Origin of the sequence: Phaeobacter porticola, from assembly GCF_001888185.1 — a bacterium.
Classification (GTDB): domain Bacteria; phylum Pseudomonadota; class Alphaproteobacteria; order Rhodobacterales; family Rhodobacteraceae; genus Phaeobacter; species Phaeobacter porticola.
This window is the reverse complement of the sequence record NZ_CP016368.1, coordinates 1-57,671: the sequence shown is the minus strand read 5'-3', so window position 1 is coordinate 57,671 and position 57,671 is coordinate 1. Positions and strand designations below refer to the sequence as shown.

General features: G+C 62.8%; 42 protein-coding genes and 2 pseudogenes (1 of these 44 running past the window's edge). 17 read left to right on the top strand and 27 right to left on the bottom strand.

Annotated elements, in window-relative coordinates; all coding sequences use genetic code 11:
- The 8 genes and pseudogenes from PhaeoP97_RS19800 to PhaeoP97_RS19765 form a co-directional block, all read left to right on the top strand.
- Positions 1 to 559: the 3' portion of a polysaccharide pyruvyl transferase family protein gene (locus PhaeoP97_RS19800; protein WP_072506954.1), read on the top strand. Its footprint begins 1,451 nt before the window's first position; the window shows 559 of its 2,010 coding nt (coding positions 1,452–2,010); its start codon lies beyond the left edge, outside the window; its stop codon occupies positions 557 to 559.
- 217 nt (positions 560 to 776) lie between these two features.
- A pseudogene (locus PhaeoP97_RS19795) lies at positions 777 to 2,094 on the top strand (ISNCY family transposase).
- 15 nt (positions 2,095 to 2,109) lie between these two features.
- Entirely contained in the window at positions 2,110 to 2,382 is a 273-nt protein-coding gene (locus tag PhaeoP97_RS19790; protein WP_072504604.1) for a hypothetical protein, read from the top strand.
- Between the two features lie 241 nt (positions 2,383 to 2,623).
- Positions 2,624 to 3,310 (top strand): annotated as a pseudogene (locus PhaeoP97_RS20950) (IS30 family transposase); the annotation flags it as partial.
- Between the two features lie 244 nt (positions 3,311 to 3,554).
- Complete coding sequence (locus tag PhaeoP97_RS20830) at positions 3,555 to 7,874, top strand: non-ribosomal peptide synthetase (protein ID WP_261340735.1); 4,320 nt, start codon at positions 3,555 to 3,557, stop codon at positions 7,872 to 7,874.
- A 271-nt stretch (positions 7,875 to 8,145) separates the two neighbouring features.
- A complete protein-coding gene (locus PhaeoP97_RS19775) occupies positions 8,146 to 8,922 on the top strand; it encodes an amino acid ABC transporter substrate-binding protein (RefSeq protein WP_072506953.1) in 777 nt (258 codons plus the stop codon).
- An 8-nt stretch (positions 8,923 to 8,930) separates the two neighbouring features.
- On the top strand, positions 8,931 to 9,605 hold the full coding sequence (locus PhaeoP97_RS19770) for an amino acid ABC transporter permease (RefSeq protein ID WP_014876603.1): 675 nt from the start codon (positions 8,931 to 8,933) through the stop codon (positions 9,603 to 9,605).
- Positions 9,606 to 9,613: 8 nt separating this feature from the next.
- Positions 9,614 to 10,369, top strand: coding sequence for an amino acid ABC transporter ATP-binding protein (locus tag PhaeoP97_RS19765; RefSeq protein ID WP_072506952.1), 756 nt, complete (start codon positions 9,614 to 9,616; stop codon positions 10,367 to 10,369).
- 171 nt (positions 10,370 to 10,540) lie between these two features.
- Here the strand turns inward: PhaeoP97_RS19765 and PhaeoP97_RS19760 are convergent, their stop codons facing one another.
- From PhaeoP97_RS19760 to PhaeoP97_RS19735, 6 genes are all read right to left on the bottom strand, one after another.
- On the bottom strand, positions 10,541 to 10,744 hold the full coding sequence (locus PhaeoP97_RS19760) for a hypothetical protein (RefSeq protein ID WP_072506951.1): 204 nt from the start codon (positions 10,742 to 10,744) through the stop codon (positions 10,541 to 10,543).
- A gap of 180 nt (positions 10,745 to 10,924) precedes the next feature.
- A complete protein-coding gene (locus PhaeoP97_RS19755) occupies positions 10,925 to 11,653 on the bottom strand; it encodes a YjbF family lipoprotein (protein ID WP_072506950.1) in 729 nt (242 codons plus the stop codon).
- The gene (locus tag PhaeoP97_RS19750) at positions 11,650 to 13,782 is read right to left on the bottom strand and encodes a YjbH domain-containing protein (RefSeq protein ID WP_083570479.1); all 2,133 of its coding nucleotides are present in this window, start codon (positions 13,780 to 13,782) and stop codon (positions 11,650 to 11,652) included. Before PhaeoP97_RS19750 ends, PhaeoP97_RS19755 begins: the two co-directional genes overlap by 4 nt.
- 388 nt (positions 13,783 to 14,170) lie before the next feature.
- Positions 14,171 to 16,045: a polysaccharide biosynthesis protein gene (locus tag PhaeoP97_RS19745; protein WP_072506949.1), complete on the bottom strand. Its 1,875-nt coding sequence runs from the start codon at positions 16,043 to 16,045 to the stop codon at positions 14,171 to 14,173.
- A gap of 441 nt (positions 16,046 to 16,486) precedes the next feature.
- Positions 16,487 to 17,098, bottom strand: a complete 612-nt coding sequence (locus PhaeoP97_RS19740; protein WP_072506948.1) for a sugar transferase — start codon at positions 17,096 to 17,098, stop codon at positions 16,487 to 16,489.
- 12 nt (positions 17,099 to 17,110) lie between these two features.
- A complete protein-coding gene (locus PhaeoP97_RS19735) occupies positions 17,111 to 18,082 on the bottom strand; it encodes an NAD-dependent epimerase/dehydratase family protein (RefSeq protein WP_237029066.1) in 972 nt (323 codons plus the stop codon).
- A 109-nt stretch (positions 18,083 to 18,191) separates the two neighbouring features.
- On the opposite strand from PhaeoP97_RS19735, the gene PhaeoP97_RS19730 reads away from it, so the two are divergent.
- Positions 18,192 to 19,331: a polysaccharide biosynthesis/export family protein gene (locus PhaeoP97_RS19730; RefSeq protein ID WP_072506946.1), complete on the top strand. Its 1,140-nt coding sequence runs from the start codon at positions 18,192 to 18,194 to the stop codon at positions 19,329 to 19,331.
- A gap of 216 nt (positions 19,332 to 19,547) precedes the next feature.
- Here the strand turns inward: PhaeoP97_RS19730 and PhaeoP97_RS20400 are convergent, their stop codons facing one another.
- The 5 genes from PhaeoP97_RS20400 to rfbC form a co-directional block, all read right to left on the bottom strand.
- Positions 19,548 to 20,114 (bottom strand): hypothetical protein, encoded by a 567-nt coding sequence (locus PhaeoP97_RS20400; RefSeq protein WP_157891285.1) that lies wholly within the window; start codon positions 20,112 to 20,114, stop codon positions 19,548 to 19,550.
- A 211-nt stretch (positions 20,115 to 20,325) separates the two neighbouring features.
- On the bottom strand, positions 20,326 to 21,216 hold the full coding sequence (gene rfbA / locus PhaeoP97_RS19725) for a glucose-1-phosphate thymidylyltransferase RfbA (protein WP_072506945.1): 891 nt from the start codon (positions 21,214 to 21,216) through the stop codon (positions 20,326 to 20,328).
- Positions 21,213 to 22,061: a dTDP-4-dehydrorhamnose reductase gene (rfbD, locus tag PhaeoP97_RS19720; RefSeq protein ID WP_072506944.1), complete on the bottom strand. Its 849-nt coding sequence runs from the start codon at positions 22,059 to 22,061 to the stop codon at positions 21,213 to 21,215. Before rfbD ends, rfbA begins: the two co-directional genes overlap by 4 nt.
- A gap of 160 nt (positions 22,062 to 22,221) precedes the next feature.
- Positions 22,222 to 23,274, bottom strand: coding sequence for a dTDP-glucose 4,6-dehydratase (gene rfbB, locus PhaeoP97_RS19715; protein ID WP_072506943.1), 1,053 nt, complete (start codon positions 23,272 to 23,274; stop codon positions 22,222 to 22,224).
- A gap of 3 nt (positions 23,275 to 23,277) precedes the next feature.
- A complete protein-coding gene (gene rfbC, locus PhaeoP97_RS19710) occupies positions 23,278 to 23,832 on the bottom strand; it encodes a dTDP-4-dehydrorhamnose 3,5-epimerase (protein ID WP_072506942.1) in 555 nt (184 codons plus the stop codon).
- Positions 23,833 to 24,049: 217 nt separating this feature from the next.
- Between rfbC and PhaeoP97_RS19705 the strand changes: the two genes are divergently transcribed.
- The gene (locus tag PhaeoP97_RS19705; RefSeq protein WP_072506941.1) at positions 24,050 to 25,501 is read left to right on the top strand and encodes a M10 family metallopeptidase C-terminal domain-containing protein; all 1,452 of its coding nucleotides are present in this window, start codon (positions 24,050 to 24,052) and stop codon (positions 25,499 to 25,501) included.
- Between the two features lie 68 nt (positions 25,502 to 25,569).
- Here the strand turns inward: PhaeoP97_RS19705 and PhaeoP97_RS19700 are convergent, their stop codons facing one another.
- Positions 25,570 to 27,765 (bottom strand): calcium-binding protein, encoded by a 2,196-nt coding sequence (locus PhaeoP97_RS19700; RefSeq protein ID WP_237029069.1) that lies wholly within the window; start codon positions 27,763 to 27,765, stop codon positions 25,570 to 25,572.
- Between the two features lie 293 nt (positions 27,766 to 28,058).
- Between PhaeoP97_RS19700 and PhaeoP97_RS19695 the strand changes: the two genes are divergently transcribed.
- On the top strand, positions 28,059 to 29,315 hold the full coding sequence (locus PhaeoP97_RS19695; protein ID WP_072506939.1) for a DUF2793 domain-containing protein: 1,257 nt from the start codon (positions 28,059 to 28,061) through the stop codon (positions 29,313 to 29,315).
- Between the two features lie 13 nt (positions 29,316 to 29,328).
- Here the strand turns inward: PhaeoP97_RS19695 and PhaeoP97_RS19690 are convergent, their stop codons facing one another.
- From PhaeoP97_RS19690 to PhaeoP97_RS19670, 5 genes are all read right to left on the bottom strand, one after another.
- Positions 29,329 to 30,750, bottom strand: coding sequence for a mannose-1-phosphate guanylyltransferase/mannose-6-phosphate isomerase (locus PhaeoP97_RS19690; protein ID WP_072506938.1), 1,422 nt, complete (start codon positions 30,748 to 30,750; stop codon positions 29,329 to 29,331).
- Positions 30,751 to 30,897: 147 nt separating this feature from the next.
- Complete coding sequence (gene fcl, locus PhaeoP97_RS19685) at positions 30,898 to 31,887, bottom strand: GDP-L-fucose synthase (RefSeq protein ID WP_072506937.1); 990 nt, start codon at positions 31,885 to 31,887, stop codon at positions 30,898 to 30,900.
- A gap of 4 nt (positions 31,888 to 31,891) precedes the next feature.
- The gene (gene gmd / locus PhaeoP97_RS19680; RefSeq protein WP_072506936.1) at positions 31,892 to 33,010 is read right to left on the bottom strand and encodes a GDP-mannose 4,6-dehydratase; all 1,119 of its coding nucleotides are present in this window, start codon (positions 33,008 to 33,010) and stop codon (positions 31,892 to 31,894) included.
- A gap of 190 nt (positions 33,011 to 33,200) precedes the next feature.
- Positions 33,201 to 34,508 carry an HlyD family type I secretion periplasmic adaptor subunit gene (locus tag PhaeoP97_RS19675; RefSeq protein ID WP_014876623.1) on the bottom strand — a complete coding sequence of 436 codons (1,308 nt, stop codon included), beginning with the start codon at positions 34,506 to 34,508 and terminating at the stop codon, positions 33,201 to 33,203.
- Complete coding sequence (locus PhaeoP97_RS19670) at positions 34,505 to 36,301, bottom strand: type I secretion system permease/ATPase (RefSeq protein WP_072506935.1); 1,797 nt, start codon at positions 36,299 to 36,301, stop codon at positions 34,505 to 34,507. Before PhaeoP97_RS19670 ends, PhaeoP97_RS19675 begins: the two co-directional genes overlap by 4 nt.
- Positions 36,302 to 36,743: 442 nt before the next feature.
- Between PhaeoP97_RS19670 and PhaeoP97_RS20745 the strand changes: the two genes are divergently transcribed.
- On the top strand, positions 36,744 to 37,520 hold the full coding sequence (locus tag PhaeoP97_RS20745) for a sulfotransferase family 2 domain-containing protein (RefSeq protein ID WP_237029068.1): 777 nt from the start codon (positions 36,744 to 36,746) through the stop codon (positions 37,518 to 37,520).
- Between the two features lie 877 nt (positions 37,521 to 38,397).
- Positions 38,398 to 39,876 carry a calcium-binding protein gene (locus tag PhaeoP97_RS19660; RefSeq protein ID WP_072506933.1) on the top strand — a complete coding sequence of 493 codons (1,479 nt, stop codon included), beginning with the start codon at positions 38,398 to 38,400 and terminating at the stop codon, positions 39,874 to 39,876.
- 164 nt (positions 39,877 to 40,040) lie between these two features.
- On the opposite strand, the gene PhaeoP97_RS19655 is transcribed toward PhaeoP97_RS19660, so the two are convergent.
- From PhaeoP97_RS19655 to PhaeoP97_RS19625, 7 genes are all read right to left on the bottom strand, one after another.
- Positions 40,041 to 41,069, bottom strand: a complete 1,029-nt coding sequence (locus tag PhaeoP97_RS19655) for a hypothetical protein (RefSeq protein WP_072506932.1) — start codon at positions 41,067 to 41,069, stop codon at positions 40,041 to 40,043.
- Positions 41,066 to 42,730, bottom strand: a complete 1,665-nt coding sequence (locus PhaeoP97_RS19650) for a glycosyltransferase family 4 protein (RefSeq protein ID WP_072506931.1) — start codon at positions 42,728 to 42,730, stop codon at positions 41,066 to 41,068. The genes PhaeoP97_RS19655 and PhaeoP97_RS19650 overlap by 4 nt, the downstream gene beginning before the upstream one ends.
- A 105-nt stretch (positions 42,731 to 42,835) precedes the next feature.
- Complete coding sequence (locus tag PhaeoP97_RS19645; protein WP_014876628.1) at positions 42,836 to 43,753, bottom strand: glycosyltransferase family 2 protein; 918 nt, start codon at positions 43,751 to 43,753, stop codon at positions 42,836 to 42,838.
- Positions 43,750 to 45,060 (bottom strand): hypothetical protein, encoded by a 1,311-nt coding sequence (locus PhaeoP97_RS19640; RefSeq protein WP_237029067.1) that lies wholly within the window; start codon positions 45,058 to 45,060, stop codon positions 43,750 to 43,752. The genes PhaeoP97_RS19645 and PhaeoP97_RS19640 overlap by 4 nt, the downstream gene beginning before the upstream one ends.
- A 112-nt stretch (positions 45,061 to 45,172) precedes the next feature.
- Entirely contained in the window at positions 45,173 to 46,324 is a 1,152-nt protein-coding gene (glf, locus tag PhaeoP97_RS19635; RefSeq protein ID WP_072506929.1) for a UDP-galactopyranose mutase, read from the bottom strand.
- A 160-nt stretch (positions 46,325 to 46,484) separates the two neighbouring features.
- Positions 46,485 to 47,141 carry an ABC transporter ATP-binding protein gene (locus tag PhaeoP97_RS19630; protein ID WP_027246738.1) on the bottom strand — a complete coding sequence of 219 codons (657 nt, stop codon included), beginning with the start codon at positions 47,139 to 47,141 and terminating at the stop codon, positions 46,485 to 46,487.
- 17 nt (positions 47,142 to 47,158) lie between these two features.
- On the bottom strand, positions 47,159 to 48,553 hold the full coding sequence (locus tag PhaeoP97_RS19625) for a KpsE/RkpR family capsule polysaccharide export protein (protein WP_072506928.1): 1,395 nt from the start codon (positions 48,551 to 48,553) through the stop codon (positions 47,159 to 47,161).
- A gap of 116 nt (positions 48,554 to 48,669) precedes the next feature.
- On the opposite strand from PhaeoP97_RS19625, the gene PhaeoP97_RS19620 reads away from it, so the two are divergent.
- Complete coding sequence (locus PhaeoP97_RS19620; protein ID WP_072506961.1) at positions 48,670 to 49,578, top strand: ABC transporter permease; 909 nt, start codon at positions 48,670 to 48,672, stop codon at positions 49,576 to 49,578.
- 8 nt (positions 49,579 to 49,586) lie between these two features.
- Here the strand turns inward: PhaeoP97_RS19620 and PhaeoP97_RS19615 are convergent, their stop codons facing one another.
- The gene (locus PhaeoP97_RS19615; RefSeq protein ID WP_083570492.1) at positions 49,587 to 50,642 is read right to left on the bottom strand and encodes a glycosyltransferase; all 1,056 of its coding nucleotides are present in this window, start codon (positions 50,640 to 50,642) and stop codon (positions 49,587 to 49,589) included.
- A gap of 154 nt (positions 50,643 to 50,796) precedes the next feature.
- On the opposite strand from PhaeoP97_RS19615, the gene PhaeoP97_RS19610 reads away from it, so the two are divergent.
- Together PhaeoP97_RS19610 and PhaeoP97_RS19605 are read left to right on the top strand one after the other, a co-directional pair.
- Positions 50,797 to 51,807: an NAD-dependent epimerase/dehydratase family protein gene (locus PhaeoP97_RS19610; protein WP_072506927.1), complete on the top strand. Its 1,011-nt coding sequence runs from the start codon at positions 50,797 to 50,799 to the stop codon at positions 51,805 to 51,807.
- A 307-nt stretch (positions 51,808 to 52,114) separates the two neighbouring features.
- A complete protein-coding gene (locus PhaeoP97_RS19605; RefSeq protein WP_014876636.1) occupies positions 52,115 to 53,419 on the top strand; it encodes a UDP-glucose dehydrogenase family protein in 1,305 nt (434 codons plus the stop codon).
- Between the two features lie 84 nt (positions 53,420 to 53,503).
- Here PhaeoP97_RS19605 and PhaeoP97_RS19600 read toward each other — a convergent pair whose 3' ends face one another.
- Both PhaeoP97_RS19600 and PhaeoP97_RS19595 read right to left on the bottom strand, forming a co-directional pair.
- A complete protein-coding gene (locus PhaeoP97_RS19600; RefSeq protein WP_072506926.1) occupies positions 53,504 to 54,631 on the bottom strand; it encodes a ParB/RepB/Spo0J family partition protein in 1,128 nt (375 codons plus the stop codon).
- A gap of 101 nt (positions 54,632 to 54,732) precedes the next feature.
- Positions 54,733 to 56,148 (bottom strand): AAA family ATPase, encoded by a 1,416-nt coding sequence (locus PhaeoP97_RS19595; protein ID WP_072506925.1) that lies wholly within the window; start codon positions 56,146 to 56,148, stop codon positions 54,733 to 54,735.
- A 533-nt stretch (positions 56,149 to 56,681) separates the two neighbouring features.
- Between PhaeoP97_RS19595 and PhaeoP97_RS19590 the strand changes: the two genes are divergently transcribed.
- Positions 56,682 to 57,671, top strand: coding sequence for a replication initiator protein A (locus PhaeoP97_RS19590; RefSeq protein WP_072506964.1), 990 nt, complete (start codon positions 56,682 to 56,684; stop codon positions 57,669 to 57,671).

The following is a 57,671-nucleotide window of genomic DNA, read 5'->3' as shown; positions in this document are numbered from 1 at the left end:
TGCGGTGCTGTCGGTCTTGCCGCATCAGCAGAACTGGTACCGTCCGCTGGATCTGGAACAGTATTTCCAGGCACCGGACACCCGCGCCTGGATGGCTGGGTTTGACAAGGTGCATGTGCTGGGCTCCGGCATGGGGGCCTTTGGCGCCATGGCTTTTGCCGACCTGATCGGCGCGGAAAACGTGGTGGCGTTGCAGCCGATCACCACCCTGGCCGAGGATCTGATCCCCGGCGAGATCCGTTTTCCGGCCGCGCGCAAGCTGGACTGGAGCGGCGCCTACCGCGATGGCTGTGCGGGCTGTGACACGGCCGCCCGGATCTATGCGATCCATGGCGACCATCCGTTGGACCTGGCCCATGTGGCGCGGTTGCGCGATGCCCTGGGCGCGCGGCTGATCAGTGCGGAATTGTCCCATGACAGCAAGCGTCCGGTGACCCCGTTGCTGCGCGCCAAACGCTGCCTGCCACGAACCGCGCTGACCTGCCTGCGCGGTGGCGACGCGGCGGCGCTGGAGCAGGTGCTGGGTGAACTGATCACGCAGAAAACCCCGGCGGAGTGATCCGCGACATGTGGTGACAGACACCAAAGGCCGCTTGATGTGCGGTCTTTGGTGTATTTGCCTGCTGCCTTGGCCACTGCAGAGTGCCTGCTCAGGTCAATTATTTAACATAAGATAGATTAATAGGCTATTTTCTGTACGCGCAAAGCGATAATGTCACCCATGAGCAAAGCAGAAGTGTCACTCTCCTCGTAAAACGATGTGAGGATGAGCGGACATGGGATGGGTGGTGATGAGCGAGCGCGAGTTGAACCGCGTGGAAGTTTTGGCGCAGGTCGATGATGGCCGGCTGAGCGTCGACAATGCGGCGAACATGCTGGACCTGACACGTCGTCAGGTTTTCCGGCTGCTCAAGCGATACCGTCAGGATGGCGCAGCCGCGATCCGGCACAAATCGCGCGGCAAAATTCCAAACAATCAGATCCACAAAGCCAAACGCGACTATGCGTTGGGCCTGATCAAGGAACAGTATCCGGATTTCGGGCCGACCCTGGCGGCCGAGATGCTGGCCGAACATCATGGCTTCAAAGTCTCTCGCGAGACGCTTCGGAAGTGGATGGTTGAAGATGGCATCTGGCTTTCGCGCAAGCAGCGCCGCCAGTTCCACCAGCCGCGTCTACGCCGAGAATGTTTCGGCGAGCTGATCCAGATCGATGGGTCAGACCATCGTTGGTTTGAAGATCGCGCAGGTCCCTGCACCCTGCTCGTCTTCATTGATGATGCCACCAGTACCTTGATGGAGCTTCGGTTTCGAAGCACTGGAAAGCTATTTGCTCGAACACGGACGCCCCGTTGCATTCTACAGCGACAAACACACAGTGTTCCGCGTGGCCAAGGAAGACGCCAAGGCTGGCGCGGGTATGACCCAGTTTGGACGTGCTTTGAATCAGTTGAACGTCGAGATCTTGTGCGCCAATTCAAGTCAGGCCAAGGGGCGCGTTGAGCGCGCCAACCGGACCTTGCAAGATCGGCTCGTGAAAGAACTGCGGCTGGCTGATATTTCGGATTTGGAAGCTGGAAACGCCTATCTGCAAGGCTTCAAGGGCCGTTACAACACCCAGTTCGCCAAATCGCCGGCCAAGCCTGACAACCTGCACCGCGCGCTCAACGTCGAGCCGGACCGGCTGGATGAAGTGCTGTGTTGGCGCGAGAACAGGTACGTCGGTAAGCAGTTGACGTTTTCTTATGACCGCAAGCGGATCATGCTGGAAGAAAGTGATGTGACGCGCGGCCTTGTGGGCAAATACGTAGACACCTACGCCTTTGTCGACGGCCGGTTTGAGGTGCGCTCAAAAGGCCGATCCCTGCCCTACAAGATCTTCGACATGGACCAACGGGTCACTCATGCCGCCATCACCGACAACAAGCGCTTGGGTGCCGTGCTCGAGCACATCAAAGACATGCAAGATAAGGCCCCGCCAAAATATCCAGTCAGAACAAATTCTGAGAAGATGGGGTATAAGCCAAATGGCAAACGTCCCGGCAGACCTTCCAGCGCACGTGCCAAAAAGACGATTGTACAGGCGGCGGAATAGGCCCAGGTTTGCGGCATGGATACTGACGACGACCCAGAGATCATCTTCTCCGATTACACGCAATCCGTTGTCATCGACGGGCATCATTTCGATGTCGAGATATATAAGACCAGCATCCATCCCGGCTGGATCCTGTCCGTAGAGAACCAGTTCGGAACGTTGACCGTGTCGGACAATCCACCCTTTTTCGGCGACGTCCTCGCCTGGCGCGCCTTTGAGGAACTCGTCCGCGAGGAAGGTATCAAAGCCTTCTACAACAAGAAAGAGCGTCGCAAGCTTGGTCTATGACCAACCACCGCAAGGCTTATCAACCCTACGATATATGACGTCTCCGGGCTGCTAAGCCTTGCTACCGGCAGCGCATTTGGTGACACTTCTGCTTTGCGCAACCAGTGACATTTCTGAATGGTGTTTACATTTTCCGACGCCGGGTGCGCGCTACTTTGAAGTGAGACTTCTATTAGAAAACAATGAGTTATCTAATAGGAGGAATACCGCATGGGAACGGTCTATACGCAACTGAGCATGCAAGCGCGTGATTGAACGGATCAAACAAGGCTGGACGCCAGAACAGATCGGCAACCGGATGATCTATGAAGGTGCGAAACAACGTGTCTGCCAAGAGACGATCTATCGTTACATCTACTCCAAAGAAGGCATGGATCAGGAGCTTTGGTGGTACCTGCCCTTGCACCGAAAGAACCGCACGCCGCGCCGTGACCGCAAGCGTCAAAAGCCCAAGTTTGATCGCGATGTCAGCATCTTGTTCCGCCCGGATGACGTCACTTGTGGAGCGCGTTAGTCGCTTCACCGTCATTCTCAAGAACCCAAACAAGCGAACCAAGCCAGTGATGGGCAAGATCGTGAAAGCGATCAAAGACCTGCCCCTGATTGCGCGCAGATCGATAACTTTCGACCGCGGCACAGAGTTCGTCAGCTGGCCGCACTTACAAGCCGAACTGGGCACCCAAACCTGGTTCTGCGATCCGTCCAGTCCCTGGCAAAAGGCACCGTCGAGAACACCAATCGACGTGCCCGCCGCTGGCTTCCTCGCAAGCGCGACATCAGGGGGATGACAGACCACTACATCAAGCGGATCTGTGATCAACTCAACAACACGCCCCGCAAGTGTCTCGATTGGAAGACACCAGCAGAGGTGTTCCGGGAAAAGATGATGGAGGAAATGGGTCGATCCCCCTACCCTCAAAGCCAATAGGAGTCGCGGTTCAGGTATCGCTCACACGTGTGGCGTTCCTTTACAGGTGTTTTATTGCCCCATGGTCCCCAGGTCTGATAGCCTTGGCTCTGCGGCGGTGGACATGGGGGTGTTGCTGACGCATGGGTTTGCCCCCCAAAGTGGATGTTAAGCCTGCCGTGGTATCCAGGTCATCTGGCTGCGGCAAAAGTTAAAGATATGACATCGGGAGTGCCCAGGCCCGATGTCACTAAGGGGGGGCATCATGACAGATATTTCGCAGGCCTCAACGCCTGGCACGCCCTCCTCAACAGGCGGGGCGGCGGCGTCGGCTGCAAAGGCAACCGCACAGGATATTGCCCTGACCCCCATGCAGCAGGGGCTGCTCTATGAAAGCGCCGCCGCGGGGCGGCCGTGGGTCAATCTGGAACAGATTGTGGTGCATCTGGATGCCGAGGCGCCGGCCCCCAAGGCGCTGCGCAAAGCCTGGCAGCAGGTCTGTGTGCGCCATCCGGTGCTGCGCAGTGCGGTGCTGTGGCAAGGCTGTCCCGTGCCGGTCTTGCGGGTTGCGCCGGTGGCCGAGGCTGAGCCCCTGATCGCCCTTGAAACACAGGATTGGCAGGGGCTGGACGCAGAGAGTCAGGCCGCGCGGCTGGAGCAGTTTCTGGCACAGGACCGCAACCGGGGCTGCGCCCTGGATCAGGCCGTCTCCTGGCGGGTGATGCTGGCGCGGCTGGGGCCGAACCAATCGGTGATGGTCTGGACCATCCACCATGTGCTGGTCGATGGCCGCAGCATGGCGGTGGTGCTGGAGGATGTCTTTGCCGCGCTGAAACAGGGGAAACTGCCGACAGAAACCACGCCCGTGACCGGGTTTGATGCCTTCAGCCCGGCGGTGGCGGCGGTGTCAGAGCAGCCAGACAGCCAGGCGTTTTTCCGGACCCATCTGGAGGGGTTTGAAACCCCCAACCAGATTGCCCAGCTGAGCGGACGGCACAGGCCGGATGATGGGCCGGATGATGGACCGGATGATGGGCCGGATGATGGGCCAGCTGGGGAGACGGCGCAGGGGCGCAAGCGGATTCTACAGCGGCAGCTGCCAGCCGAGCTGCGGCGCGTGCTGATGCAGCGCGCCGCAGCGGTCACCGCGGCGGATGATATCGGGGCGGATGATATCGGGACGGCGACCCTGGCCAATATGATCCATGCCGCCTGGGGGCTGTTGGTGGCGCGCTGGAGCGGACGGGATACGGCGCTCTTTGGGGTCACCCGCTCGGGGCGCTATCTGCTGGAGGGCTGCGGGCGCACGGTGGGCTGTCTGATCAATACGGTGCCTTTGTATGTGCATCTGTCGGGGGAGCAGACAGTCGGCGGGCTGCTGGCGCGTTTGCGCCGCGACGCGGTGGGGCTGCGCGCGCATGAGCAGGCTTCGCTGGCGGAGATGCGCCGCTGGTGCGGGCTGCCCGGCAGTGTGCCGCTGTTTGACACCATGGTGATGTTTGAACGCGACAGTCTGAACGACCGGATGCGCAGCCTGAGAGACGAGGATGACAGCAGCCCCTGGTGTGATCGCCGGGTCGAGCTGCGCGAAGAGGGGGCGATGCCGCTGACCCTCGCGGTCTATGGCGACGCCCGACCGCTGTTGATGCTGGAATATGACCCCGAGAGGCTGCCTGACGCGCAGGTGGGCCGCATGCTGGACCATCTGTGCCAGCTGCTGCGCAGCCTTGCCGACGCGCCGCCGGATATGCTGCTCAGCGATCTGGTGATGCTGCCAGAGGACGAACGGGCGCAGCTGTTGCGGCAAGGGCGGCCGGACCCGGCGGCGGCGCAGGCGCTGGCCCGCGATATGGCCGCTGGCCCCTCGTGTCTGGCCAATCGGCTGGAGATCACTGCGGCGCTGACCCCTGACGCCCCGGCGTTGCAGATGGCGCCAGAGACAGATGTGCTCAGCCATGGCGAATTGCACGCCCGTGCCGACCGGCTGGCAGTGGAATTGCAGGCGCGCGGCGTGGCTTCCAGCGAGATCATCGCCATCTGCCTGCCGCGCAGCCCGGAGTTCGTCATTGCCATGCTGGCGGTGCTGAAAGTGGGGGCGGCCTTCCTGCCGATAGACCCGACCTATCCGACGGCTGTGATCGCCCATATGCTGACAGACAGCGGTGCGCGGCTGGGCATTGGCGGGCCTGAATACGGGGTCGATTCAGGGTCTACGAAAAGCAAAGATGCCGCTGCGCTGACACCTGAGGGGCTGATCTGGGTGAATCCTGAGCTCTCTGCCACAGGCCGGGGTCCGCAGATGGCGCCCCGTCCGACCCCGAGCACACCGGACCCTGCGCGGCTGGCTTATGTGATCTATACCTCCGGCTCCACCGGGCGGCCCAAGGGGGTGCGGGTGCCGATGCGGGCCTTGCTGGCCCATGCCAGCGCCATCACCGCCGCCTTTGGCCTGGAGGCCAGCGACCGGGTGCTGCAATTCGCCAGCCTGTCCTTTGACGTGGCCATTGAGGAGGTGCTGCCCAGCCTGTTGGCCGGGGCCTGCGTGGTGCTGCGTGCGCCGGATATGATTGGGGCGCCGGGGTTGTTTCTGGACCGGGTGGCGGCGCTGGAACTGACGGTGCTGAACCTGCCGACCGCCTTTTGGCATGTGTTGTGTGATGTGATGGCCGACAGGGATCGCGGCCTGCCATCTTCAGTGCGGCTGGTGATCGTCGGCGGCGAGCAGGTCAGCCCGCAGGCACTGGCACGCTGGCAGCAGCTGGTGCCGGGGGTGCGCTGGCTCAATGGCTACGGGCCGACGGAAACCACCATCACCTGTACGCTGCATGATCCGGGTCTTGATCAGGATCGCCCTGTGCATGTGGGTGAAGAGGTGCCCATCGGCCGCCCCACCGCCCATGCCCGCGCCTATGTGCTGGCGGTTGATGGCAGTCTGGTCCCGGATGGCGTGGCCGGGGATCTGTGGATTGGCGGCCCGGCGGTGAGTGATGGCTATATCGGGCGGCCGGCGGAAACCGCAAAAGTGTTTCGCCCCGATCCTTTTGTGCCGCGGGGGGCGGTGCCGACGCGGATCTATCGCACCGGCGATCGCGCGGCCTGGCGGGCAGATGGCACGCTGGCCTTTCTCGGGCGGCAGGACCGGCAGGTCAAACTGCGCGGCTTTCGCATTGATCTGCGCCATGTGGAGCAGGTGCTGGAACGCGCCCACCCGGAGGTGCAGGCGCTGGTGGCGGTGCATGGCAAGGACGGACCGGCGGCGCAGCTCTGTTGCTGGGTGCGGGGCATTCGGGAGGCTGGCGCGGAAGAAATGGCTGGCGATACCCGCCCGGATCTGGCGAGGCTGCAACAGGTGGTGCAGCGCGACCTGCCCGCCCATATGCGCCCGGCGCTGGTGCCGGTGGCGGCGTTTCCCCGCACTGCCGGGGGCAAGATCGACATGGCCGCCCTGCCCGCGCCGACACAGGCATCAAGCGGCCTGCGCCTGCGCCGCAACGGCGGCGCGGTGATTGACACCAGCGCCCCGCCCTCGCCGCTGGCGCAGCAGCTGGTGGCGATGATGGCGGATCTGCTGGGCCAGCCCGATCTGGGCGTGGATGACAGTTTCTATGACCGCGGTGGCCATTCCCTGCTGGCGATGCGGCTGATTGGCCGGATCGAGGCGGAACTGGGCCAGCGGCTGAGCCTGGCGGCACTGCATCTGACCCCCAGCCCCCGGGCGCTGGCGGCGGCGCTGACAGACGCGCTGAGCCCGGGAGATGGGGGCGGCGACACCCCGGAAACACCGGAAGGCCACACCCTGCCCGATCATCTGGTGATCATTCAGGATGGCACGGCGCGTGCGCCGCTGTTCGGCGTCCATGTGCTGGGGCGCAACGAAGAGTTCTATCGCCCGCTGGCTGCTGCGCTTGGCCCGGACCAGCCGGTCTATGGGCTGAGCATCGGCCTGTTGGACAGCAGCACCCCCACCGGGGTGCGCGCCACCGCAAAACTGTACCTGGAGGAAATCCAGACCCATTACCCCAGCGGGGTCGTGCATCTGGCGGCGGTGTCTCTGGGCAGCTATTTTGCCTTTGAACTGGCGCGCCAGCTGTTGGAAGCGGGGCGCGAACTGGGCGTGCTGGCGCTGTTTGATGCCGAAGGCCCGGCCGGGCGCAGCCGGGTGCAGGGGCGGGCCAGACTGGGTGCCCATCTGGGGCTGCTCCGGCGCATGGGACCGGCCTATCTGGGCCATGTGGCCCGCCACCGGATTGAGACATTGCGCAATTCCTTTGAACGGCGGCGGCTGGAGTGGACCGGCGGCGGTGGTTCCCTGTCGATCGAGGCGCTGATCGCGGCCAACCAGCAATCGGTGGAGCGCTACACGCCGGAGCCGCTGGCCACGCCGCTGACGGTGTTCCGGGCCGGCGATGATCTGTTTGACAGCCCCGAAGCGCTGCGTCAGGGGCTGGGCTGGGCGCCGGTGGCGGCGGCGGGGTTTGAGCTGATCGAGGTGCCGGGATCCCATCTGTCGATCCTGCAGGAGCCGAATGTGCAGGATCTGGCCCAGCATATGACCCGCATCATGCAGCGCTCGGATCCGCAATAAGGGCGTGACAACGGGATAAGCCTGGCCAAGGGACAAACAGATCCGCAGCGGATCCTGGGCTTTTCTCCACCCTGATCAGAACAAATTCGCAAAACCACGCCCGCTGGGGGAACAAATTCCCGTCCTGCGGCGTCTGTCATATGAACCGGTCCCCCGCCCGTGGCCTGCCTGCGAACGGGCGGGCTTATTTGCCATGTCCCGGCCTGTGACATCTTGGTCCCCGGCGTCAGGGGGATTAGGTCGGGGCTGAACTCAAAAGGATTCCCGTATCATGATGAAACCATTTGCCTGGGCCGCGGCTGTCGCTGCGAGCCTGACTGCCGCACCGTCCGCCTTTGCCTCCGACACGCTGCGTGTCGGCATGTCGGGCGGGTATTTTCCCTTTACCTTTGTGCGTCAGGACGTGTTGCAGGGGTTCGAGGTGGATGTGATGAACGCCGTGGCCGAGGAAACCGGTCTTGAGGTGGAATTTGTCACCATGTCGTTTTCCGGTCTGATCGGCGCGCTGGAATCCGACCGCATCGACACCATTGCCAACCAGATCACCATCACGCCAGAGCGCAGCGCCAAATTCGCCTTTACCCAGGCCTATGTCATTGACGGCGCTCAGGTGGTGGTGAAACGCGGCAATGAGGACAGTATCGCAGGCCCCGCTGATCTCGCAGGCAAGACCGTGGCGGTAAATCTTGGCTCCAATTTCGAGCAATTGCTGCGGGAGCTGCCGCAGGCCGACAAGATCGAGATCAAAACCTATGAGGCCAATATCGCTCAGGATACGGCGCTGGGGCGGGTCGATGCCTTTGTGATGGACCGGGTGTCTTCGGCGCAATTGATTCAGGAAAGCCCGCTGCCGCTGGCGTTGGCGGGCGCGCCGTTCTCTGAGATCCGCAATGCGCTGCCGTTCCGTCAGGACGCGGACAGCCTGGCGCTGCGCGACCGGGTGGATGTGGCGCTGAGCACGCTGCGCGAGGGCGGCAAGCTGGCGGAAATCTCGCAAAAATGGTTCGGCACCGATATTACGGCGGTTTCCGCCCCGGCTGAGAAGTGAGCCGGTAAATGCAGGGGTTGGACATCGCCTATATGCTGGGTCTGGTGCCGGTGCTGCTGAGCTATGTGCCGCTGACGCTGTTCATGGCGGTGGTGGCCATGGTGCTGGCGCTGGTTCTGGCGTCGCTTCTGGCGGTGGAACGGGTGCTGCGGATCCCGGTGCTGGATCAGCTGGTGGTGCTGTTCATCAGCTTCTTTCGCGGCACGCCGCTGCTGGTGCAGCTGTTCCTGTTCTACTACGGGCTGCCACAGGTGTTGTCGGTGCTGACCCAGATCAATGGGGTCAGTGCTGCAATCATGGGGCTGACCCTGCATTTTGCCGCCTATATGGCCGAAAGCATCCGCGCCGCCATTCTGGGGGTGGATCGCAGCCAATGGGAGGCGGCGCAGTCGATCGGTATGACCCGTGGCCAGATGATGCGCCGCATCGTGCTGCCGCAGGCGGCCCGGATCGCAGCGCCGACGCTGGTCAATTACTTCATCGACATGATCAAGGGCACCTCGCTGGCGTTTACGCTGGGGGTGACCGAAATGATGGGCGCTACCCAGAAAGAGGCGGCCGGCAGTTTCCTTTATTTTGAGGCCTTCCTGGTGGTGGCGGTGATCTACTGGATCCTGGTGGAGGCGCTGTCGCTGGTGCAGCGACGGCTGGAGACCCATCTGAACAAGGCTTATGCCCGATGAGGGACGCAATGACAGACACAACACAGGGCCCGGCCATTTCCATCTCCGGGCTGCGCAAGACCTTTGGCGACAGCGTGGTGCTGGATGGCATCGACCTGACCATTCAGCCCGGCGAGCGTATTGTCATTATCGGCCCTTCGGGCACCGGTAAATCGACGCTGCTGCGCTGTCTCAATTTTCTGGATGCCCCCGATGCGGGATTGATCCGCATTGGGGATCTGGAGGTGGAGGCTGCCCGCGCCAGCAAGGCGGAGATCCTGGCCCTGCGCCGGCGCACCGCCTTTGTGTTTCAGAACTATGCGCTGTTTGCCAATAAGACGGCGGCGGAAAACATCATGGAGGCGCTGATCACCGTGCAGAAACAGCCCCGCGCCGAGGCTGAGGCCCGCGCCCGTGAGATTCTGGCAGAGACCGGTCTGGCGGATAAGGCTGATGCCTATCCCGCCAGCCTGTCCGGCGGCCAGCAGCAGCGCGTCGGCATTGGCCGGGCGATGGCGCTGGGGGCAGAATTGATGCTGTTTGACGAGCCGACCTCGGCGCTGGATCCCGAATGGGTGGGTGAGGTGCTGGCGCTGATGCATAAGGTCGCCGAAGAGCGCCAGACCATGCTGATCGTCACCCATGAGATGCAGTTCGCCCGCGAAATCGCCGATCGGGTGGTGTTCATGGAAGGCGGGCGCATTGTCGAACAGGGCCCGCCGGCGCAGATCTTTGATGCACCGCAGGACCCGCGCACGCGAGCGTTTCTGCGCCGGGTGGGGTGACGCCTGCCGTCGGAGACATCAATCGCAGAAGACTCTAACGCAAAAAGCGGGCCAGTGGCCCGCTTTTTCCATCCTTGGATGGTCATTCATAAGACGGTGTCAGCCTGAGAGTGAAATCCGCAGTGTCAGATGCACTGGGCAGATCCGCCACACCCGTCAGATCGCAAGCGATCAGTTGGTGGTGGTTGTGGTGGTGCTGGTTTCGTCGTCGTCGTTCAGGATCACACCCAGAATGACCGCACCGGCAACGCCGCCTGCGATCAGAGTGCCTTGTTCCAGACCGGTACCGCCGAGCAGGGTCGGGGTGCCTTCTTCCTGAGCGGAAGCGGTTGTGGCCAGAGTGGCCAGAGCGATTGCTGCGAAGAACTTGTTCATAATCCAAAACTCCTTTGGAGACCGTTGCGCCGAGAGTAGGTGAGTTACCTTGTGAATTCAACGCAGCTTTTAGCAGCAATATCCCGATGGTTGGAAATTTTTTTCCGCCGTTGCCGAGATATCGCTCATTTGGGTGAATATGGTCCCAAACCGCTTGTTTTTATAACTTCAGGACGGAGATCAGCCGCCGGTGGTCAGCTGCCGGATGCGCAGATAGCCCACATTGGGACCGGCCCATTGGCGTGATTGCCAGACCCGGCCGCTGCGCGAATCTACCCAGTAGTCATTGACGATCTCACCGCTGCGCCCCGGCTGGCTGGGCTGACAGCGTTCCTGAATATGGCGGGTGGGATAGCGCAGTTCGACGATCTCGATGGGATCAGCACCCAGATCGCGGCGGGCGCAGAGCATATCCAGCTGCCAGGCGCCATTGTCCAGCCCGCGGATATGATAGCGCCGCGCGCCGCTATGAGCGGGACCATCCGCGCCCTGCCCATCCACCAAGGCCGAACTGGACAGGATGTCATTGCCAAGGTTGCGGGTGGCCACCAGAACGCCGTTGCGCAGGGTCAGGCTGATATTGTCCTCGGTGCGCCAGACCGCCACTGTGCCGGGGCTGTCATCGCGGCGCAGCTGCTGGCGCGACAGATAGGCAAAGACATCGTTTTTCTCGATGGTGACCTCGATATAGGGGTCTTTGATCTCATTCAGACCGGCGCGGGTCAGCGGCGGGCGCGCGGCCGGATCCGCCTTGCCCCCGGACAGCCGGGTGCCAACCCGGTCGGAGAGGTTGCTTAGAAGTTCGACCTGCAGGGGCGGCGCGTCCGGTCCGCGGCTACAGGCGGTCAGCACCAGCAGGCCTAGAAGGGAAAGCAGCCCGGCAAGGCGTGTGGTCACAGGCGTCATCATTCCCAGATCCTTGCCCGCTGTCGGGTCAGCTGTGCGCGATGGGCCTCGCGGATTTGTCCATAAAGCCGACCGGGAACATGCACCCGCTGGCCGCCGTCGCGCTGGGTCGGGCGCACCACCATGCCAAATGTATTGCGGCTGGGTTTGCCCAGCAGCCAGTCCAGCGGAATGCTGAAGCGGAAGCCCTTGTCAAAGGAGCCTTCGCCAAAATCCTCGGAGGAGACATCGGTGAGGGTGAAAAACCCACCAACCCGCCAGCCATTGGCAAATTCGCGGTCCAGCGCAAAGGTGGCGCCATAATCGCCCGCCAGATAGCGCCCGGCATCCACCTGCACATGATAGCCCTTGTCCATCTGGTAATAGGCCGAGGCATGGCCGGTGAAGGTTTTGTAATCGCGAAACGACAGCCGCTGATCATAATCGCGCTGCACCACGTAATTGCCCTCGACCCCCAGCGCCAGACGGCTGGAGACCGGTTTCCAAAGGACCTCGCCGGAGACCCCGCCAAACATGCTCTCAAACAAACCAACGGTGCTGCGGGCATAAAGATCGCGCCCCATCTGCCATTGCCGCGCCACATAGAGATTTTCCAGCGTGGTATCGAACTGGGCATATTCCGTCGCATCGGTGCGCACATGCGGCAGCACCGAATTGGAGGCGCGCCCATCTTTCACATTGCCCCAGACGCGCTGGCGGATGGCGCCGGCAATGCGCCAGCCGGGGGCCGGTGCATAAGACGCCTTCAGATCCACGCCCACATCCAGCCGGAACGGCAGCTCGGGATCGAAATAGGACGGCGCGGTATAAGGGCTGATCGAGGTGGAAAACGCCGGGTAGAGATCCTGCGTAACCAGCGCATCCCCGGCCAGAGCGTCGGCGGCCTGCAGGCCGGTGACCGCCCAGAGCGCCTCGGTGGCGGCGGGGCTATGTTCCAGCGCCTCCAGGTCGCTGCGCCGGATCACCACCTGCGACAGCGCCAGCCCACCGCGCATCGGCACGATTTTCAGCGTCTCCACGGACGGTGGCAGCAGCCGTGCCATGGCACGCGCACTGCGGCCGATGGCCAGGGTCTGGGCACGGTAGCGCGGATTGCGGTAGCGCAGCTCAGCCTCGGTGCCATCTGCGGGCAGGGTCAGGGCCTCCAGGATCAACCCGTCCTGTTGCAACGCCTCGGCCAGCGCATCCCGCAATGTGGTCTTGGCGCGGGTGCTTGTGGCCCAGTCGCGGCTCCAGTGACTGTCTTCGGTGGCCCAGCTGCTGCGCGGCGCAATTGGCACCGGCGCGCTGACCCGCATGGGCTGGGTCGGGTGTTTGGGATTGAGCTGGATCTGTGCGGTGACGCCCAGTTCCGAGCCATAAAGATAATAGGCCCCCAGCCGCAGCCCCGGTCTGGCCTGATATTCGGCGCCAAAGTTGAAGGAGGACTTGCGCTCAAACACATTCGGGGCGCCGGTTTCCAGCACATAGGCATCCGAGGAATATTCCGCCTTGAACCCCCAGCGATCATTGGGCAGCCATTCAATGCCCGCAAACGGCGCCATTTCACCCCGGAACCACTGATCATAGGACAATTCGCCCCCGGTGGTGCCACCGACAAACCCCGGTCGGGTGCCGGCAATACTGCCGATGGAGCCGTTGGACCCCAGGCGTCCCCAGCCCAGGCCGGCGGTCAGCTTCAGCCTGCCAGTACCTCCGCGATGGCTGAGCGCGGGGGTGTCAAAATTCTTGGTGGCGACGATATATTCCCCGGCATAAATCCCGGTGCCGGCAAAATCCTGCAACCCGACAGTAACGGCCGGGCGATAGCGTCCCTCGCGCAGGAGCCGCAGCCGCACGTCAAAGCCGCGGTCGTAATAGGTGGAGAACCCGGCAATCTGGGCGCCATTGGTCTGGATGCCATTGTAGCGGAAGGACGCGCTGAGCCAGGGGGTGGCCTGGAAGGTCAGATTGTAACGGGCCTGACCGCCAAACCAGGAATAGGTGGTGGCAAACTGCCCGTCCGGCAGCATTTCCGCACTGGGCATATCCACGAGGCCGGGAGAGCCGTAGAAATTGAGGCTGGGGGCGGGCAGTGGTTTGAACCGCGGCGCCTCCGGTTTGGGCGCGGTGAGCGCATTTTGCGCCTGCACAGCTCCTGCACCTAGGCTGAGCACCGCCGCACAGACAGATGGCAAGAACAGCGACGCACGAAAAGATCGAAGAGCAAAGATCACGGGTTCGGACTGCCTTGTTGTCTGGTCGGATTATCCGGGCGGGGAATCGGCTGGCCGATCCGCCGGTTTGCGCCCCGGGGGCTGTTGGCCCGGTTAGACCACAAAAGCCGCAGGCGGATCAACGATCCGGCGAGGATCAGAGCACGCTGGTGATAGGTCTGTGACCCGCAAACTATAGTGGGCCTTCGCACGCTGCCCGATCACCTGGCCCGATCACCTGCCCCGATCACCTGGCCCGGATATCCTGCTCTGAAGACACTGTCATGGTCATCCCTGCGCAAGGAGATGGCCCGGAGCCGGGCGCTCAGGAGGTCTTGCGATCCTCTTCGGGGGCGCGGTAGCCCTCGACCCAGCGTTTGATCAATGCGCGTGCGGCCCCTTCGTCGCCGGCGGCCACGGCCTGCCGCAGGGCACGGATCAGCGCCGCGACCTCGATTTCCGACAGCACCGCCTCGCGGGCGCAGAAGATCTTTTGGTGGCGGGTGGTGATCAGATCAGAGCTGAGCGTCAACTCTTCCTGCATCTTTTCACCGGGGCGCAGGCCGATGATTTCAATGGCGATATCGCCATCTGGATGGTCTTCATCCTGTACCGAATAGCCGGCACTTTCGATGACCTGACGCGCCAGTTGCAGGATTGAGATCGGTTCGCCCATATCCAGCACAAAGACCTCGCCGCCAAGCGCCTCGGCGCCGGCCTGCAGCACCAGCTGCACCGCCTCGCGGATGGTCATGAAATAGCGTTTGACGCGCGGATCGGTGACGGTGACCGGGCCACCGCGGCTGATCTGTTCCTGAAACAGCGGCACCACGGATCCCGAAGAGCCCAGCACATTGCCAAAGCGCACCATGGTGAAAACGGTGCCGGGATTGCGGGTAGAGAGATCCTGCACCACCAGTTCCGCCATCCGCTTGGAGGCACCCATCACATTGGTCGGGCGCACCGCCTTGTCCGAGGAAATCAGGATGAACCGCTCCACCCCGCTGCGCGCCGCGGCCCGGGCCAGCGTCTGCGTACCAAAGACATTGTTGGCCAGACCGGGCAGCGGATTGGCCTCTACCAGGGGCACATGTTTATACGCCGCCGCATGCAGCACCACCTGTACGCCGTGATCGGCCAGCACCATGCGCACCTGACGCGGATCGGTCACCGAACCCAGCACTGGTACCAGGGTGATGTCGGTGCCTTCGACCTGCTGTTCCAGTTCCTGATGAATGGTGTAAAGCGCCAGTTCCGACAGCTCATAAAGCACCAGTTTGCGCGGACGGCAGGCCAAGACCTGGCGGCAGAGTTCGGACCCGATGGACCCGCCGGCTCCTGAAACCAGCACCACCCGGTCCTGATAAGATCCGCTGGCCTCCTGCAGGGGCACATCGCGGGTGGCGCGGCCCAGGAAATTCTGCGGCGCCACCGGAGTCAGCTTGTCGACCAGCGCCTCTTCCCCGATGAGCTGGGCAAAAGAGGGCAGCGCCTGCACCTCCAGCTGCATCCGTTGCAGCCGCTGGATGATCTGGGCCTGTTTCGGCAGGCTTTGCGACGGCATCGCCAGCAGCACCCGCGTGATCTGGCGGGCCTTGGCGATTTCAGCAATGCGGGCGGGCGGAAACACCGGCAGGCCGACCAATGTCACCCCCTGCAGCGAGGTATTGTCATCGACAAAAGCCACCGGATCGATGCCGTCATGGGCCTTCAGCGCCTGGGCCAGCTGGGCGCCGGTGGTACCGGCCCCATAAATCAGCACCCGGCAGCGCGGCTGGGCGCGGCGGTAGATCGCGACAACCACCTGATAGAGCACGGCACGGGCCGCCAGAAGACAGAGGAAATAGGTGGTGGCAAAGACCACATGGGTGCCGGGCGGCAGATCCGGGCCAAACAGCAGCGTCAGCCCGGCCGTGGCCCCGGCGGTGATTGAGGCCAGCAGCGCAGTCAGCCCGACGGCGTGACGTTCATAGGCATTGAGCTGCACCTTGGGCAGCCCCAGCCACAGCGCCACCCCGGCAGAGACCGCCAGTACATAGGGCAGCACCGGCAGCATCGCCGCCAAAGTGGCCAGTGCCGATCCGGGCAGCGGCTGCACCAGAAAGGTCAGGAACAGCGCCAGCGGGATCAGCCCAAGATCAATGGTCAGAAAGATATAGGATTTCTGTTTGCGTGACAGCGCGCTGATCAGATTGAACATCCCTGGCCGTCCCCACTTCCAGTCCCCGGTGACCGCATACACTTGGGGCGGCCTTTTTATATGTCCCGATATTGCGCCGGAAATCACCCCGGATGCGCCACCGTTTCAAATGCGTTTTTCTCAATCCCCGGCCTCAGATCCCCGCACCCTATGTGACGGGTGTTTCTGGCGGCAGGCCCTGTTTCAAAGGCGTTTCCCCGGCGTCCCCTGCCGGCGTCTTGCGAATGTCACTCAGAGGTCACTTTAGACCCATTCGGAGCGTAATACAAAACGGCTGGTGGCAAAAAAACGCCGTTTCCCGGTGATTTGCCTGCTTTTGCCGCCTCTGAGGCCCTCCCGGAGAGATCCCTTTGCGGTTCCTGCCCTACAGCAGGGGCATCTGGCACAAAATCGCCCGTCAGGGGGCGGCGAATCGCCGAATACCCGGCCCCGACCCGGTTCTCAGCTGCGCCGGAACAGGTTGCCAATGGTCTGAAACACCAGATCAAAGTCATAGCACATGCTCTGGTGACGCTGATAAATCAGGTCCAGCCGTGCCTTCATCGGTACACAGAGGCGGGAATAGACCTGATCGGTTTCCTCGGCGGTGGTGCAGCGCGCCAGCAGGGCGGCCTCATGTTTGTGATAGGTGATCGACGCCAGTCCGGTGACTCCGGGGCGCGATTTCAGCACCCGGGCGTAGAGCTCGGGATTGGCCTCGACATATTGGCGCAGCGGCGGACGCGGCCCGACAAAGGAGAGATCGCCGCGCAGGATGTTCCACAGTTGCGGAAACTCATCCAGCCGCTTGGCGCGCAGCCAGGCGCCGGTCCTGGTGATGCGGGCCGATTTGTCGCCGCCGGACACGCCCGTGTCGCTGTCCACCACCTGCATGGTGCGCAGTTTCCACAAGGCAAAGGGCTGATCGACGCCTTTCATCCGTTCAGCCACGTAAAACAGCGGACGGCCTTCCTTCAGCAGCAGCCAGGCCAGCAGCCCCAGCAGCACCGGGCCCAGCACCACCACCAGAAGACTGGCAAAGAAGAGATCAAAGAGGCGTTTGCGCCAGGTCATATGCGAGTGTCCTTATCGGGATCGGGCGTTGGGCAGCAGGTCCAGCGCGCGCACCTCCGCCACCAGATCAGCGGCTGTGGCAACAGGCAGGCGCGCTGGCAGATCTGCGGCAGGCACGGGCTGTGCCGCCAAAAGCCCGATCAGCCGGGCGACGTCAAGCTGCACCTCGGCAATGGCCTGCGCAGGCGCGGGCCTGCGGGCAAATTCCAGCCCCGCCGCCTGCAACAGATCGCCCATCGCCACCGCTCCCGGCTGGGCGATATTCAGCACCTGCGGCAGGTCGGGGCAGCGCAGCAAGGCCGCCAGCACCTCCGCCAGGGTCCGCGGGCCGATATAGCTGCGCCGGGGCGTCTGCCCATTGGCCAGTTGATCCAGACAGAACCCCGCCCGCCAGCCGCCCAGGATCGCATCAAGGCCGGCAATATTGCCAATTCTGAACAGGGTGATCTCCAGCCCCAGTTCGGCGGCACGCGCCTGCGCGGCCTGCTCCATCTCGGCCTTGGCCGCCCCATAAGGGGCCACCGGGGCCAGCGGGGTGTCCTCGCTCAGGGAACCAGGGGCCGCGCCATAGACCGCCGCCGAAGAGGCCAGCAACACCCGCGGTGCCCCTGTCCCGGTCTCAACCCCTGCCCCGGCCCCTGCGTCGCGCACATGCGCGGCCGCCTCCAGCGCCGCCAGCGCCAGATCGCGATGTTGCACCAGCTGGCGCGCACTCAGATCGTGGCCCGCCGCGCCGCCGGGCACCGGCCCCGCCAAACAGAGGATCGCCGCCGCGCCCCGCGCCGCCTCTGCCAGCGCCTCCGGGTCCGCCAGCGGATCAAAGACATGCCAGCCCTGTACCTCGGTCTCTGCTCCGTCAGGCCGCGCCCGCCGCTGCCAGCGCAGGTCCGCCCCGGCAGAGGCCCATTGGTGGCGCAGGATTCCGCCGATCCGCCCGGAGGCGCCCAGGATCAATGCGGGTCTCAATGTGGGTGGAAAACGCATCAGCCCCCCTGTTACCGTAGTGCTTGCGGTTGACGCAGTCTGCATGCCCAGTATCTTGCGGGGAACAAAAATCAAGCCGTTTTCGGACGGTTTCGAACGAAGGATCCCCATGCGCCGTCTTTTCCTCCTGCTTGCCGCTCTTGGTCTCGCCCTGCTGCCGGCAGCCTGCGGTCGTTTGCCCGGCGGTGCCCCCGCCAGCGAAGAGATCCTGAAAACTGCCGATGATGCGGATGCCGATTTTGCCCTTTATGCGGTGACCCGCGCCTTTCTGCCCGCCGTCGACCATTGGCCCGAAACCGGCCCTGAAAGCGGCGGTGCCCATAACGGCAAACGCCCGCTGAAATGGATCGGGGCCACCCAAGGCGCCAAAACCCAGATCATCCAGCCCGGCGATCAGCTGACCCTGCGGATCTGGGACAGCAGCGACAATTCCCTGCTGACCAGCCCGGATGAAAAAATGGTGCAGCTGCAGGATGTGACGGTGGCCGCCAATGGCAGCATCTTCATGCCTTATGTGGGCAATGTGAATGTGAACGGGCTGACCCCGGATCTGGCACGCGAAAAACTGCAGACCGCCATGGAAGAAATCGTGCCTTCGGCCCAGCTGCAGCTGGACATGACCGAAGGGCGCGGCAATTCGGTGGATCTGGTCAGCGGTGTCACCACCCCCGGCACCTATCCGATGCCGGATCGCAATTACACGGTGATGGGGCTGATCGCGGCCGGCGGCGGCATCAGCGCCGGCCTCAACAATCCGCAGATCCGTCTGGTGCGCGGGCGCAGCATCTATGGCACCTCGGTGGAGACCCTGCTCAATGATCCGCGCCGCGACACGCTGTTGCGCGGCGGCGACCGGGTGTTTGTGGAAGAGGACGCGCGCTATTTCCTCTCCTTCGGGGCAACCGGCCGTGAGGATCTGCACACGTTCACCAAGGATCAGATGTCGGCGATGGACGCCATGTCGGTCGCGGGCGGCTTTCAGGACAGCCGCGCCGACCCGCAGGGGCTTCTGGTGCTGCGCGAATACCCCGACAGCGCCCTCGCGCCGGGCCAGCGTGGTCCGCGCCAGCCCCGGGTGGTGTTCACGCTGGATCTCACCTCGGCCGACGGGCTGTTCTCGGCGCGCCGCTTCAAGATCAATTCCGGGGATCTTTTGATTGCCACCGAAGCGCCAGTGAATGATGCCCTGACCATCTCCAATATCATCGGCAACTTCTTCGGCGTCTTCAGCCGCGCAGGCGCGCTCTGATCCGGATAAGATTCTTGTATGAAACGGTTTATTGCCATCAATAGTGTAAGAGCCAGTACGTTTTTGAGGCACTAAAACTGACAGACCCACCATCACAGCCTCAAGTGTCTGTGGTCGTGTTTTGACGATACTTCTTAATTTTCAAAGGGTGCAGTCAGTTTGACTGCACCCTTTTGTATTTTACCCAACAAAGATCACCGAATGTGATCTGTACCATTACTTCTCTCCATTTCTTGCTGCCACAGGCAATATGACGAAAGCATCTTGGTCCGTAGCAAATAACTCTGCTGATATAAGGACGTTCAATCCCTGATTTGACGCGCAGAGAAGAGATTTTCCTATTTCGAGTGTTTTAAGGGGGGGGGGGTAATCTTGAAGGAAAAATCCTCTGTACAAAGTGTACATTTTCATTTCACCTTCACATGTTGATAAAGAGGTCTGCTCGGCAGATGGCTTGGCGCAAGCTTCCTTGGCCTCACAATTTTCTAAAATCCACATAGAAGACAGAAATTTCTCCACGAAAATCGGTTGAATTTCTCTCTCCTCCAAAATTAGTTTACTAATTATAGAAGGTTCGTACTCAATTGATAACACCAAGAATTCTAAAGTCTCTTCAAGAGAAACCTTTAATTCTCTGCAAATATACTTAGCCTCACGTTCTCCTGTTGAGAAGATCTTACACCCTGTAGAGGCTTGAGGGCTTAGTTGAGTTTGCGCATCGACACATGTCGTAAAAAATGTTGATAAGAAAACACATGCCAATATTCTGAAAGCTGTATTCATTATGCCATGAACCTTAAAACTATAGCGATACGATATCGTTGCCTTCAGTATCTGTTCTCTGAAAGAGTAAATGAAGCCAAGGTGAAACGTCCAGAGGTAAATAAGTCATCTAAGTGGAATCATGGATGATCGCATACACCTAAGCGAGAACAAGCAGACAGCTGATCCAGCTGCTGCGCCCAGCCTGGGGTGGAGCCGTGTCGCGCTCTGATCAGTTCAGCAGCCTTTCCAGATAGGCGCCATAGGCGTTTTTGGCGAACATCTCGGCGCGGGTGCGCAGCTGGGCGGCGTCAATCCAGCCTGCCTCATGGGCGATTTCCTCGGGGCAGCCGGTCTGCAGCCCCTGGCGCTCTTGCAGGGTGCGCACGAAATTGCCCGCATCCAGCAGCGATCCATGGGTGCCGGTGTCCAGCCAGGCATAACCGCGGCCCATAGTCTCCACCCGGAGGGCGCCTTGGTCAAGATACATCTGCAACAGATCGGTGATCTCCAGCTCGCCGCGGGGGCTGGGCGTGACCTGCCGCGCCCGTTCCGGCGCGCTGCCATCCAGGAAATACAGCCCCGTCACCGCATAGTTCGACGGCGGCACGGCGGGTTTTTCAATGATCTCGCGGGCGCGGCCCTCAGCGTCGAACTCCACCACGCCATAGCGTTCGGGATCGGCCACGTGATAGCCAAAAACGGTGCCACCGCTGGTCTGCGCATCCGCCGCCGCCAGGAGTTTCGGCAGGCCATGGCCAAAGAACACATTGTCGCCCAGCACCAGCGCAGAAGGGGCACCATCCAGGAAGTCTTCGGCCAGCACAAAGGCCTGCGCCAGACCGTCGGGGCTGGGCTGCTCCACATAGGTGAGAGAGATGCCCCACTGGCTGCCATCGCCCAAAAGCCGGGTGAACTGATCCTGATCCTGCGGCGTGGTGATGACGCAGATCTCGCGGATGCCCGCCAGCATCAGCACCGACAAAGGGTAGTAGATCATCGGCTTGTCATAGAGCGGCAAAAGCTGTTTGGAGACCGCCATGGTGATCGGATAAAGCCGCGTGCCGGAGCCACCTGCCAGAATGATGCCTTTGCGGCCCGCGCCGGATGTGCCTGTGGTCATGCCCGCTCTCCCAGATCCTTCAGAATATCCTTCAGCCCGGCCTGCCAGTCCGGGCGCGTGGTGCCAAAAACCCGCTCCAGCGTGCTGCAATCCAGCCGTGAGTTCAAGGGTCGCGGTGCCGGGGTCGGATAGGCCGAGGTTGGGATTTCCGCCACCGCACAGGGAATGCCTGTCGCGACAAAGATCTCGGTGGCGACCCCGGCCCAGCTGGTCTCCGGCTGGCCTGCAAAATGATAGGTGCCGGATTTTTCCGGGTCTGCGATCAGCTGACGGGCAATCTCGATACAGGCGGCGGCGATGGCGCGGGCCGGGGTCGGCGCGCCGATCTGATCGGCCACCACGCGCATCCGCTCGCGCTCTTTGCCCAGACGCAGCATGGTCTTGACGAAATTGCTGCCATGGGCCGACACCACCCAGGAGGTGCGCAGGATCACATGCGCGCCCCCCGCCAGGCGCACGGCCGCCTCGCCAACCTGTTTGGAGCGCCCATAGGCATTGAGCGGCGCCACCGGCTCATCCGGATGCCAGGGGCTGCTGCCCTTGCCGTCGAAAACATAATCGGTGGAGAGGGTGACAAAGGGAATGCCCAGCGTGGCGCAGGTTTCGGCCATGACCCCGGGGGTGGTGCCATTGATCCGTGTCGCCAGATCCTCCTCCGCCTCGGCCCGGTCCACAGCGGTATAGGCGGCGGCGTTGATCACCGCCGCAGGCGCATGGGCGCGGATCACCTCGGCGCAGGCCGCAGGATCCGTGAGATCCGCCTGATCCCGGCTCAGGCAGGTGACGGTTTCCTCCGCCGCCAGTTCCTGCGCCACCTGACCAGTTTTGCCAAAAACAAGGATCATATGCGGCTCCTTTTATGTCCCTTGGTCTGCCTAGGAGCAGAAGCACGTCCCTTCCGGCCCAAAATATCCCCGCCCTGCTGCCCGTCCCGCTGCCCGGCAGGCGGCTTTGCCGACGAGAGGGAGGCAGGCTTTCCATCGGGCAAGCCTTCACACCCGCGCGTCACGCCTTGACCCCCAGCCGCTCACCCACGCCGTCGCGGCTTTGCAGCGCGCGCCACCAGCTCTCATTGTCCAGATACCATTGCACCGTGCGCGCCAGACCTTCCTCAACGGTGACGCTGGGCCGCCAGCCGAGTTCGTCGCGGATACGGGAGGGGTCGATGGCATAGCGCGCATCATGGCCCGGGCGGTCGGTGACAAATGTGATCTGGTCCTTGTAAGACCCCCCATCCTCCCGCGGCCGTTTCTCGTCAAGGATCGCACAGAGCGTCTCGACCAGCTCCAGATTGCTGCGCTCATTCTCGCCGCCGATATTGTAACTGCGCCCCAGGCGTCCCTTGGCCACCACCAACAGCAGCGCATCGGCGTGATCCTCCACATAAAGCCAATCGCGCACGTTGGAGCCATCGCCATAAATCGGCAGCGGTTTGCCCGCCAGCGCATTGAGGATCACCACCGGGATCAGCTTTTCGGGGAAATGATAGGGACCGTAGTTGTTGGAGCAATTGGTCAGCACCACCGGCAGCCCATAGGTCTCCCCCCAGGCGCGCACCAGATGGTCGCTGGCGGCCTTGCTCGCGGAATAGGGCGAGCGCGGATCATACCCGGTCTCTTCGGTGAACATCACACTGGGGTCCGCAGGCAGGCTGCCATAGACCTCATCGGTGGAGATATGATGGAACCGGAACCCCTCCGGACGCCCCGCCTCGGCCCAGTATTTGCGCGCCGCCTCCAGCATCTGATAGGTGCCGGTGATATTGGTCTCGATGAAATCGCCCGGCCCGTCGATGGAGCGGTCGACATGGGATTCCGCAGCCAGATGCATCACCACATCCGGGCGGTGGCGGGTAAAAACAGTGTCTAATGCGGCGCGATCGCGGATATCGACCTGCTCAAAGGCATAGAGCGGGCTGTCCGCCACAGCCGCCACATTGTCCAGACAGGCCGCATAGGTCAGCGCATCCAGATTGACCACCTGATGGCCGCGCGCCACGGCCAGTCGGACGACGGCCGAGCCGATGAACCCAGCGCCACCTGTCACCAAAATCTTCATCTCTTATCCTTCCCACACGAAAGGGCTGTCGAAGTCTTCAAACCGGAGCGCCGCAGCATCCTTTTCAGAAAGCACCGGTGTACCCTCAAAGCCCCAGTCAATGCCGCAGCTGTCCCAAGCCACCGCGCCATCACAGTCCGGCGCGTAATACGCATCGCATTTATACAGGACTTCGGTGCCGGGGCTGCGGGTGATGAACCCATGCAGAAACCCCGCCGGGATCAGCAGCTGACGGCCATTTGCCGCCGACAGCTCCACCCCGGTCCAATGCCCGTATGTGGGCGAGCCTTTGCGGATATCCACCGCCACATCAAACAGCGCCCCCTGGCCGCAGCGCACCAGCTTGGCCTGGGCATGGGGCGGCGCCTGAAAATGCAGCCCGCGCAGGGTGCCAACCTCCATCGACAGCGAATGATTGTCCTGCACGAAATCGACATCCAGCCCCGCCTCGGCCATCCGCGCCTTGTTCCAGCTCTCGCAGAAAAACCCGCGCGCATCGCCAAACCGCGCCGGTGTCAGGATCTTCACACCTGGCAGGTCCGTGTCTTCAATCTGCATGCCCTCTCCCCCGATCTGCTGCCGTGGTCCTGTCTTCTGTCCTAACGCCCAGACGCGCGTGACGCCACGGGAAAGGCACATTTTGCCTGTTGCTCCGCCTTGCGCAGGTTAAACAATGCGACGACATATGATTTCATGAGCAATTAAACCTATCTCCGCAACGCCCTGCTAAGCTGTCCGGAGCCACAGGTTAGACCTAAAAACAAGGGATACGAAAATGCCAACCTATCAGGATTACCGGGCGCTTCTGGTGGGCGGAGCCGACGGCTGGCATGAGGGCGACGATGTCATTCGCTATCACTTTCTCTCTTCGGTACCGGACTATTACGACTATGATCCGGATTTTGGCGATTATGACGTCGGCGGAGAATACCTGCCCGAGGGGGCGACGGTGAATATGGACCCCGCCGAGCGGCAGATGATGCTGCAGGCGGTGGCGGCCTGGAATGAGGTGGCCAATCTGAACCTGATCCCGGCCCGAGGCGGGACGGCGGATCTGACCTTTGCCAGCGCGCATTTTGCGAATGCCGGGCTGTTTGGTTTTATCGTCGATTTTCCAGACCCCTCCGATCTGGGCACGCGGCCCTCTCCCGCCGGAGATCTCTGGCTCAACAACAGCAACCCCGATCAATATGTGCCGGGCATCGGGCCGATACTGGGTCATACCAGCTGGAACACCTATCTGCATGAGCTGGGCCATGCCCTCGGGCTGCATCACCCCAATGAGATGCCCGAGAACCCCACAACCCCTGGCCAGTTCACGGTGATGTCATACCTGCCGCATCCCGGTGACGCGGATCTGGGCCAGGATCTTCAGGGCTGGGCGCTGACGCCGATGCTGTGGGATATGCAGGCGGTGCAGGCGCTTTATGGTGCCAATACAGAGACCCGCACCGATGCCACGGTCTATCTCGGCGCTGGCGACGGGCGTGGCGGCCAAGCCTATCAATATGGCGCGGATGGCATGACCGTGCAGGGCGGCGACGGGGTGGCGCGCAATGTCAGCCTGACCATTTGGGATGCCGGCGGGCAGGATCTGATTGATGCCTCCGATATTGAGACCAACAGCCGGATTGATCTGCGCCCGGGGCAATATTCCAGCATCGGGGCGCTGGAGAACAATGTCGCCATGGCCGCCGCTGTGCGCCTGGATGGCCGCACCCTCAATCTGATCGAAGACGCCTGGGGCGGGGCAGGCAACGACCATCTGATCGGCAATGGCGCCGCCAATGAGCTGCTGGGCAACGCCGGGCGCGACACGCTGGCCGGGGCGCGCGGCGGGGATGAGTTGAGCGGCGGTCAGGGCAGTGACCGGCTGCAAGGCGGCAAGGGCCATGATGCGCTGGAGGGCGGACGCGGACGCGACACGCTGAAAGGCGGCGCCGGACAGGACAGGCTGGACGGTGGCGACGGCAATGACCGGATGGCCGGCGGGCGCGGCGCGGATGTCTTTGTGTTCTCGCAAGGGGCTGATGTGGTGATTGATTTTCAGAGCAACGACCGCATCGATATGCGCGCCACCACCGGGGTCTCGGATTTTGCCGATCTGCGCGATGATCACCTTGAGGTCCGCGGCGCGGATCTGGTGATCCGGGATGACACCGGCTGGTCGCTCACCCTGCAGGACACGGCGTTTGACGTTCTCAGAACGGATGACTTTCTGTTTTGAGGGCGCTGCCAGTTCCTGCCTTATTGGTCTGATCTGATCCCGGCACATCTTCCAGGCCGGCCCCGGAATCAGAAGATAAAATCATCCGCGCTCAGCTCTGCCGCACTCTGATTGAGCAGCAGGATGTCCCCAGCCCCGGTCAGGATCCGCGTGTGATCCCCCTGCTGCTGCAGGGTCAGATCGCTCATATCCTCAGAGATGCCCGCGCGCGCCAGACGCCCAAGGTGAATGACATCCTCGCCTTGGGTGAAATCGCGGATCCGGTCACTGCCATGACCTGCCCCGAACACAAAAACATCCGCCCCCGCGCCGCCGGTCAGCGTGTCATGCCCGCCGCCGCCATCCAGCAGGTCATTGCCTTTCTGGCCAAACAGCTTGTCCCGGCCGCTCTGTCCCAGCAGGCGATCGCCCTGGGCGCCGCCGCGCAACAGGTCGTTCTCCCCGCCGCCACGCAGCAGATCCGCATCCGCCCCGCCCAACAGGCGATCCCCGCCGCGACCGCCATCCAGCGTGTCGCGCCCGAGGCCCCCCACCAGCAGATCGCGCGCATCCTGCCCCAGCAGCACATCATTGCCGGCCTGCCCCCGCAGCCGGTCCACCCCCTTGCCGCCGATCAGCCGGTCATGCCCGTCATCCCCCCAGAGGCTGTCGCGCCCGTCGCCGCCCAAGAGCGTGTCATTGCCGCCCAGACCGTTGATCTGGTCGCCAGCGCTGCGTGCGGTGAGCCGGTCGGCGCCGCCGCTGCCATAGCGCATCGGATCCGGTGCCTCGGCGGGGGGCAGCATCCGGTCGGCAAAGACAAAGCCATCCGCAAAGAGATCCGCCGCATCCAGACTGTCGCCATCGCGGCTTTGCACCACAACTTCGGTGCGGCTGCCATCCGCCGCCTGATGGGTGAGCGTGGCACCATCGCTGCGGCTGCGGATCTGCAGCCCCTCCAGGCTGCGCAGACCGTCAAATCCCGACAGATCCAGACTGTCCTGACCCGCCTCAAAATCACTGATGCGCAGGCTGCCACTGCGCCCCTCCTCAGCCGGGCGCAGCACAAAGACATCCGCCCCCGCGCCACCATTCAGCACCGCGCCGATGCCGCCGGCCAGCACATCCGCGCCGCTGGTGCCGCTGATCCGGCCGCCTGCGGTGGTGATCACATCGCCCAGCTCTGCCAGCGACAGGGTGAACTGCGACAGCCCTTCGGCACGGCCGGAGCTGGCAAAGATCTGCAGACCCCCCCCGACCACCGCCGCGGCCAGCGCGGTGACATTCTCCAGCCCCAGCCCGGCATCCTCAGTGCCACTGGCCTGGGCGAGGCTCATGACATGCACCAGCTGGCCCTCGGGCAGAATCCGAAACAGCGCCAGCCCGTCGTCGCTGCCCGCCGCCAGCACCAGCACCTCGCCTGCGACCTCCACCACCTCCAGCGCGGTGACCCCGCCAAAACGGGTGGCGGCGGTGTCCAGCACATGATCGCTCAGGCTCATCTGACCATTGGCCGCCAGCGCAATCAGGCTGAGCGAGCCGCTGCCCGCCGCCGCAACCACCACCCAGCTGCTGCCAAAGGCGGTGAAACTTTCCACGGCGGTGGGCTCCGCCAGCCCCAGCCCATCCGCCGCCCCCAGACTGTCCGCGACGCTCAGCGCGCCAGTGGCAGCATCCACCCGGTAGCTCTGCACCCCCTGTTCAATCCGGTCCGCCAGCAAAAGCACCTGCGCACTGCCGCCCAGATCCGCCAGCTCCAGCGCCACCGCGCCGGGGCGGGCGTAGGCCGTTGCCGCGCCACGGGTGGCGACCTCTGCGCCGGGAGTGCCGCCCGCGCTCAGCTGCCAGCCGCTCAGCTGGCCATTGGCCAGCCCGTAGACCACCGATCCACCGCCGCTGAGATCCCCCGCCACCGTCGCTGTCAGCCCGGCAGCGCCCGCGCCGGGCAGGCTGGCCTGCTGCTGCGCCGACAGCTGGCCAGTGCCGCCGATCTGGTGAAAGGCCAGCGCGCTGCGGGTGCTGCCCTCCATCAGCAGACGTGTTTCGCCGCCGATCTCGGCCAAGGTCGCCTCGCCCCCTGCCAGCCCCAGCGCGCGGTGATACAGGCTGTCGCGCAGCACCGGCGCACCGCGGCCCAACCCATAGCTGGCAATGCCGCCGTTCAGCCCGCTCACCGCAAATAATTGCACCGCGCCATTGGCCCCCTGATGGAGTTCCAGATCGCGCAGATCGCTGTCCAGCAGTTGATCATTGGCCCCGAACCGTCCTGCAAACTGTAGATCCATCCTGCTGCTCCCGCGCTGTGTCATCACCTGACCCGTCGGGGCGACTGCCCGGGGTCGAAATCAACCCTCGCGGGTGGTCACGGCGGCAGAGCGGACGGGAATGGGGCAGAAACGCGGAGATTGTTTACATATTGAAGACAATCCCTGTGGTTCAGCCACGGGGGAAACAATCCCCCGCGCCTGGCCTGCCCGGATACGACGCAGGTGTTGCGCAGGCGGCGCGCGCGCTCTTAGGGGGTGGGTGATCTGGCTGAGGCAGGATGACCCCATCCCCGCGATCAGGAGCCGCCAGAATGTCAGACCCCCTCTCTGAAACCACGCCCCGTCTTGCCCTGCCCTATCTGATGCCCGCGCAGGCGCAAAAACATGTGACCCATAATGAGGCGCTGCGCATGCTGGATGCGCTGGTGCAGCTGCGCCTTGAAGCGCTTGACGCCACCACCCCGCCCGCAACCCCTGCCGAGGGCGCCACCTATGGGCTGGCCGACAGCCCCGCGGATGCCTGGGCCGGTCAGGGCGGGCGGCTGGCGATCTGGCAGGAGGCCGCCTGGCAGTTCCTGACGCCGCAGCCGGGCTGGCGCGCCTGGGTGCCGGCGGATCAGGCGCTGCGGATCTGGGATGGCACCCAATGGCAACTGCCGCCCCTGACCGGCGACCGGCTGGACCGCCTGGGCATTGCCACCGACGCCGACGCCAGCAACCGCCTGTCCCTGCGCAGCCCCGCCAGCCTGTTCAGCCATGATGGCGGCGGCCACCAGCTGAAGATCAACAAGGCCTCAGGCGGTGACACCGCCAGCCTGCTGTTTCAATCCAACTGGGCGGGCCATGCCGAGATGGGGCTGGCGGGCAATACCGATTTCACCGTGAAACTTTCGCCGGATGGCAGCAGCTGGGACGCTGCCATGGTGCTGAAATCCGCCAATGGACGTGCCGGCTTTGGCACCTATGATCCCGGTGCCCGTCTGGAGGTCAGCGGTGATGACAGCACGCTTCTGGCACTCACCGCGACGGGCAGTGCGCAGGATTACCTGACCGCCGGCGATGGCAGCGGCGCGATGTTCCGGCTGAGCCAGACCGGCAATGGCTATTGCGATGGCGCCTGGAGCGGCGGCGGCGCGGATTATGCCGAGTTTTTTGAATGGCTGGATGGCAACCCGGATGGGGAGGACCGGCGCGGGGTCTCCGTGGTGATGGCCGGCGACCGGATCCGCGCCGCCCGGCCCGGCGAGACACCAGTGGGGGTGATCTCCACCACCCCGTCAATTCTGGGCAATGATGATGGCGGGCGCTGGCAGGGCCGCAGCCTGCGCGATGGCTTTGGCGCCATGCTGCGCGGGGCTGGCGGCGCGCCCTGTCTCAACCCGGCCTATGACCCCACCCGCCCCTACCGCAGCCGCGCCGAGCGGGTGGAATGGGATATGGTCGGGCTTCTGGGCCGGTTGCGCCTGCGTCTGGGCCAGCCCACCGATCCCCGCTGGATCCGCCTGCGCGCGCTGCTGCCCGGCAAAAACACCCCACCCGAGGGGTTGGAGGAATGGCTGATCCGCTAGCCGTGGCAGGCGGTCACTTGCGGGCGTAGATGTCCTCGTAGCGGATGATGTCATCCTCGCCGAGATAGCTGCCGGTCTGCACTTCGATGAGAACCATCGGCACCTTGCCGGGGTTTTCCATCCGGTGCACCGCGCCCAGGGGGATGTAAACCGACTGGTTTTCGCTCACCAGCTGGATCTTGTCATCCACCGTCACCTTGGCGGTGCCTTCCACCACGATCCAATGTTCCGACCGGTGATGATGGCTCTGCAGGCTGAGCGCCGCGCCGGGATGGACGTGGATGCGTTTCACCTGGAACCGTTCGCCCACCACCAGGCTCTCAAACCAGCCCCAGGGGCGGTGATCCTTGGGGAAGGCTTCGGCCTGGCGGGCGGATTTCGCCTTCAGCGCGGCGACGGCTTTCTTGACCTCCTGCGCGCGGCTGGCATCCGCGACCAGCACCGCATCCGGCATCGCCACGGCGATCACATCCTTCAGCCCGATGCCGACAACCTCCAGCCCGTCATCCTCCGAGCGCAGCAGGCTGTTGGAACATTCAATGGCCGTCGCGCGCCCCTGGGTGACGATGCCATCGCCATCGGGGCCGCTTTCACGCCAGACCGCATCCCAGCCCCCCAGATCGGACCAGCCCCCCGCATAGGGTACCACGGCGAGATTCTCTGCCCGCTCCATCACCGCATAGTCGATGGAGATATCCGCGGCCCCGTCCCAGGCCGCCGGGTCCAGCCGCAGAAAGCCCAGATCCGGTTCGCCCTTGTCCACCGCGCCCTGCACCGGCACCATCAGATCCGGCGCATGGGCCTCAAAGGCGGCGATGATCGCCTGCACCGAGAACAGGAAGATGCCTGCGTTCCACAGGAACTGCCCGGAGGCCAGCATGTCCTCGGCGGTGGCGAGATCCGGTTTTTCGACAAACCGTTTCAGCCCGATCACCTTGGGGCTGAAATCGCCCGGATCGCCATCCAGTTCGAGATAGCCATAGCCAGTTTCAGCCCGGTCCGGTTTGATCCCGAAGGTGACCAGCTGGCCTGCCCGCGCCGCCGGTTCTGCTGCTGCCACCGCCGCGCGAAAGGCCGCCGCATCGGGCACCACGTGATCCGAGGGCGCCACCAGCATCAGCCCGTCCGGATCGCGCGCCCGCAGCCAAAGCGCCGCCGCCAGCACCGCAGGTGCGGTGTTGCGCCCGGCCGGCTCGATCAGAATGGCGCCGGGATCAATGCCCGCCTCGGCCAGCTGTTCGGTGACAATGAAACGGAAATCCGAATTGGTCAGCACCATCGGGGCCGCGAACCCCGCGCCCGACAGGCGCAGGGCAGAGGCCTGAAACAGCGTGGTCTCCCCCACCAGGGGGACAAATTGCTTTGGATAGCTCTTGCGCGACAGCGGCCACAGCCGTGTGCCCGAGCCGCCGCACAGAAGAATGGGGGTGATCATGGGCTGTCCCTTTCCGACCGGTCTCTGGGTCTGGTCTTTGACCTGTTTGGTGCCAATGTCTGCCCGCTTTCTGGGCTATTGGGCTGTCTTTTCTGGGCCTTTTTTGCGGCGATGGCCAGCGGCTTGGTTACTTGCTGCGCAGGCAGGTTATTTGCTGCGCAGGCTGGCCTGATCCTGCTGCAGATACCATTCATAGGTCTGGGCAATCCCGTCGCGCAGGGCAATTTCCGACTGCCAGCCCAGCCGGGCCAGCCGCGAGACATCCATCAGCTTGCGTGGGGTGCCGTCGGGCTGATCGGGATTGGTGCGGATCTCACCATCAAAGCCCACCACATCGGCCACCATCCGGGCCAGCTCCAGGATCGAGATATCCTGCCCGCAGCCGACGTTGATATGGCTCAGCATCGGGCTGGTTTCACGCTGATAGGTCTGTTGGTCCAGATCCAGCACAAACAGCGAGGCCGCCGCCATATCATCCACATGCAGGAATTCACGCCGGGGCGTACCGGTGCCCCAGATCGTCACGTGATCCTCGCCCGCCCGCGCCGCCGCATCAAACCGACGGATAAGCGCCGGCAGAACATGGCTGTTTTCGGGGTGAAAATTATCCCCCGGCCCATAGAGATTGGTCGGCATCACCGAGCGGTAATCGCGACCATATTGGCGGTTGTAACTCTCGCAGAGCTTGATGCCTGCGATCTTGGCAATGGCATAGGGCTCATTTGTGGCCTCCAGCACATCGCTCAGCAGGGCGGCTTCGGCCATCGGCTGCGGGGCGTGTTTGGGGTAGATGCAGCTGGATCCCAGCTGCAACAGCCGCTCAACGCCCTGCTGATGGGCGGCATGGATCACATTGCATTCCATCATCAGGTTTTCATAGATGAACTGCGCCGGATAGGCGTTGTTGGCATGGATGCCGCCCACTTTGGCTGCCGCCAGCACCACCTGATCGGGGCGTTCTGCGGCAAAAAACGCCTGCACCGCCGCCTGATTGGTCAGATCCAGCTCGGCGCTGGTCCGGGTGACCAGCTGAATGTCTGCCCCCGCATCCTGACGCGCCTGCAAACGGCGCAGGATAGCACCACCCACCATGCCACGATGGCCGGCCACATAGAGTTTCACAGCGCTGGTGCCCATGCTCTCAGCCCTCGGTGCTGACCGGCAGATCCATGCCGTGCTCTTTCAGCAAGGCATGGCGGCGGGCGGTTTTGAGGTCTTCGCGCACCATCTCGGCGCACATCTCTTCGGTGGTGATCTCCGGCTCCCAGCCCAGTTTTTCCTTCGCCTTAGAAGGATCCCCCAGCAGCGTCTCAACCTCGGCGGGGCGGAAATAACGCGGATCAATGCGCAGCACCACATCGCCCACTTTCAGCGCCGGGGCCATATCGCCCTCAATCGCGGTCACCGTGGCAATCTCCTCGACACCTTCGCCCGAAAACGCCAGCGTCAGCCCCAGTTCCTGCGCCGACCAGGTGATGAACTGGCGCACCGAATATTGCTTGCCGGTGGCAATGACAAAATCCTCAGGCGCCTCCTGCTGCAGCATCATCCACTGCATCCGCACGTAATCCTTGGCATGGCCCCAGTCACGCAGCGCGTCGATATTGCCCATATAGAGACAGTCCTCGAGACCTTGGGCGATATTGGCGAGGCCGCGGGTGATCTTGCGGGTTACGAATGTCTCGCCGCGGCGCGGGCTCTCGTGGTTGAACAGGATGCCGTTGCAGGCATAGATCCCGTAAGCCTCGCGGTAGTTGACCGTGATCCAGTAAGAATAAAGCTTGGCCACCGCATAGGGGCTGCGCGGGTAAAACGGCGTCGTCTCGCGCTGCGGGGTTTCCTGCACCAGACCATAGAGCTCAGACGTGGAGGCCTGATAAAACCGGGTTTTCTTCTCCAGCCCCAGAAAGCGGATCGCCTCCAGCAGGCGCAGCGTGCCGATGCCATCGACATCGGCGGTATATTCCGGGGCCTCAAAACTGACCGCCACATGGGACTGCGCGCCGAGGTTATAGACCTCATCCGGTTCGATCTCGCTCAGCAGGCGGGTCAGGTTCGAAGTGTCGGTCAGATCGCCGTAATGCAGTTTGAACCGGGCATGATCGGTGTGCGGGTCCTGATAGATGTGATCCACCCGCTGGGTGTTGAACGACGACGCCCGCCGCTTCAGCCCATGCACCTCATAGCCCTTCTCAAGAAGAAACTCCGCAAGGTAGGACCCATCCTGACCCGTTACACCGGTGATGAGGGCTTTTTTCATCTGCTATCCTTAAATCTGTTGCGGTCCATCGCCTGTCTATACCTGAGCGCGGGCACGCCGACAGAGCCCAGTGACCGGGGTCGCGTCAGTCTAAAACATGTTGCGCCAGAGTGGCAGTCGATTTTGCACCTTCCCCCCGTCAGATACCAAACGGGAGGCCGGAAAATCAGAGGCTTGGGCGCAAGCTGTCTCAGCTCTCGCGGAAGGCGCGGTTCAGGTAATCGGTGAACGGCTGCAACAGATAGGCAAAGGGCGTGCGGCTGTTGGTCTGGATGAAGGTCTCCACCGGCATCCCCGGCACCAGCACATTGCCCTCGGGCAGACGGTCGATCTCGCCTTTGTTCAACCGGGCCTCGACCACGTAATAGCTGCGCCCGGTCTGCGGATCGACAAAGGAATCGGCCGAGACCGTGCTCACCGTGCCAAACAGCGTCGGCGTGGTGCGCTGGTTGAAGCTGGAGAAATTCAGGCTGACAGGCTGGTTGAGATAGACCTGATCAATATCCGACGGCGCCACCTGCGCCGAAATCACCAAAGGCTGGCTTTGCGGGATCAGATACATCAGCGGATCCGCCGCCCGGATCACCGATTTGCGGGCAAAGACATTGAGGTCATAAACCACCCCCGCCATCGGCGCGCGCACATCCAGCCGGGACAGCCGCTGCAGGATCACATTGCGCCGTTCGATCAGCTCCAGCTCCCGCACCTGCAGGTCGCGCAGGGTGGTGATCGCCTCTTCGCGTCGCGCACTTGTCTGGTTGAGGATCTCCAGACCCAATTCGGTGACCTGCCCTTCGGCCTGGGCCTTTTGGGCGGTCAGCGCCCCGGCCTGACCACGCAGCCGTGACTGTTCACGCTGCAGCGACAGCACCCGGCTGGACTGCGCCAGCCCCTGCGACAGCAGGCTCTGCTGGTTTTCCAGCTCCTTGCCGATCAGCACCAATTGCTCCTGCAGGGCCGATTGCTGCGCCTCGATGCCGTCGATCTGGCTCTGGATCTGGCCCACCCGCTCCTGCAAGCGGCTGATGCGGGCCCGCAAATTGACCAGACGCGCCTCAAACAGGCGTTTCTGCCCGTTGATCAGCTCTTCGGTCTGCACATGGGTGCCGCTCAGCTCGAACAGCAGCTCGGCAAAAGTGACCTCCTCGGCCTCATCCCGTTCCGCGCTGTAGCGGCTGCGCCGGGCCAGGGTTTCGGCCAGCTGGCCTTCGACAATCTGCCGTTCGGCCAGCAGCTCTGACGGCTCCAGCCGCAGCAGCAGCGCGTCTTCCTCAACCAGATCGCCCTCGCTCACCAGCACCTCATCGACAACACCGCCATAGGGGTGCTGCACCACCTGGCGGTTCTGTTCCACCTTGATCGAACCAGAGGCAATCACCGCGCCGGAGATTTCTGCCGTGGCGGCCCATTGGCCAAGACCGCCCACCAGCAGACCCATCGCCAGCAGCCCGGCAATGGTCAGCCCACGGATCGGGTAGGATTTGGATGTATCGCTCATGATTTTGCCTCTGCCTGTTTCGGAGCGGCCTGTTTCGGAGCGGCCTGCTGCTGGGCCGGTTTCTTCTGCGCCACCTGCGGGTTCTGCAGATGCTCTCCCAGCACCGCGTCCTTGGCACCAAAGGCGCGCTGGGTGCCATTGTCCAGAATCAGGATCAGGTCACAGAGCTGAATCGCCGCCGGACGATGCGCCATGATGATCACCGCGCGCCCGTCCTTCTTGGCGTGAGAAACCGCCAGGTTCAGCGCCTGACTGCCCTCGTTATCGAGATTTGAATTTGGCTCATCCAGCACCAGCAGCACCGGGTCGCCATAAAGCGCGCGCGCCAGACCGATGCGCTGCACCTGCCCGCCCGACAGCCGGTTGCTGGCCACCCGCACCGGCGTGTCATAGCCCTGCGGCAGGGTCAGGATCATATCATGCACCGCCGCCTTGCGCGCCGCCGCCACCACCTGATCGGGATCCGGCATCATCGACAGGCGGGCAATATTTTCGGCAATGGTGCCGTCAAACAGCGTCACCTGTTGCGGCAGATAGCCGATATAGCTGCCCAGATCATCCATGTCATATTGATTGAGCGCCGCCCCATCGAGCCGGATCTTGCCCGAGACCGGATGCCAGACACCGATCAGCGCCCGCGCCAGCGAGGATTTCCCCGCCCCAGAGGCACCGATCACCCCCAGCGCCTGACCGGGCTGGATATTGAAATTCAGCCCCTGCAAGGCCGGCTTGGCCACCTGCCCCGGCGCCACCGGCGGCACCAGAGCCACGCCCTGCACCTCCAGTTTGGCCGCCGGGCGCGCCAGTTTCATCGGCGCCGGGCGTTCCGGGGTTTCGGTCAGCATCTGGCCCAGACGTTCTTGCGCCTGCATGGCCCGCTGCACCAGCGCCCATTGACCAATCAGCGTCTCGATCGGGGCCAGCGCCCGCCCCATGATGATCGACGAGGCAATCATCACCCCCGGCGTCAGCCCTTCGGTCAGCACCAGATAGGCGCCAGTGCCCAGCATCGCCGATTGCAGCGCCAACCGAAACGTGCGGGTGGCGGTGCTGAAGCCGCCGGTCATGTCCGCCGCACTCAGCTCCGAGACAACCGCCTGACTGCGCAGCATCCGCCATTTGGCAAAGGCCGCACGCCGCATCCCCAACCCCTGGATCAGCTCGGCATTGTTGCGCATCCCATCCGACACCTGATGCGCCGAGGCCGCCATCATGCTGGCATTTTCAACCGGCGCCTTGGACACCATCTGATTGGCCAGCGCAAAAACCACCAGCACCGCGCCCCCGATCAGCGCCAACAGACCCATCAGCGGATGGAACAGCGCAATCAGCCCCAGAAACAACGGCGTCCAGGGCAGGTCGAAAAACGCCGAAACGATGGGCGAGGACAGCGCCTTTTGCATCGCTTCCAGATCGCGCAGCCCCACCTTGGCGGCATCATCATTAAAACCCGCCGCCGATTTGTCCTGCACCGCATTGAACACGCGGGTCTCCAGCTGGTCATGGAACCGCGCCCCGACCCGCGCCAGGATCCGGCCGCGCACATAGTCCAGCACCCCCATGATCAGGAACAGGAACCCCGCCAGCACCGTCAGCGCCACCAGCGTCTCCAGCGAGCGGCTGCCCAGCACCCGGTCATAGACCTGCATCATATAGAGCGGGCTGGTCAGCATCAGCAGATTGGCAAAGAAGCTGAACACGCCAATCAGCCAGAAGGCGCCGCGGTTGCCCTTGCGCGCCTTGCGGATCTCAGCCAGCCCGGATTTTGAATGCTGTGCGGAGGTGCGTGCCATGACGTGCTGCCTTTGTCGGTGTCGCCCGACGGGCAACCAGAAAGAATTAAGAGATCCAGATGGCCCTGCGGCCCCTGTCCCGACAGAACCGGGAGACCGCGGGCCCATGGCCGGATGCGCCCAGATGCAGAATGCACCCCGGCGCTTTTGGATAAAGGGTCAAAAGCACAGTCACCAGAGCCTTGTCAAACAGCTAGGCCCTGCCCCCTTGCGATGCCCTGTCCATAGGGCTTTGCGGGTCACGACAAGAGCAGCGCAGCCCCAGTGCCAGCCCGTCATCACCCCCGGGCAAAGACCCGCCACCCCATCGGCGGGCAGCCCCGCCACAGCGGCCTGCAAACCCGCCCGCACAGACCTGCTCAGATTGACATCCGCCCCCCCCTTCGCTAAGGCCCGACAGCGCATCCGACACCTGCTGTCCAACGTGGAGCAAGCCCTTATCATGTCACAGGTTTCCCCTCAGGCCACCGCAACCAAGACCGTTGCCGAGACCGCCTTCGAGGCCCGGTTTTCACCCCGTCTGGTGGCGGCAGAGACCTATCACGATCCCAATGATGTGATCCTCTTCATGCATATCCCCAAGACCGCAGGCATGTCGGTCGGCAAAGCCCTGCAAGAGGCTTTTGACATCTTTCACCCGGTTTCCTGGGAAAACACCAACCAGTCGTTCCGCAACAAGACGCGCAAGGCGCTCTACCGGCGCAGCGACGCGGCCAACCCCTGCCGTCAGGTGCTGATGGGGCATTTTGCCTGGTCTGACGTGATGTATTGGCGCCACCAGGAACTGCCGCTGAAATGCGCCACCATCATCCGCGACCCGCTGGACCGCTTTGTTTCCAACTACCGCTACAACACCTCCGACAAACACCCCCAGCACGAGGCCTTTGCCGCGCGCTATCCGACGCTGGAATCCTACGCCCGCGTGCTGCCCTATGATTACCAGCTGTCGCTGATGGCCGGGGCCTTCTACTCCTTTGATCACGCGCTGGAGAAACTGAACGCCGCCTACAGCTTTATTGGTGTCACCGAACATCTGGGCGCTTCCCTGCAGCATTTCCGCCGCAGCCATGGGCTGGCGGAGCTGACAGAGCACCGCGAGAACACCGGCAATCAGGCCAAAGCCGCCGAAGACATTCCCGATGCGGTGCGCAATATCGTCGGCGAGAAGAGCCGCAACGACGCCCGCCTGCACCAGCTGGCCCGCCGCTGCTACGGCTGATCGGTTTGCGCCGCTCCGGGGCAGACACCGGGAAAGAAGAGGGAAGAGCCGCCCCTGGTTGCGGACAGCGCCGCGCCTGAGAGCGCCCCGAGAATGGCCTGAGAATGCCTGTCAGAGAATCCCTGCCTCTCTGATTCCGCCCACCTGCTGCGGACCGGGGATTCTCTCGCCCCTGCCCCTGCCCTTACGTCAGATTTGACCGGTTTCAGCGGGATTTTCCCCGCCCCGAGGCGCTACCACCTTTATACATCGAAGGGGGTAGTGTGGAAAAAGTGAAATTCAGAACGCCCCACGCACCCAAAATCAGAAGAAAAAGCCGATTAATTTAAATCAAAACCCTATTCACGCGAATAGAATGTGAAAGAATTCGCGTCGCGAATTAAAAACGCCGGGATGAAATGTTGATAAATGAAAACCCACTTTGGCCAAGGTGGCAAAAACCACACACCCCCAAGGTGAGAGAATGATCAGGGTCAGGAATTCCCTACCCTTATAAGATGTATTAAGAAAGAGTTAACAAAATGCGCAGGCGCTTCGCAAAACGTCAAGTGTACCGGCGAAATCACACGTAAATTCGCCATAGCTCCCGCTGGCCCGCCGCAACGCACCCCCAATCGGGCAAGAAATTTGCAAAAAGACTCCGCCTTTTCAACCCCTAAAATGGTTAAATTAGCTGCAAGCTGCCAGTTTCCCACAACGGGGCAGCGTGGCGCGCAGGGCACGATTTCGACATCCCCGCAATTCCTGAGCCCGCCTGCGCAAGTTTCCTTGACAACAGATGCCCAGCCAGAGAGACAGAGAGCGGTAAAACCTTTGCGGGCATAAGGCAGGCGCGTTTGTTCGCAGGAAATCGACGAGCATTACTACGGAGTAGAAAATGGCTAATATTAATGTACCCACCGGCGAGACTTTTGTTGCTGGTTCAACTGGCGATGACGCAGTCAGCCTGACCGACGCAGTAACATTTGCTGCTGCAAGCACTCTTGACGGCAATGGCGGCGCAGACACGCTGACCCTCGAAGACAATGCTCTGGCGGCTCTGATGGCCGGTGCAAACGCTGAAGTGTCCTATGACGCCGATACCGACACCTGGACTCTGGACGACGACACCACAGCTGGTTTCGCGGCTTCCCTGACCGAAGGTTTCACTTCCGTGACCTTCTCCGACGGCGCGACCATCGAAGCAGGCGTTGCCTCCACAGGTGTGATCAACCCCGCAGCTGGTGACGCAGACGGCACCCCGCTGGCGCTGGCAACCACCACCAGCTACGACTGGGATGGCGAAGCAACCACCACAACTGACTTCACCGCGACATCCATCGTCAGCGTTGATGGTCAGGACGTTGCCACCGTTGGCAACAACTTCACCAACACCGATGGCGCCTTCAGCGTATCCGGCACTGGCCTGGCCTTCACCGCGAACACCGCAGCGATTGCCGCTCAGGGCAACGTCGGCGAAGACGCAACCTTCTCCTACGTTGTGGTTCTGTCCGACGGCACCAACACCCAGACCGTTACCGTGACCTTTGAAGAGACCATTCCCTTCACCACCGGTGATGACTCCTGGACTGCTACTGAAGGTTCCGCAGACGTCGACGAAACCAACGACTTCGGTAGCGAAGACGCAGGCAACGACACCTTCAATGGTGACGACCAGGACAACACCCTTATTGCAGGTGCTGGCAATGACACCCTGATCGGTGGCAATGGCAACGACGATCTGAACGGCGGCGACGATGTCAACGTTCTGCGCGGCGGCAACGGCAACGACACCCTGACTGCTGGCGACGACGACGGCAACATCCTGGGCGGCGGCGCAGGTGCAGACGAAATCACCGGTGGCGCAGGCGCTGATATGATCTTCGGCGGCAACGGCGACGACGGCACCCTCGACGGTCTGGGCGGCAACGACATCATCAACGGTGGTGACGGCGACGACAACCTCGACGGTGGCGCTGACAACGACACCCTGAAAGGTGGCGACGGCGACGACGATCTGCGCGGCGGCACAGGCGACGACGAACTGCGTGGTGGTGCTGGCGAAGACAGCATTACCGGTGGCGACGGTGCAGACATGATCTACACCAGCCTCGGCGGCGACGAGCTGACCGGTGGTAACGACGATGACACCTTTGTCCTGAAAGCGGGCACAGGCGCGACCACCATCACCGACTTCGGTACAGACGCTGACAAACTGAACGTGGAAGAGCTGGGTTACAACGACCTGGACGACGTTCTGGCGGTTGCTTACGAAACCTCCGAAGGTGTCACCATCGCAATCGATGCAGACACCACTGTGACCTTGACAGGTGTTGCACTCGGCGATCTGGCCGCAGCGGACTTCGACTTCGCCTAATTGGCGCTGTCACATGTCTTCGGAAAGGCCCCGCAAAGCGGGGCCTTTTCTTTTGCGCAGCCCCTCCCGTGACCGGGCAGCACCGGGCGTCCCTGCCCGCATAAAAAATCCCCCCGCAGAAAACTGCGAGGGGACAAACCAATCCGCTATTGGACAGGGGCAACTCAGGCCCCGTCGATCCGATCCTCCGGGTTCAGCGCATCCAGCGGCAACTCCCGCGCCGCCCTCTCCGCCTGCGCCCGCGCCTCCAGCCCGGCCAGCACCTCTGGCGTCACCACCGCATCGCCTTCCAGCCCCTCGCCATTGCCCGCCTCCGGATAACGGCTGAGGTCACAGTCAAAAAACATCTCCGGCCCCTGCGGGTCATAGCGCGCCGCCAGCGCCCGGTTGATCGCCTCAAACCGCGCCAGAAACGCCGCTGCATCATCCCGCGCAGGCATCAGCCGGCCATCGTCCGGCAGCTCCTGCACCGCCTCGGCAAAGCTTTGGCGCGGATAGCCACGCTGGCGCAGCCACAGCCCCGCCAACAGCTGGCTGCGCGACCAGGCCGCGTTTTCCTGCGGCAGCTCCGGCGGCGGCGTCAGCCCCACCAGATGGTAGAAATCCAGCACCGTATCGCCGCCCACCAGATCGCCACGCTGGAACCGGCGCACGGTGACATTCCCGGCCCCGAACACCTGCTCCCAGCGCGCCAGTTTGGTGGCATAATCGAAATAGCGCATCATATGCGGCTGAAACTCCGGCAGGCCCCGGATCTGCGCGCCGTAAAACTGATAGGCCGCCCGCCCCATCACCACCTGTTTGCGGTGCGACAGCGCCAGCGCATCCTGACGGCGCAGATAGGCCACCACGTTGATCTCGTCAAAATGGGTCAGCAGCTGCTGGCGCAGCGCCTCCAGATCCGCGACATCCATCAGCCAGAACAGCATCTCGCTGGACAGGATACAGTCGCCATGGCCGCGATGATCGGCATCCGCCATGCGCCGCTCCAGAAACGGCCAGCGCAATTCGGTGTGCATCCCCGCGCCCATGCCATGGCAGCGCACCAACGGGTTGAAATCCACCCGTGGCCTTGCGTGCAGGTAGCTCCAGCGGCCCAGGGTCTTGTCGCTCTGCCCCTGCCGCAGCGCGGTCTGCAACGAGGTCGACCCGGTCTTATGCGAGCCGATATGCAGCCACAGCCTGCGGGTCATGCCGGGGCCTTGCTCTTGGTCTTGCGGCGCTTGGCAGTTTCTTTCGGGAGCTGTTGTTCCGTCTCGACCGCCGCCAGCGCATCACGATAGAGCCGGTCCAGCACCTCGCGCGCCGAAGGCTCATCCTGCAAGGCCTGCATCCGGGCGCGCTGGCCGGCTTCTACCGTCTCGGCAAAACCCTCCTCGCGCAACAGCCGCTGCACCACCGCGACGCTGTCGCGCACCGCCTGCAGAGGCGACCAGGCCACCAGCGTTTCCGGCGGGCAGATCTCAGCCTGTGCGCCCACCTCGGAGCAGATCGGCACGCAGCCGGCCTCAATCGCCTCATAGCAGACCAGCGCCAGCCCTTCGTTCGACGACGGCACCAAGAGGATATCACTGGCCTCCAGCAGCGCCGGCACATCGGTCCCCGCGGGATGCAGATGCACCACATCCGCAAGCCGGTAGCGGGTCAAAAGATGTTCGACCGCGCCGCGATAGGGGCCCTCGCCCACCATATCAAAGCGGAACTCCACGCCGTTGCGTTTGCCCCAGGCCCGCAGCCGCCGGATAATAGACAGCGCCACCACCGGGCGTTTTTGATGCACCATCCGCCCGACAAAGGCGACGCGGCAGCGGCTCTGCCCGGCCTTGATGCGCACCGGTGCCACTTCGGCCCCGCGACGGCTGTCATCCAGCAGACGCCCCAGCACCAGCTTGCTGCCATAGACCCGGAACCGCTCCTTGTAGAACCGCTCCAGATCGCCGCTGATCACATGGTGATGATCAATGTAATTGCTCCAGACGCCCGAGATCCGCGGATAGCCGCCATCGGCGTATTCCACGATATGGGTGCTGTCGATATTGACCACATGCGGGTGGCGCAGCTTGATCGTGGGCAGCGCATCATAGAGCGGCACGCAGTGATGATTGTGGGTGAGGATGATGTTTTCCTGCGCGATCAGCTGGCTGACAAAACCGCTGGTCTGGCTGCGCGGCAGGTAACGGTCGGTGCGGATCAACTGCAGGCGCGGATCATCGGGCAGTTTCGCCAGCAGCCGTTCGGGGCCTTCCTGCCCAACCATGACAAACACCCGCAACCCGGCGTCCAGCGCCCATTGGATGCTGTCGATACCAAGGCTCTCGGCGCCGCCCACATCCAGCCAGTGCAACCCGATCAGGATTGCCGGATCCTTGCCGCCATGACGCCCCTCTGGGGTCATTTTCTGGGTTTCAAAGATGCCGCGCGAACAGGCCAGCCGGGAGAATTTATGCCGGGCGGGAAGTTTGCGCCAGCGCCGGGCCTCGATCTGATATTTCATCTGCTCTGCCAGAATCGGCGAGAGCGCATGAATGGCCCGGTATTTGCGCGGCCGCTTGTGCCAGGGCACGCCGCCAGCACTTTCGCGCACCGCCACCTGACGCGGCGAGGGAATGGTGACAAACACCCGCTTGCCCGGCAGCGCCGGGGTCTCCTGCGGCCCGGTGCGCAGGTTGCCGATATAGGTCAGCGCCATCATCTCGGCGCCATAGGACATATCCTGCGGCTGCACCGCCGGGGTCGGCAGCTTGGCCTTTTCCCACCACATATGGGCCTCGACCGGGGTCTCGGGATAGAGCGTTTCATAGATGAAACGGATCTGGGTGATCTCCTGATCGATGTAGTCTCTGTCCTGGGACATGGGGGCTCCTGCCTCGTGGTCTGGCTGCCTGCCGGATTGTGCGACCTGTTGGGAACGGTCTTATGTAGGCACCGTTTTCAGACGCTGGGTTTCAGACGTCCTGTTTCAGACGCCGGTGTCGGGATCGGGGCGGATGATCTGCGGGTTAAAGGAACAGCCCCGCCAGATCGCCTTATAGACCTCGCGGCGCAGTGATTTTTCCACATTGCCCTGGCGCATCTGTCGGCGCACCCCGCGGGCAAAAACCGCCACCCCGGCCCAGCCCTGTTCACGGCGCCGGAACGACGCCTCATTGCGGGCGCCATAGCGGAATTTCCAGATATTGGCCTGGTTCACCAGCGAATAGTTCACGCCCTTGTTTTCCGGCACATCATGGACCACCACGCTGTTGGGACAGTAGATGCCAGGGTAGGATTTGGCGATCCGCTGGGTATATTCGGCATCATCGTACCAGATGAAATATTCCTTGATCGGAAAGCCGTGTTTCTGGATCGCCCAACGCGGCACCAGCACCGAGACAAAGGAGCAGGAGCCGACCAGGAAATAAGGCGTCTCGGGGCTGTAGAAGCGTGGCCAGTCCCAGACCGTAGAGGGCGTGTTCATCTCGCAGAGATCGCCATTGGTCCATTTCACCGCCGAACAGGCAAAAGACGGCCGCCAGGTGAACCGCGCCTCGAAATCCTTGATGCCGGTCAGCAGCAGCTCAATGGCATTGGGGTCGGGATAAGCATCATCATCGCTGAACCAGATGTAATCATAGCCTTCCTCATAGGCCACCCGCGCGCCCTCGTAAAAGCCGCCGGCGCCGCCGATGTTTTCCGGCAGGCGCACATGCTGAAACCGCGGGTCGTCCTGTTGCAGTTGGGTCAACCAGCTGCCGGTCTCATCGGTGGAGGCATTGTCGATCACAAAAACCCGCTCCGGCAGGCAGGTCTGCGCCTGCAGGGCGGCGATCACGCGCTTCAGCTTGTCCAGCCGGTTGTAGGTCACGATGACCGCAGCAAGGGAGGAACGGATATTCATGGCTGATCCTTCTGTGGCGCAGCGCCTGCGGCGGCATCTGCGAGAACGCGCGCGGGCGGTGGCGGTGGTGTCTGGGCCGGCGTGTCAGATGTGGGTGCGGCGCCCTGTGGGGCAGGTGTCGCTGCGGTCTCGGATCCGGCGGGCATCTCTGCATCCGCCTCAGGTTCCAGCGGATCGCCGTTTTCATCCAGCCCAAGGCGCGCGTTCTTGTGCCGCTCAATATCCTTGATCCGGTGGCTGTGGAAATAGGAGGGCCATTTGCCCTGCCGTTCCAGCATGCCTTCGATGATCTTGGCCATGACGGTCAGGTTGCGCAGATGTTCGGGGCTGAAAAACTGGCTGGGGTCCAGCGACGGGGCGCAGGGGGCCGATTGTTTTTCCATGTCGCGCAGCGCGTTGCGCAACAGCGGCCGGCCGCCGAAGAATTCGGCATCCATGACCTCGGCATCGCAGCGATAGGCGGCGGTGGCGGCCTCGGCCAGATCGCGCGCCATCACCAGTTTGCGCACCTTGGCCTCGCTGTCGCCGCGCGAACGGTCCAGCTGACGCGACAGCTCCCAGCCCAGCGTGTGGCGCAACCAGGGGTCCTGTTCCTGAAACTGACCTTGCAGGAAATACATCAACGCCAGCTCGCGCACGGTCATGGCCTGGTTTTCCGGCTCGAATTCCTCCACCGTGCAGGGCCGCCCGTCAAAGGCCACCTCGGCAAAATCATCCAGCACCGAGCCATTTTTCAGCTCTTTGCGGATCATCGGGCGCAGGGTGAAATCCTCGCCGAACAACTCCCGCCACTGGGCAAAACGTGGCGCGTAATGAAACCGGCCGTTTTGCAGGTTGTGGTCAAAGAACTCCTGCATGCTGCCCCGGTACCAGCCGATCTTGATCTGCTCGGCATAGCTCGACAGGATCCGCTGCGCATGAGGGCGCACATAGGCCACGATATGGATGCGATCAGCGCAGCCGCGAAAGAAGGTCTCGACCAGGTCGTAAAATTCCGGTGCCGGGATATTCTCAAACGCCTCGGCAGACAGCACCGCATAATCCGCATCCGAGGCCGCGATCTGGGCGGCCACCTCTGTCAGACCGTCGCGATCCTCCAGATGTTTGGGCAGGGGCGTGCCCTTGCGATGGCTGGTGATAAACCCGGTCAGATAATTGTGGTTCATCTTGGCCGGGTAGAGCAGCTTGGCGTCATGCAGCTGAATGCTCCCCACAGCCAGCGCATTCTGGATGGTGGTGGTCCCGGTCTTGTGGTCGCCGATGTGAATCACAAGCGTCTTGGGTCTGGCTCCGGTTTTGTCGCTCATCGGCTCCATCTCGTTCCTTCATCAGCCTTATTTTCCGGCGCCCAAGCCCTACTCTAACATCCGGTACGGGTCCAGACCAAGCCGCCTGCAACAGCGCAGCGGTCAGGCTCGATCAGAGCGGCGCCACAAAGAAGGCCGGAACCGGCGCGCGGTTTTCCTGCGCTGCCAGAAACCCGCGTGCGGTGTCCAGCGCCTCGCGGATGGTCACATCCATATCGAGATAGCGATAGGTGCCAAGACGCCCCACAAAGGTGACGCCCTCGGCCTGTTCGGCCAGCGCCACATACTCCCCCAGCAGCGCTTTTTCCTCGACCTGGCGGATCGGGTAATAGGGGATATCCTCAGGCGTCGCGGCGCGGGAAAACTCGCGGTAGCAGACCGAGCCGTCATGGTTTTCCCAGGGGGCGAAATGCTTGTGTTCGGTGATGCGGGTGTAAGGCACGGCTTCCTCACCGTAGTTCATCACTGCGCAGCCCTGGTAGTCGCCCTGATGGGTGAACCGTTCGAAATCCAGCGTCCGGTACCCCAGCCGGCCCAGCTGGTAGTCAAAATACCCATCCAAAGGCCCGGAGTAGAACACATGGTCGTAATCTGCCGCCTGCGATTGGTCAAAAACAGTCTCTAACTTGACCGTTATGCCCGGATGATCGAGGATTTTTTCAATCATCGCGGTATAGCCGTTCTCCGGCATGCCCTGATATTTGTGGAAGAAGTAATTGTCGTCGTAGTTGAACCGCACCGGCAGCCGCTTCAGGATCGAGGCCGGCAGCGCGCTTGGCGCCACGCCCCATTGCTTGATCGTGTAGCCTTTGAAAAACGCCTCATAAAGATCGCGGCCCACAAAGCGCAGCGCCTGCTCTTCAAAGGTCTGCGGATCGGTGATGGAGATGTCGGCCTGTTCCTCGGTGATGAACTCATGCGCCTCTTCAGGGCGCAGCGTCTTGCCAAAGAACTGGTTGATGGTGTGCAGGTTCACCGGCAGCGAGAACACGCCACGCCGTCCTTCGGGATCCAGACTGGTAGTCTTCACCCGGTTTTTATAGGGCAGGAAACTCTCAAACCCGTTCACATACCCCCAGACCTCAGCGTCATCGGTGTGGAAAATATGCGGCCCGTAGACATGCACCATGACGCCGGTCTCCGCGTCGCGCGCGGTATGGCAATTGCCGCCGATATGGTCGCGACTGTCCAGCACCGTGATCTTGTGACCTGCTTCGGCCAGATGCCGCCCGATCACAGCGCCCGAAAGCCCTGCGCCCACCATCAGTATATTCACCCCGGCACCCCGTCCTGTTTGCGTCCCCTGCCCTTTTTGTCAAACAATCCAAAAGCATACAAGGATCGGTTTCCGCACCGGCAAAGACCTGCATTTTGCTTTTATATCAATGCATTACGGAAATACTTGCCAGTCATATCAGCCCCTGTCAGACCGCCATCAGGCGATGATGCTCGGCAATGGCCTCATCCAGATCGCTGAAATAGCGCAGCCGGCCATTGTCCAGCACCAGACCGGCATTGCAGAACTGGCGCAGCTGGCGCATCGAATGATTGACCAGAATGGCGCTGGAATGGCGCATCCGGTCGGTGAAGATATCGCGGCTCTTGCGCTTGAAGGCGGCATCGCCCACCGCCGTCACCTCATCCACCAGATAGGTGTCGAACTTGATCCCCATCGAGGCGCCGAATGTCAGCCGCGCCCGCATGCCGGAAGAATAGCTGCGCATCGGCATGTGGTAGAATTTGCCCAATTCGGCAAAATCCTCGACAAACCCCACCAGATCATCGGTATCCACGCCGTAAATCCGCGCGATGAAGCGGACGTTTTCCGCGCCGCTCAGATCGCCGTGAAACGACGCTGCCAGCCCCACAGGCCAGGAAATCGACCCGTCGGAGATGATCTCGCCATGATCGGGACGCATAGTGCCCGCCACCAGCTGCAACAGGGTGGATTTGCCCGCGCCATTGCGCCCCAGAAGCGCCAGCGACCGCCCCGTCGGCAGGGTCAGGTTCAGATTGTCGATGACAACCCGCCGCTCCCCCTTGAGCCAGAAGCTCTTGGTCAGATTTTCAAACCGGATCACCGCCCTGCCCCCTCGACTTAACTGCGATCGCGGATCGAATAGTAGATCAGCGTCAGGATCGACCAGGTCAGCAGCAGGAACAGCCCGGCCAGGGCGGCCAGCACCGTGCGGCGGGGATATTCCGCCTCGGTGGCGCGGGTGGGGTTGATATAGGTCGCCAGATAGCGGCTCTGACGGGCGGCATCATCGCGCGCCACCTCCAGCGCCGTCAGGGCGGCACGGTAGCTTTCCTCGGCATATTCGCGGTCCACCGTCAGCCGTTCGAATTCGGAAATCAGCGAAGGATAATCCTCCCCCACGCCCCCGGTGTCGGTGTTGTTGGAGGTAAAGGTCTGGCGTTCGATATTGATGCGATCGCGAATCACATCAATATGCTGCTGTGCTTTCTTAATCCGGGGATCTGATGGGCTGACGGAGGCCAGCAACAGATCCTGCTCAATCAGCGCCTCGGCCAGTTGCTGCTGAAGGTTGTTCATCACCCCCATACGGCCTTGGATATCGGCCTCGGGATCGACGATCCGGGTGCGGGTGCGAAAACTGGTCAGCGACTGGCGGGCGTCCTTCAGCCGCTCCAGCGCCTCGTCCAGATCGGCGCGGGCATAGCGCATCGCATCGGCGCGCGCCTGTTCGTTCAGCGCATTGATCCGGGTCTGGCTCTCCGCCACGATGGCCTGCGTGATGGCCTGCGCAGTCGCCGCATCAAAGGCCAGCGCCTGCACCTCGATCAGCCCCGAGCCGCTGTCAAAGGAGATGCCGACAATGCGCTGCCAGTACCAGGTCAGATCCTCCAGCGAGGCCTCCGGCCAGAGCGCAAAGACCCAGTCCCGCGGCCAGAGCGCGCTGTAATGCCCCTGCAGATCCACGGCTTTGTCGACCGCGGCCACCATTTCCTGGCTTTGGATGAATTCATAGAGAATATCACTGTCCGAGGCGCTGCTGGTGCCTGCAAACTGCGCCAGCCCGCCAAGCAGATCATTGGCGCCGCTGCTTTCCTGGCTGCGCACGGTAAAGCCTGCGGTTGAGGAATATTGATCCTCGGCAAAAGTCCAGAGATAGATCATCACCGCCAGAAGCGGCGCCAGCACCAGCGCCACAAAGCTGATCACCAGCCCCCAGTGGCGTTTTTTCATACTGGCGGGCCGCGCCAGCGGATAGGCCGGACGTTGCTCGGCCTCGGCAATGCGCGCCTCCAGCTCGGCCACGGCGGCCTCAGCCTTGCGCGCCTTGCGGCGCACCCGTTTCAGCTGTTTGACCGGATCCGGGACGCGGGGCGTCAGGGTGCCGTCTGCCGCCTCATCGGCCACGGCGTCTACCGGGGCAACGCCCGCAGGGTCTGTCCCAGCAGGGGTCGTCGTGGCCGTCTCTTCCGAAGCCGAGCGTCCGGTCAGCGGGGCCGAGGGCGTCTGTGTCATGATCAACCTGTCCTGGCCCAAAAGCACCCTGCCCCAAGCCGTTTGTCATTGTCTTTTGTTTCTCTCATAATACCGCTCGCGATCCACGTTTCACAATGGGTATTCATGGGGTGTTCATGGCCAGCCTGTCTTCTTCTGCGCCCCCGGCTCAGCCCCGCCCATTAAGCCCGCCAAAGACACAAGGTACGGCACAGGCACCCGCCCAGACGCCGGCCCAGATCCCCGCCAGCCCCGCCGCCAATCCGCACCATCGCCACCGCCGCAGCATGGCGACCTTGCGCACCGTGGCGGCACTGGTGCTGCGCGAGATGTCGACCCGCTACGGGCGCACCCCCGGCGGCTACCTCTGGGGCATTCTGGAACCGCTCGCCGCGATCCTGTTCCTGTCGCTGGGCTTCTCGCTGGTGATCCGCACGCCGTCGCTTGGCACCAGTTTTCTCTTGTTCTACGCCACCGGATTTCTGCCATTTAACCTGTATCAGACTCTGTCCGGCACCGTTGCGCGGGCGCTGGCCTATTCCCGCCCCCTGCTGCGCTACCCCGCTGTCACTTGGCTGGATGCGATCCTGGCGCGGTTTGTGCTGAACAGCCTGACCGGGATTGTCATCACCACCCTGCTGATCACCGGCATCCTTGCGGTGATCGACAGCCGCACCGCCATTGACCTGCCACCGCTGGTCGAAGCCATCACCCTCGCCATGGTGCTGGGACTGGGCGTGGGCTGCATCAATGCGGTGCTGATGGGGCTGTTTCCCCTGTGGGATGTGGCCTGGTCGATCATCACCCGACCGCTGTTTCTGGCCTCCGGTGTGATCTATATCTACGAGGATCTGCCGCCGGTGGCGCAGGACGTGCTGTGGTATAATCCGCTGCTGCATATCACCGGGCTGATGCGCACCGGATTCTATCCCACCTATAATGCCGATTACGTCAGCCATTCTTATGTGCTGCTGATCGGTATGACGCTGACCGCCTTGGGCCTGATCCTGATGCGCCGCTATCACCGGGTCATCCTCAACCGCTGATCTGCGCTTTATTCGCGGGCCTCTGCCAGCACCTCACCGTGGCTGCGCCCCAACCGGCGCAACAGCCCGTCGCGCACCGCCAGCCAGGTGAGCCGCAGATAGGCGCGGCGCACACCGGGGTGGTGGCGCACTTTCAGGACCCATTTGGGCAGGATCAGCAGCAGCACCGGCCAGAACAGCCAGCCCGCCGCCTGCCGGTAAAGCAGCAGCAGATTGCGGTGATGGTAATAGACCTTCCACAGCGGCCGGAACCGCTGACCGCTGTCGCCCCCGGTAAAGGTGGAGAAATCATGCTCAAACCGCACATCAGCAGCAAAACAGATGCGCCCGCCTGCCGCACTCAGCCCCAGCGTATAAAGTGCATCATCGCCATAGATGAACAGCTTTGGATCCGGGTAGCCCACCCGCCGCACCGCCGCCGCTGAAATGAAGAACCCCACAAAAGACGTCACATCAATCGCGCTCAGCCCGCCGTCATAGGCGCGGCGCGGAATATGGAACCCATCGCGCCCTTTGCGCGCGGTAGACAGGAAATGCCCGAAGCTCCAGAACGGATTGCGCGAGGGGCGGTTCATCTCGCAGATCTCGCCGCTTGGGAAATAGACCGCCGCCGCCACCGCGTCCCAATGGGCCAGCGCGCCGCTCTGCCCCATGGCGTGAAACGCCGCCAGCCCACCGGGGTCCGGGCGGCCATCATCATCCATCACCACCAGCCAGTCTGGTCTATGGGTGTCCATCGCGCGCTGCATTCCCAGCGCAAAACCGCCGGCCCCGCCCTGATTGGTGGCACTGGTCACCACATCAACCCGCGGATGCTCCGCCGCCCAGCCGGCCAGCCAGGCGCCGGTCCCATCGCTGGAGGCATTGTCCACCACCACCAGCGCCGCCAGCTCCTCAGCGGGGCTGTCCAGCAGACGCGCCAATGTCACCTTGAGTTTCGCAAGCCGGTTATAAGTGACCACCACCGCCACCAGACGTCCGGCGCCGGCCTGCTGCATATTGGCCTGCATATCAGCCTGCATATCAGCCTGAAGCGCAGGCTCGGGGATCAAGGTTTCAGTCACAGCGACAAGGGCTCCTGCGGGCGGCGGGGTATTTTGGTTCAGAGCGCAAAGCTCATAAATAGACCGGGCTGTCAATTCACCTGCCGGTGACAGGTCGCTTTCCCCCGCCGCAGAACACATTGACACCCCGCGCCCAAGCCGCCACCTAAGGGGCATGAAAACCGCTCTTATCACCGGATCGGCCGGCTTTATCGGCTATCACCTTGCAGACCGTCTTCTGACCGCAGGCTGGCGTGTCATTGGGCTGGATTGCCTCTCGCCCTATTATGATGTCCGCCTGAAAGAACGCCGCCACGCGATGCTGGCAGAGCACAGCGGTTTCACGCCGGTGATCGGCAAACTGGAAGACCCCGGTCGGCTGATGGGGCTGTTTGACACCCATAAGCCCGATGCGGTGATCCATCTGGCCGCCCAGGCCGGGGTCCGCCATTCCATTGATGCGCCGCGCGATTATCTTGAGGCCAATCTGATCGGCACTTTTGAACTCCTGGAGGCCGCCCGCGCCCATCCGCCCGCCCATATGCTGATCGCCTCCACCTCCTCGGCCTATGGCGCCAACACCCAGATGCCCTTTGATGAGCGCCAGCAGGCGGATCATCAGATGTCCTTTTATGCCGCCACCAAAAAGGCGGGCGAGACGATGGCCCATTCCTATGCCCATCTCTACGGGCTGCCGACCACGATGTTTAGGTTTTTCACCGTCTATGGCCCCTGGGGCCGGCCCGATATGGCGCTGTTCAAATTCACCAAGGCGATGCGCGCAGGTCAGCCGATTGATGTCTATAACCACGGCAGGATGAGCCGGGATTTCACCTATATCGACGATCTGGTCACAGGCATCACCGGGCTGATCGACGCGGTGCCGGGGGATCAGCCGGTCTCGGAACAGGACAATCTCAGCCCTGTCGCCCCGTTCCGGGTGGTCAATATCGGCGCCTCCAGGCCAACACCGCTGATGGACTATATCGCGGCGCTGGAAACGGCGCTGGGGATCACAGCGCAAAAAAACCTGATGGAGATGCAGGCCGGGGATGTACCTGCCACCTGGGCCAACACCACAGTGCTGAGCCAGCTCACCGGCTATGAACCACAGGTCAGCGTCGCAGAGGGCGTCGCGCGGTTTGTCGCCTGGTACCGGGCGTATTATGGCGACACCCAAGGCTGATCCGGGCCAGAGGTGATCCAGGGAGGGCTTATCTGGTGCGACATGCGCTTCTGACCTGTCACCTTTCCCTAAATACTCGCGCCGCAGGCCTCCCGATTTCACAGAAATCGGGATCAAGACACTCCTCTCGATTAGGTCAGCATGATTGACCAAATGTTTCGCGTGCGAAACATTTGGTCCGAACCGGACCTATCTCCCGTACGCCCAAAATTCAGGTTCCCGCCCCCATCGCGCCGGTATATGCCTGATCCCCAACACCTCGCCCCTTCAAGCGGGGGACATGAGGCAACAGCAAAGGACCATCCCCATGCGCATTGCAATGATTGGCACCGGATATGTCGGATTGGTCTCCGGCGTCTGCTTTTCCGACTTTGGCCATGACGTGGTCTGCGTCGACAAGGACGCCGCCAAGATCGCCCGGCTACAAGCCGGCGAGGTGCCGATCTATGAGCCGGGGCTGGAGGATCTGATGGCGCGCAATGTGGCTGCAGGCCGGCTGTCCTTTACCGATGATCTGGCCGCCGCCGTGGCCGAGGCCGAAGCGGTGTTCATCGCCGTTGGCACGCCAACGCGGCGCGGCGATGGTCATGCCGATCTCACCTATGTGATGGCCGCCAGCGAGGAGATCGCCGCCGCCCTGCAGGGCTATACCGTGGTGGTCACCAAATCGACCGTTCCCCTGGGCACCAACCGGCAGGTGAAACAGGTGATTGCCAAATCCAACCCGGCGGCAGATTTCGATGTGGCCTCCAACCCGGAGTTCCTGCGCGAAGGGGCGGCGATTGATGATTTCATGCGCCCCGACCGGGTGGTCGTCGGCGTGCAGAACGACCGCGCCGCCGAGGTCATGGCCGAGATCTACCGGCCCCTTTACCTGCGCGATTTCCCGATCCTTACCACCGATCTCGAAAGTGCCGAGATGATCAAATATGCCGCCAATGCGTTTCTGGCGACCAAGATCACCTTCATGAATGAAATCGCAGGCCTCTGTGAGCGGGTGGGATCAGACGTCAAGGAAGTCGCCCGTGGCATCGGGCTGGACGGGCGCATCGGCAATAAGTTCCTGCATGCCGGTCCCGGTTATGGCGGGTCGTGTTTCCCCAAGGATACCGCCGCGCTGGCCCGCATCGGTCAGGACCACGCCTATCCGATGCAGATCACCGAAACCGTGATGCGGGTCAATCAGGAGGTCAAGGCGCGGATGCTGGAGAAGCTGCGCGACGCCTGTGACGGCAGTTTCAACGGCAAGACCATCGCGGTGCTGGGCGTCACCTTCAAACCCAATACCGATGACATGCGCGAGGCGCCCAGCCTCACCATCGTGCCGGCCCTGATCGGCGGCGGTGCCAGGGTGCGGGTGGTCGACCCGCAGGGCGAGGCCGAAGGTCGCGATCTGCTGCCCGGTGTCAGATGGGAAGAAGATCCCTATAAGGCCGCGCGCAATGCGGATCTGGTGGTGCTGTTGACGGAATGGAATGAATTCCGCGCCCTCGATCTGAAGGCGCTGGCGCGCAAGATGGCGCAGCCCCGGATGGTGGATCTGCGCAATATCTACACCGCCAAAGCCGCCAAACGCGCCGGGTTTGAGACCTATGTCGGGGTGGGCCGCTAAACCCACCGAGGCATATCACCCAGAAACGCAAAAGACCCTGATACGGGCGTGTCAGGGTCTTTTCACATCATCCTCAGACTCTGTTCAGCGGCGGCGCAGCCAGGCTTTCAGGTCTTCCATCAGGGTGCTGTCGACCGCTGTCCCCGTGAGTTCGATCCGCTGCTGGCCGGGGGTGAATCCCAGCCGCACGCCAGCGGCGGCCTGCACGCTCACCCGCTCATCCGCGCCAATATGATCCGCCGGATCAAGGCTGCGCACCCGTGGCGCCGGGGCAGGCTGTTCCGCAGGACCCGATGCCCGGTCAGACATCGGGACGGCAGAGGCCGCTTGATCACCAGCGGGGACGGGCATCTCACTCCCCTCATAGGCGGCCAGAAGCTGGCTCAGCACCTCCTGTTCCGCCTCTGCCGTGGGGCGGGCGGTGGCGCGCAGGGCTGCGACAACCTCATCGGCAAAGCCGGGCGTCTGCGCAAAGGCGCGCGCCAGCCCCAGCCCCAGTTTCTCGCGGATGGCGGTGGGAAACAGCAGATCCTCATCCAGCGCCTCAACCAGGGTGACAAAGCTGCCGATCTTGGAGCGTTTGGCGCGGGTGGCATTGGCGAACAGCGATTGCAGCGCGTATTTCTGGCTGCTGTAGACCCCTTCGCGCAGCGCGCGCACCGCAATGCGGGCCCGTTCATAGTGGGAGAGGTTCACCCGGATTTCGTTTTCCTCAACCATCGCCACATAAGCGCCCTCGGCCCCGTCGGGCTGAATCACCAGCGCCTTGATGGTGGCAAAGGCGGGATCATTGCTCTCGGCATATAGCCTGCGCATCGCGGTCAGACGGCGCCAGCCGGAGATCAGCCCGTGGGTCTTGCCATCTGCGGTCTGGCCCAGGGCCACCACCTCGATCGGGGTCTGCTGGCCGCGGGCGCGCAGGGATCCCACCAGCGCCCCCATCTCTTCCTCGTCCTGCTCCAGCCGGTCGCGCACCAGATGGGTCTCGTCGATGGCGCCAAGCGCGATCTCCTCGATCATCAGCCCCTTGGCGCGGGCAGTCTCCAGCACCGCTGTCAGCTCCTGCAGCGCGCCCTCTGTGGCGGCCTCGGAGGCGACCTGCGCAATCGGCGGCGCTGACAGCGAACCGGGGCCGCCGAGGGCGGATTTGCTCTCAGGCGCGGTGCTGAGATAGGTCGGCTGTGCCGGGGAAAGCCGTTTGCGTTTTGCCATCTGCCTGTCCTTTTTTGTCGCGCCTGGTCTGATTTTGCGGCCCTGTCTGCCCTTGGGGGCCGCAGGGTGCACAGTATGGGGCGCGGTGTGTTTTTAGCCCGTTACTGCGCCGCGCGCTGCATCTGCAACTCATCCCGGCGCCAGACCGCCAGCAGGAGCCGCTTGAAGGCCGCATAGGTGGCATCAAAGGTCTCGCGCCCCCGCGCGTAGGTTTCGCGGTTGAAATCGCGGTAATCGGCCTCGTAGATGCCATTGACCTGCTCGCCGGCCTGCCCGATCAGCGCGGTGTAATCCTGCCGGTGCGGCGACAGGGTGGGGCCCAGATAGGCCTGCATCAGGGCTGCCAGTTCCCCCTGCTGGGCGCTGTCATAGCGGGTGATCACCGTGCGCACCGCGTCCCATTCAAAGGCAATCTCCGGCCGCCCCAGTGCGCGGGCGGCCAGGTTCTCGCCGTCCTCAATGGAGGCAAAGGTGGAATGCAGCATATCGAAAAACCGCCCCGTACTGTCGAACTCCAGAAAGGACGCGCCCATCGGCACCAAGAGGATATCCGCCGCCGACAGCCCGTTGATGGTCAGGTAGCCAAGCGCCGGCGGCGTGTCGATGAAGATCACGTCGTATTGGTCCAGCACCCCGTCGGCCTCCAGCCGCTCAGTGAGCGCATCCCAGAGCTTCCAGCTGCGCGCCGCCATGCGCCAGACCGGGATCTGGAATTCGGCCCAGTAGAGGTTCAGCTGCGCGCCGATGAGATCGATATTGGGCCAATGGGTGGGCTGGATCACATCAGCCGCCGTCATCTCCATCGCCGCCGACAGGCTGTCGTCCAGTGGTTGGGGCGCATCGCCGCGATCCAGACGGCGCTGGTTTTCCAGCCGCAGGTGATCGCCGTAATGGCGCGCCAGAAGCGGGAAGGCGGTCTGCCATTCATCCTCCACGCGGCCGCCAAAGATCGAGGTCATGGAGCCCTGGCTGTCCAGATCAATCACCAGCACCTTGTAGCCATCCAGCGCGGCTGACATCGCCAGATGGGCCGCGGTAGACGTCTTGCCGACGCCGCCTTTGAAGTTGGCGACAGCGACCATTTTGGCGGGCAGCCCCTCGGGGCGGTAGGGGGTGTAATCCTTGGCCTTGGAGCCTTGGGCGGCAAAATGCGCGCGCAGGCGCAGCACCTCATCGAGGGTGAACCACTTGGCGCCGCCCTCGGTTTCAGAGCGGCCCTGCGGCAGATCGGGGTTGGCCTTCAGCACCCGGCGGAAATGGGCCTGGGCGACCGGGATCAGATAGCGGGTGATTTCCCAGGTGGAGAACAGGCGCAGCGATTTGCGCCCCTCCTCATTCATGCCCCGGCTGGAGAGATCCGCACGGCCCCGCGCACAGGCCTCGGCGATCTCGGCAAAGCCACCGGTGCTGGTGGGGGTATCCAGATCGCTGAGCGCGGCATCGGGATCAATGTTGAAATAGGGGGGCAGCCCGGCCGCGCCGCGGCTTGGGTCTTTCTTCTGGGTCTCTCGTGCCATTGCTCTCATGCCTCTGCCTGCGCCCTTTCCATCAGGAGGATCTCCGAAGAGTCTCTCTTGATGTGCGGCCTTTTGCGGATGATAGCAGAAAACAGCGCACATGAAAGATATATGCGCATCTCTTTTGAATTTTCTAAGCAAATCCGGGGGTTGCAGTATTAAAATCGGATGGCTTTGGGGCGATGCCGGGGGCTATTTTCCCCTCGTCGATTTTTTCTACCTGTTATTATTGAGTTATATATAAGTTAAGGCGCAACACGCATAGGCGCAAAGCCCTTTTTTCATTGGCGATGAGGCGCTTTTTTCCGGGCCTTGCGATTCCGAAACCCCGATAGACTGACTCTGATCCCCCGAAGCAGTGACTCTGAACCCCCGTTGAGAACTGGTGTGGATAACTTTAGGGTAGGCGTAATCAAAACCACGAAGACGCGAGTCACCCTGAAAGAGGCCAAAAGGTCCGGATAGACGGGGGCGGGCAGAGCAGACAGGACAGTGACATGGCAGGCCAGAATTCAGGCCCGGTTTTTGGCCAGATGGCCGCAGGCGGCGGGGCGCAGGGCAGGAATTTTTTCCTCTGCGATGTGTTTGATGCGATCCCCAAAAACGATCTCGCCTCGATGGAGCATCCGCTGTTCTCGCTTGGCACGAGGCCGGACCGACGGATTCTGAACTATGAACACAATGGCGCCGAGATCACCGTGGTGCCTTCGGTCAAAGGGCTGGCGACGATCCACGACAAGGACATCCTGATCTTCTGCATCAGCCAGCTGATGGCGGCGGTAAATGCCGGCCGGCAGGTCAGCCGCACGCTGCACCTCACCGCCCATGATCTGCTGGTGGCGACCAACCGCGAAACCTCGGGCGATGCTTACCGCCGTCTGCGCGAGGCGTTTGAGCGGCTGGCCGGCACCCGCATCACCACCAATATCGTCACCGGCGGGCAAGAGGTCACCAGCGGCTTTGGCCTGATCGAGAGCTGGGAGATCGTGCGCAAGGCGCGTGGCGGGCGGATGGTCAATGTGGTGGTGACGCTCAGCGAATGGATTTATCGCGCGGTGCTGTCGAAATCGGTGCTGACCCTCAGCCGCGACTATTTCCGTCTGCGCAAACCGCTGGAGCGGCGCATCTATGAGCTGGCGCGCAAACATTGCGGCCGTCAGGACAGCTGGACCATTTCGGTGGACACGCTGCTGAAGAAATCCGGCTCGGCGTCACCACGCCGGGTGTTCCGCAAGATGCTGCGCGACATGATCAGCGCCGCACCGCTGCCGGATTACGCGATGGAAGAGATGCCGGGCGATTTGATCCGGTTTTCCCAGAAACACGCCATCCTCGACAACAGCCAGCGTCCGCCGGTGCTGAGCGCGCGCACGCTGGAACAGGCCCGCAGTCTGATCCCCGGTGTGGATGTCTATGCGCTGGAGGCCGACTGGCGCACGATGTGGGTGCGCTCCGGCGCGCCACGGCTGCGGCGCCCGGATGCTGCCTTCCTTGGCTGGGTCAGAAAACGCGCGGCAGAATAG

Bases quoted from the DNA above. Each gene is read 5' to 3' on its own strand.
- PhaeoP97_RS19790 (WP_072504604.1), top strand. From the start codon at position 2,110: ATGGATACTGACGACGACCCAGAGATCATCTTCTCCGATTACACGCAA.
- PhaeoP97_RS20830 (WP_261340735.1), top strand. From the start codon at position 3,555: ATGACAGATATTTCGCAGGCCTCAACGCCTGGCACGCCCTCCTCAACA.
- PhaeoP97_RS19775 (WP_072506953.1), top strand. From the start codon at position 8,146: ATGATGAAACCATTTGCCTGGGCCGCGGCTGTCGCTGCGAGCCTGACT.
- PhaeoP97_RS19770 (WP_014876603.1), top strand. From the start codon at position 8,931: ATGCAGGGGTTGGACATCGCCTATATGCTGGGTCTGGTGCCGGTGCTG.
- PhaeoP97_RS19765 (WP_072506952.1), top strand. From the start codon at position 9,614: ATGACAGACACAACACAGGGCCCGGCCATTTCCATCTCCGGGCTGCGC.
- PhaeoP97_RS19760 (WP_072506951.1), bottom strand. From the start codon at position 10,744: ATGAACAAGTTCTTCGCAGCAATCGCTCTGGCCACTCTGGCCACAACC.
- PhaeoP97_RS19755 (WP_072506950.1), bottom strand. From the start codon at position 11,653: ATGATGACGCCTGTGACCACACGCCTTGCCGGGCTGCTTTCCCTTCTA.
- PhaeoP97_RS19745 (WP_072506949.1), bottom strand. From the start codon at position 16,045: ATGTTCAATCTGATCAGCGCGCTGTCACGCAAACAGAAATCCTATATC.
- PhaeoP97_RS19740 (WP_072506948.1), bottom strand. From the start codon at position 17,098: ATGACCTGGCGCAAACGCCTCTTTGATCTCTTCTTTGCCAGTCTTCTG.
- PhaeoP97_RS19735 (WP_237029066.1), bottom strand. From the start codon at position 18,082: ATGCGTTTTCCACCCACATTGAGACCCGCATTGATCCTGGGCGCCTCC.
- PhaeoP97_RS19730 (WP_072506946.1), top strand. From the start codon at position 18,192: ATGCGCCGTCTTTTCCTCCTGCTTGCCGCTCTTGGTCTCGCCCTGCTG.
- PhaeoP97_RS20400 (WP_157891285.1), bottom strand. From the start codon at position 20,114: ATGAATACAGCTTTCAGAATATTGGCATGTGTTTTCTTATCAACATTT.
- rfbA (WP_072506945.1), bottom strand. From the start codon at position 21,216: ATGACCACAGGCACATCCGGCGCGGGCCGCAAAGGCATCATTCTGGCA.
- rfbD (WP_072506944.1), bottom strand. From the start codon at position 22,061: ATGATCCTTGTTTTTGGCAAAACTGGTCAGGTGGCGCAGGAACTGGCG.
- rfbB (WP_072506943.1), bottom strand. From the start codon at position 23,274: ATGAAGATTTTGGTGACAGGTGGCGCTGGGTTCATCGGCTCGGCCGTC.
- rfbC (WP_072506942.1), bottom strand. From the start codon at position 23,832: ATGCAGATTGAAGACACGGACCTGCCAGGTGTGAAGATCCTGACACCG.
- PhaeoP97_RS19705 (WP_072506941.1), top strand. From the start codon at position 24,050: ATGCCAACCTATCAGGATTACCGGGCGCTTCTGGTGGGCGGAGCCGAC.
- PhaeoP97_RS19700 (WP_237029069.1), bottom strand. From the start codon at position 27,765: ATGGATCTACAGTTTGCAGGACGGTTCGGGGCCAATGATCAACTGCTG.
- PhaeoP97_RS19695 (WP_072506939.1), top strand. From the start codon at position 28,059: ATGTCAGACCCCCTCTCTGAAACCACGCCCCGTCTTGCCCTGCCCTAT.
- PhaeoP97_RS19690 (WP_072506938.1), bottom strand. From the start codon at position 30,750: ATGATCACCCCCATTCTTCTGTGCGGCGGCTCGGGCACACGGCTGTGG.
- fcl (WP_072506937.1), bottom strand. From the start codon at position 31,887: ATGGGCACCAGCGCTGTGAAACTCTATGTGGCCGGCCATCGTGGCATG.
- gmd (WP_072506936.1), bottom strand. From the start codon at position 33,010: ATGAAAAAAGCCCTCATCACCGGTGTAACGGGTCAGGATGGGTCCTAC.
- PhaeoP97_RS19675 (WP_014876623.1), bottom strand. From the start codon at position 34,508: ATGAGCGATACATCCAAATCCTACCCGATCCGTGGGCTGACCATTGCC.
- PhaeoP97_RS19670 (WP_072506935.1), bottom strand. From the start codon at position 36,301: ATGGCACGCACCTCCGCACAGCATTCAAAATCCGGGCTGGCTGAGATC.
- PhaeoP97_RS20745 (WP_237029068.1), top strand. From the start codon at position 36,744: ATGTCACAGGTTTCCCCTCAGGCCACCGCAACCAAGACCGTTGCCGAG.
- PhaeoP97_RS19660 (WP_072506933.1), top strand. From the start codon at position 38,398: ATGGCTAATATTAATGTACCCACCGGCGAGACTTTTGTTGCTGGTTCA.
- PhaeoP97_RS19655 (WP_072506932.1), bottom strand. From the start codon at position 41,069: ATGACCCGCAGGCTGTGGCTGCATATCGGCTCGCATAAGACCGGGTCG.
- PhaeoP97_RS19650 (WP_072506931.1), bottom strand. From the start codon at position 42,730: ATGTCCCAGGACAGAGACTACATCGATCAGGAGATCACCCAGATCCGT.
- PhaeoP97_RS19645 (WP_014876628.1), bottom strand. From the start codon at position 43,753: ATGAATATCCGTTCCTCCCTTGCTGCGGTCATCGTGACCTACAACCGG.
- PhaeoP97_RS19640 (WP_237029067.1), bottom strand. From the start codon at position 45,060: ATGAGCGACAAAACCGGAGCCAGACCCAAGACGCTTGTGATTCACATC.
- glf (WP_072506929.1), bottom strand. From the start codon at position 46,324: ATGGTGGGCGCAGGGCTTTCGGGCGCTGTGATCGGGCGGCATCTGGCC.
- PhaeoP97_RS19625 (WP_072506928.1), bottom strand. From the start codon at position 48,553: ATGACACAGACGCCCTCGGCCCCGCTGACCGGACGCTCGGCTTCGGAA.
- PhaeoP97_RS19620 (WP_072506961.1), top strand. From the start codon at position 48,670: ATGGCCAGCCTGTCTTCTTCTGCGCCCCCGGCTCAGCCCCGCCCATTA.
- PhaeoP97_RS19610 (WP_072506927.1), top strand. From the start codon at position 50,797: ATGAAAACCGCTCTTATCACCGGATCGGCCGGCTTTATCGGCTATCAC.
- PhaeoP97_RS19605 (WP_014876636.1), top strand. From the start codon at position 52,115: ATGCGCATTGCAATGATTGGCACCGGATATGTCGGATTGGTCTCCGGC.
- PhaeoP97_RS19600 (WP_072506926.1), bottom strand. From the start codon at position 54,631: ATGGCAAAACGCAAACGGCTTTCCCCGGCACAGCCGACCTATCTCAGC.
- PhaeoP97_RS19595 (WP_072506925.1), bottom strand. From the start codon at position 56,148: ATGGCACGAGAGACCCAGAAGAAAGACCCAAGCCGCGGCGCGGCCGGG.
- PhaeoP97_RS19590 (WP_072506964.1), top strand. From the start codon at position 56,682: ATGGCCGCAGGCGGCGGGGCGCAGGGCAGGAATTTTTTCCTCTGCGAT.